A 57,671-nucleotide genomic window follows, 5' to 3' on the forward strand; every position below is an offset into this window, starting at 1 on the left:
GGGGTTCCGTCCATGATGAAGTCGCCCTTGTCGATCCAGATGGCGCGGTTGCACATGCCCGTAATGGTCCCGAGGCTGTGACTGACAACGAACACGGTTCCGGCCTGGTTGGTCACGTGCTCCATCCTGGCCTTGGAGCGATCTTTGAACTGGGCATCACCGGTGTTGAGTGCTTCATCGATGAGCAGGATCTCGGGGTCCACGGCAGCGGCGATGGCGAAGCGGAGGCGCGCGCCCATGCCCGAGGAATAGGAGTTCATCGGGTGGTAGATCTCGTGCTCCAGGCCGGACATCTCGACAATGTCATCGAACTTGGCATCGATTTCTGCGTGGCTCATGCCCATGGCCAGGCAGCCGAGCCGAATGTTCTGGGCACCGGAGATGGAGCTGATCAGTGCCGCGTTGACACCGAGCAGGATGGGGTTGCTTGAGGCATAGACGGTGCCGGTGTCCGGGATGATCAGCCCGGCAAGGACCTTCATCAGGGTGCTCTTCCCGGACCCGTTCCGGCCGATAATGCCGATGGAGTCACCTTGGTTGGCCACGAAGGAGATCTTGTTCAACGCCCTGGTCTTGACCGCCTTGTCGCCGAGACGGCGGTTCCTCAGGCTACTCAAGACGGAGGAGCGGGCATTGGTCCGCCCTGGAGTCTGGTTCTTGGTCCGGTAAACGACCGAAATGTCGTCCACCACTACTGTTGGCTCGGCGATGTGGTCGCCCGTTACCTCAGACACGTCCATAGCTTTCCTCTCCGCGCCAGAACACAAACAGCCCCGCAGCAACGGAACCCAACGCCCACAGTGCCAGGACAGCCCATGACCGCCAGGCCGGCGTGGTTTCGTAAAGGACCGAGTCACGAATGATCTTGATGACCTGGTAAATCGGGTTGAAGTCCATGATGGTGCGCATGACGGGGTATTTACCGAAGCGGCTCTCGGCAAAGAATACGGCAGAGACATACATCAAGAATCGAATGATGAATGAGAGCAGGTGGCTTAGGTCCGGGATTTTGAGCAGGAGCGGCGCCAGCAACATGCCAATCCCGAGATTGAACAGGAATTGCAGCACGAGCGCCGGAACGATCAGCAACCATCGCCAGGTGATTTCCTCGGCCGGTGCCGTGAAGATGACGAACAACAGCATGACGATCGTCACGGGAACGTTGGAGAGGAACTCCCGCACGTTGACGGCAATGGGCAGGGCCGCCCGCGGAAACTGGAAGGCCCGGATCATTGACGTGTTACTGGTGAGCGACTTGGCTCCGCCCAGAATGGACCGGGTGCTCATCTGGAAGGTAAAGACGCCGATGATCAAGTAGCCAATGAAGTTCTCAATGCCCTTGCTGGTGCCTAGGAATACGCCGAAGATCAGGTAGAAACTCAGGCCGTTCAGCACCGGGGTCAGGACAAGCCACGCGGTACCCAAATGGGTTTTGTCGTTGCCGCTTTGAACCCGCGCGCGGGCGTCGAAGAAGATGAAGCTCCTTCGGTCCCACAGCTGGACCAAGTAATCGAGGAAGTCGGGCCGCTGCCCCACCTTGCTTAGCCGGACGAGGTTGACTGGCACAGAAATCGTGGGTGTCTTGGCCTCGTCCGCCTGGGTCTGCTCCTGGACGCTCATCTGTTAGTTACTCCCAGCATTTCCAACTCTCGTGCCAGGGCAACCGCGTTGGCGGCCCATGTTCTCTCCTGCAACACGCGTTCCCTGCCGGCAGCTCCGAATTTTGCTGCGAGCTGTGTCTCGGAGAGCAGTTCCCGGATCGCCGTGGCGATTGAGACAGGATCCCCCGCCTCCGCTAAAAGGCCGGTTACGCCGTCTTCGACGATTTCCGTCAACGCCGGCAAGTTGCTGGCCACCACGGGCCGGGCACAGGCCATGGCCTCCACGGGTTTGAGCGGTGTCACGGAACGCGTCACCTCCAGGTCCTTGCGCGGCACAACGAAAACATCCAGCGCTTGATGGTACAGGGCCGCCTGGCCCCGAGGCACCCGGCCTGTGAAGATGATGCGGTTGATGAATCCGCTCCGCTGCGCCTGAACCTGCAGCGATGGCATGGAGGAACCGGCTCCAACGATCAGGAGTCGGAGCTGAGGCATGTCCGCCGCAAGCAAAGCAAACGCGGCCATGAGGTCCTCGATCCCTTCATAGGGTACCAAGCTGCTCACCGTGCCGATAAATTGTCCGTCTTCTGCGAGACCGAGCTCACGCCGGGCACTGGCCTTGTCCAGCGGCTCGGTAAGGAAGTCACCGCCAACAGCGTTGGGGGCAATGAGGACCTTGCTCTCCGGGACCCCGGCAGCAACGATGTTGGCCTTCATAGCTGTCCCGAGCGTCAGCACCAGATCAGCATGCTGCATGACTTCTGCTTCCCGGCGCTGAAACATCCGGTACTTTTCGCTGCTCCGGGCCTCGGGCCCGCGGGTGGACGCCCAGGTGTCGGCCAGTTGACCGCGGACCTCGTAGACCCAGGGAATCCCGAGGGCCTGAGCCACGGCACGTACCACGAGTCCGTTGACGTAGTGCGTGGTGGTATGAAGAACGCTCGGCTTGAAGTCCAGGGCCACGGCCAGCAGTTCCTCCGCCTGCTGCTGCAGCCGGGCGTCAATGGACTGGGCCATCGTGCCCGGCAGGAGCCGCTGGTACCGGATCCCGTCCACGGTGTCCGTGGATTTTGCGAGGAGTTTACCGACCTGCACGGGGTAGCCCATCCTGGTGACGGCAAGCACGTCCCAGCCGGCTTCCTGCTGGGCCAGCAACGTCGAGTGGGAGCGCTGGGCATAGCCGCTGGCGGTGTGCGGCAGCGAATTCGTCAGCAGATGAAGAATCCGGCCGGGAACCGGTTCGTAGGGTCGGCGTTCCAGGGAGGGCGATGCATCCGTCAGGATGGCCGCCTCAGCGGCCAGGCGGGCACGTTGCCGCTGTCCCGCCGCTCCTGAGCCATTGAGGGCCTCGACCGCGCCGCTGACGTCGCCGTCATACCAGAGGCGACGTGCCCGGGCCTGTTTGAGACGCTGCGCCGTACTTGCCTTGGTCAGGAAATCGTCGGATAACGCCGGGAGGTTCGCGGCAAGGGCGACGTCGGCCAGGCGTCGCGCCCGCTCCCCCTCGACGGAGCCGTCGGCAGCGATGCGCAGCCGCCGTTCGAGGTCGGCGCCGTCACCGGCGGCGAGGGCCGCGAACAATACGGCCGCGGAGGTGGAGTTCTTCGGCGCCAGCTTGCACAGGCGCTTGGCGAGGGGAAGGACGGCCGAGGGCAGCCTGCGCGAAAGCTGCAGGAACAGGATGACGGGATCGTCTGTCAGGTGTTGGCGGACAACACCCTGGGCCAGCCGGACGTTTTTGAGCAGTTGCATCATCGGTTAGGGCGGGCTTCCGCGAGCAGTTCGGTGATCAGTTCCATGTAGCGGCCGGCGAGTTGCTCGTACTCGGCGTTAGCTTTGACCCACTGGCGGCTGTCGCCGTTGCGGACCAGGCGGCCGCGGTCGGCAGCCAGCTCACGCCACAGTGCCGCCAGCTGTTCCGGATCGCTGGCCACGATGTCGCCGGCCTCGGCGTCCGAGACGATTCGGGCAGCTTCTCCCTTCACCACAGCGGTGACGTGCCGGCCGATCGCCAGAACTTCGTAGGTCTTAGACGGCACGGTGGTCTCAAAGGATTTCCAGTCATCCCGCAGGGAGACGATGCAAGTGTCCGCCGACGCGTAACGTTCCAGCATGGCGTCTCCGGTCAGGGGCGGGTGGAACGTGACAGGGGCTTTCAATTTGCGGGCCAGTTTCTCCAGCGCCGGCCTCTGGGTCCCGTGGCCCACCATGTGCAAGTGCATGGAGTCCCCCACGAGGGCGCTTGCGCGGATGGCGACGTCGAGCTTTTGGCTCTCGCCGTGGTTCCCCAGGTACAAGGCCTCGAAGACGTCCCGCTCGGGCTCCGGCGGCCCGACCACGGGGATGGCATCCAGATGCACTCCGTTGCTGACGGTCGCCACGTTGCGGACACCGCGCGACCGCAGCGTGGCGGCGAAGCCCTCCGTCACCGTGACTACGAGGTCCGCCCGGTGCTGGACGAAGTCCACCACATGCTCCACAACGCTTTTGACACTGCCTTGCACGAGGCGGGCGTCCCGGGCCAGGTCCGGCCAGGCATCACGCATTTCCACTATCAGGGGTACACCGCGCAATTTGGCGACGACATAGCCAGCGGCAAGCGAGGGGAGGCCGGGGGCGGTGACAATGACGACGTCCGGCTTGCGGACCATCATGCCGCCGGGAATCGACAGAAAGGCCGAAAAGCACTGGTCCAGCAGCCGCGCGGCGCGGGAGTTGCCGTGGCGCAGGTAAGGGACGTGGAGAATTTTTTCGGTGAATTGGCCGTTGCGCAGCCGGAACGGCCTGCCAGCCATCCAACGCGGGAGGGCCCGGCGCCCGAAGGGGTAATGTGCCACCGGAGTCACGACGTCGACGTCCCAGCCTGAGTGCGAGAACTCCTTGATCATGGCGGTCCAGCGGCGCTGTGGAGGGCTCTGTTCCGGCCAGTAGGAGTGCGTAATCAGCGTGACCCGCAGGCTTTCACTCACGGGATCAGGCGCAGTCGACTCCACCAGGGCTTCATCCTGCATGGATGTCAGGACTTACCAGTGCGCGGAACGCCGGTGACTTTTTTGGAACCGATGAACCGGAAGTAGGCAAAGCCCATGCCCAGCAGCACCAGTACGGTGATGGCCTGAACGGCCAAGGGGCTGCCCGTGGCAACGGCCACTGCCGCCTGGACCTCCGACTTCACCATGACCGGAGGTTTGGTGGGAGTAGCGATGATGGCGGGCGCCGTGGACTGCGCCGGTGTGGGTGTTGGGGTCGGGGTTTCCGAGGGAGTCTGCTCGGGGACCGGGACAACCGGAGCTACGACGGCCGGCGCTACCGGTACAGGAGCGGGAGTTACCACCGCAGGAGCGGGCGCGGGAACCGGAACAGGTGCTGGCGCGGGAACAGGGGCAGGTGCTGGTGCAGGAGCCGGAGCGGGCGCTGGTGCAGGTGCAGGAGCCGGGGCGGGCGCTGGTGCAGGAGCGGGCGCAGGAGCCGGGGCGGGCGCCGGAGCCGGAACAGGTTCGGGAGGGACCGGAACAGGTTCAGGAGCAGGCTCAGGAGCGGGGTCCGCTGGCTGAAGAGGATCACCGGAGCCGGGCGAAGGAGCCGGCGTCGTGGTCAGGAATCGGACGAGAGGGTGGGGAACGGCTACCGCAGCATTGGCGGCTGTCGCCGTGCCCATGACTGAAGCGGCTAGAAGCAAAGCTCCCAGCCCGATCCTTATGGATTTCTTTCGGCTGCACGACGTCATCGACAGTCCCTCCCCCACAGTGCGAGATTGAATCAGGTGTGCGTTATGCGGCCAACACTAACGTCTTTGTCGGCAGAGCCCCAGAGGTGCACGAGGTCCCAGTCTACTCGAAGGCTAGAGTCAGGCTGTTTCAAGTGATGTTACCCGCACTCCTGAACCCGTAACCGTAGCGCCACGCGGTCCCGGCTAAGCTGGATAAATGCTCCGATTCAGCCGTCCGGTTTCCGCGCGCCTTGCCATTACTTTGGTCACCGTCTCGGCCGCCGTCGCACTTTCATCCTGCTCGCCGGTGGTCGACGTCACGCCCGCCAAGGATGCCGCGAACGCGGCCTGCGCGCCGATGATGCTGGCCCTGCCGGACGCGATCGGCGATGCCAGGCTGCGGAAGACCAATGCCCAGGCCACGGCGGCCTGGGGCGATCCGTCCCAAGTGATTCTGCGCTGCGGGGTAAACGTTCCCGGCCCCACGACGGACCGCTGCGTCAGCGTCAACAACGTCGATTGGGTCATCAAGGAAGGCAACCCCGTGTGGACGTTGACCACGTTCGGCCGGGAACCGGCCACGGAGATCCTGATGGATCCGGACAAGATCAGTTCGGCCACCGTGCTCGCGGACCTCTCCGCCGCCGCGCTGAAGATCCCGGCCACCCGGAAATGCGTCGGGCAAGAGGACCTGCAGGACCTGCCGACAAGCAAATAGGTTCCAGCCGCAGCCGGCGAACCGATTCCACTGTGGCAGAGCCAATTCATGGCCCCACTCTCCGGGACGGAAAGTGGGGCCATGAGCTTTAAACGCTGACGGGCGTTCTGACCTCGATCCTCCACGGCTCGAGGTATCCGATGGAGTGTTCTCCGGCGGCTATGGCCTCGGTCAAATCCGCCTCGATTCGCGGTTCTTCGGCACGGGGTCGCACAATTGGCATCGGGACTCGCTTCCTCGCGATCGCCAGCGTCGCCTTCACGAACTCGGGCGTGCCCTTGTCGACACCGTCCACGAAGAGAGGTGTAAGCAACACGCCACCCTCAGCCAGTGTCAGCTGAACAGCCGCGACGGGGATCTGCCTGGGCTGAACCCCGTACTTCACGCAAATTGCCGCTATGGCACCTGCAGCTTCACCGATTGCTGAAACTGTCGGGTGAACCCGGGTCGCGCCGCTTGCCAGCCGCGAAGTTGAAATGTTCTTCTCCGCCGCAAGGAAGCCGTCGACCCACTCCGGGATTAGGGTTCCCATGGGAATGGGATAGGGGCCGAACGTCTCTCGCACTGGCTTGTCGGCGATGCTCTCGCCCAGGTACTCCTCGAAGTCAATAGGCCGGCGGCCGCCATGCAGATCCGGGTGGTACGTGCCAACCGCGATGCTGTCCGAGCGCCACGGCGCTTCCGTGTGCATAGCCCTGCGGAACATCATCTTTCCGGTCAAAGTGACATCCCCGATGAGGCGACGCGATTCGCGGATATACGGAATAAGAGGCATGTGCTTCTCAATTTCCGAGTAAATCTCCGGCACGTACGGGTTGTGATGCGTCTGGGGTCCGTCGTTGAATCCTTCATCGGTAACCACAGACCAGGGCAGACCCAGTTCATTCTGGAGGTAGTAGATAATGCCAATCGTTTTCAGGATGGCTTCCGACTCGTACTTGAGCCTCGAATCAGGGTCCGTCAGGTAGGTGCCGTGAACCGGGTGATCGTTGTAGTAGTTCAGGTTTGTTCTGGTGACCTCGTCCCACTGGGTTCCGATCTGCATGTTGCTGATCGATAGATCCACGGCCGCGCGGTAGCCGGCGAAACCGTGTGGTCCAAACCTGCCCTTTTTCTGCGGATTCTCCACACCCTGCGGCGGGTAGAAGGTGCGGAAAACTTTAAGCCACCCATCGTAGCCGCGCGGGGCCTCGGTGATCTTCAGGGCTTCCGGGAGACCTTCATCATAACGGCGGATTGTTGCCGTGTAGGTGATGTCCTGAATCCGGCCTTTGTAAGCATTGGAAGGCTGATACGTGAGTCCGTTCGAACGACCGTTCGCTACCCTGTGGGGAACGCCGGCCAGTGCCAGGATTTCGCCGGTTTCAGTCGCATCGATGACAATCTTTCCCATGACGGGACCCGCGGTTGTTTCGATTCCGGTGACCAAAGGGCCGGACCGGTAAGCCCCGGTGAATGCGGTGTTCCGGAGTACGGTGATTCCTTCATCGCGAAGCATCTCGAAAAATACACGCTCGACGACGACCACATTCGGCCCGATGGACCGAAGCAAGTAGTGGCAGACGTTGACCGGGCGTTGCAGCTCTTCGTCATAGATACGAATCACACGTTCCATGATCTCGGACCAGATGCCATGGTCGTTTAGAGCATGGTCGTAGTTGTAAGTGATGTCGAATGCGGACACCCCGGCTGCCGTGCCCTGTCCGCCCAGCATGTGGGTCGGCTCCACTACTATGACGCTGCAACCGCGTCGCGCTGCCGCAATTGCGGCAGCGATGCCTGAAATACCGCCGCCTGCGACGACAACGTCTGCACTGCGGTCCATCGTTTCAGGAATTTCAAGCCAGGCGGCTGCCTGTTCAGGTGTTCTAGGATCAATGAGATTTGCGATTGCGCCGTCGGGATAGATCTTGAATCTTTCCGCCGGCTTGTAGATGCTCGAGGTCATTCGCTAATCCTAGCGCCGGCCGGCAAGCACCTTTGGCTGATTCAGACGGCCTGCCGCCCCCGGTACGCCCTACCGTCAGAAGGGCCTAGCGCAGGCCGGTCTTGCGGTGCAGGGCCAGGTGGATCAGCTCGTCAATCAGATCGGCGTAGCCCAGCCCTGAGGCCTTCCACATCTGCGGGTACATGCTCTTGGGCGTAAACCCGGGCATCGTGTTGATCTCGTTGATGATCAGTTCGCCATCAGGGGTGTAGAAGAAGTCAACCCGGCTCAGTCCCTCGCCGCCGAGGGCGTCGAAGGCGACGGCGGCCAGTTCCCGAACCCTGGTGATCGCTTCTTCGGGGAGGTCGGCCGGGCAGCTGAGGGCCGCGGCGTCGTCCACATATTTGGCGTTGAAGTCATAGAACTCGTGCCCGCCGCCCGCGACGGAGATCTCGCCCGGCATCGATGTCCGGGGAGCATCGGTCCCCCGGCCCTCCAGCACGGCGCATTCGATCTCACGGCCCGTGATGCCGGCCTCGATGACCAGTTTAGGGTCGTGCTCGCGGGCGATCTCTATGGCGGCGTCGAGGCCCTCGAGGGAGTCCACCTTGGAGATGCCCATGGAAGACCCTGCCCGGGCGGGCTTGACGAAGACCGGGAAGCCGAGCTGGTCCACGCGCTTGCGGACGGTCTCGGGATCGTTGCGCCACTGCCGGTCGGTCACGGCGATGTAGGGTCCCACGTGGAGCCCGGCCGATTCAAAGACCACCTTCATGAAGTGTTTGTCCATGCCGACGGCGGACGCGAGCACGCCCGCGCCCACGTATCGGGTGTCGGACAGTTCCAGGAGGCCCTGGATGGTTCCGTCTTCGCCGAAGGGGCCGTGCAGCAGCGGGAAGACGACGTCGACGGCGCCGAGCTCCTGCGGAACAGTATTCGGGGCTGCGACGATCAGCTGGTGCTCGCCGCCGATCTCGGCCAGGGTCACGGTCTGCGCCGAGGGTGCCACCTCGGGCAACGACGAGGCGGAGAGCGACCACTCGTCGGTCCCGCCGGAGGCCAAAACCCACTGGCCGGTCTTGGCGATCCCGATCGGGATGACGTCGTACTTGTCCTTGTCGATGGCGCCCAGCACCCCGGCAGCTGTCACGCAGCTGACGGCGTGCTCGCTGGAGCGGCCGCCGAACAGCACCGCCACGCGGGGCTTGGGCTGGCCCTTACGGCCTTCTGTGCTCATGTTGTTCTCTGACACTCTCAGTGATCGCCTTCGGGTTTCAGGTCCCGGGACAGCAGCAGCGGCCCCAGTTCGTCTACGGACAGTTTTCCGGCAAGGACCGCGACGACGGCGGCCGTGATCGGCATATCGACGCCGAGCTTTCCGGCAAGTTCGTGGACCGCCTGGCTGGACTTGATGCCTTCGGCCGTTTGCTTCATTTCGGCGGTGACCTGCTCGAGCGTCAGCCCCTTGCCCAGCAGTCTGCCGGCCGTGTGGTTTCGGGACAGGGGTGAGGAACAGGTGGCTACCAGGTCACCCAGTCCGGCAAGCCCCGCCATGGTCCGGGCTTCGCCGCCCAGCGCGAGTGTCAGCCGGGAGGTCTCCGCCAGGCCGCGGGTGATGACCGAGGCCTTGGTGTTGTCGCCCATCTGCTTGCCTTCACAGATGCCGACGGCCAGGGCAATGATGTTCTTGACGATCCCGCCGATTTCGACGCCGATCACGTCGCTCGTGGTGTACGGGCGGAAATAGGGCGCGGTGCAGCTGCGCGCGATCCAGCCTGCGGTGACCGGTTCCGTGCAGGCCACGACGGATGCCGTTGGCTCTTCCCGGGCGATCTCCATGGCCAGGTTGGGGCCGGATACCACGGCGACTCGGTCCGCAGGCAGGTCCAGCTCCGTGCAAATGACCTCGCTCATACGGGCGTCCGTGTGGAGCTCGAGGCCCTTCATCAGGGACACCACGACGGCCCCGGGCGCCAGATGCTCCTTCCAGGCCTTCAGTTGCGGCCGCAGGGTTTGTGCCGGCACGGCCAGAATGACCAGCTCCGCGCCCGCCAGGACCTCGGAAACGTCCTTCGACGCCGTGATGCTGGACGGCAGCGTGATGCCCTTCAGATACTGCTCGTTGCGGTGCATGGTGTTGATCTGGTCCACGACTTCGGGCCGCCGGCCCCAGAGACGGATGTCTCGTTCGACGCCGGAGGCTGTGGCGGCGTCGGCCACGACCTTGGCGAAAGTCGTGCCCCAGGAGCCTGCCCCCAGGACGGCCACTGTGGCGGCGGACCCGGATTCGCGGTTGGCTGACATCGCCAAATCCGCCGTCACGCTGTGACGTCCGGGTCTATACGGCCGTGCGTTGGCTGGTTGTGCGCTGCTGGGTTCCACCGCTCGGCGGGCGGTTGTTCTCCGCGCAGTCCCGCCAGGAGGCCAGTGATGGCGTCCATGATGGCATTCGTGGCTGCGTCGAGCGTTGCCTTGTCCAGCGGGCGGCCCTCAAAGGCGCTCAGGTCCACGGGATCCCCGACCACGAGGCGGGAAGTCTTGCGGGGGAAAATGTAGAAACGCTTCGCATACCGCGGGAAGACCTCTTGAGCACCCCAGTGGGCGATAGGCACCACGGGAATGCCGCTCTCCAGCGCCATGCGCGCCGCACCGGTATGCCCCTTCATCGGCCAGAGTGCCGGGTCCCGGGTCAGGGTTCCCTCCGGGTAGATGATAATCGCCCCGCCTTCGCTCACGATCTCTTTGGCGAGTTGCAGCGAACGGTTCGCCCCCGTCGTCGAACGTTCCACCGGGATCTGTTTGGTGGACCGCAGGACAGCGCCCAGTACCGGCACCTTGAAGAGGCCGGCCTTGGCGAGGAAATGCGGCATCCGTTTCTGGTTGTAGAGCATGTGCCCCACCACGAGCGGGTCGATCTCAGTGCAGTGGTTGGGCGCGGCAATGAAGCCCCCGGCGGGGAGCTTTTCGAGGCCTTCCCACTTCTTTCCCATGAGGAGGTTCATCACGGGACGGATAATCCCGGCGACTGTCACGAACGTGACGTGGCTCTTGGCCGATTCCTTCACAGGTCCCCCGCTACTTGACCGAGGTGATGTCGAAATCGGCGCCGAGGCCCGCGAGCTTCTCGGTAAAGCGCTCGTAGCCGCGGTTGATGATGTCGATTCCCGTGACGCGGGAGGTGCCGGTGGCGGCCAGGGCGGCAATGAGGTGGCTGAATCCGCCGCGCAGGTCCGGCACGTCGATGTCGGTGCCCTTGAGCTGCGCCGGACCGGAGATGACGGCGGAGTGCAGGAAGTTGCGCTGCCCGAAGCGGCACGGCACGCTGCCGAGGCACTCGCGGTGGACCTGGATATTGGCGCCCATGCGGATCAGTGCATCGGTGAAACCGAACCTGTTCTCATACACGGTCTCGTGGACGATCGAAACGCCCTCGGCCTGGGTCAGTGCGACGATGAGCGGCTGCTGCCAGTCCGTCATGAAACCGGGGTGCACGTCTGTTTCGAGGACCAGGGGGTTGAGCTTGCCGCCGCGGTGGTAGAAGCGGATGCCGTCGTCGCCGATGTCCATGCCGCCGCCGACCTTGCGGTACGTGTTCAGGAAGGTCATCATGTCGCGCTGCGTGGCGCCTTCGACAAAGATGTCGCCGCGGGTGACCAAGGCCGCGGAAGCCCAGGAGGCGGACTCGTTGCGGTCCGAGAGGGCGCGGTGGTTGTAGCCGCCGAGGTCCCGGACCCCTTCGATGCGGATGGTGCGGTCAGTCTGGACGCTAATGATGGCGCCCATCTTCTGCAGCACCGCGATGAGGTCCACGATTTCCGGCTCGGTGGCCGCCCCGGAGAGTTCGGTGATGCCTTCGGCGCGCGTGGCGCTCAGCAGGACCTGCTCGGTGGCGCCCACGGACGGGTAGGGCAGCGCAATCTTGGCGCCCTTGAGCCCGTTGGGCGCGGAGATGTGGATGCCGCCGGGGCGCTTTTCCACGACGGCGCCGAACTGGCGCAGGACATTGAGGTGGTAGTCGATCGGACGGTCGCCGATCTTGCAGCCACCCAGGTCCGGAATGAAGGCCTCGCCGATGGCGTGGATCAGCGGCCCGCACAGCAGGATCGGGATGCGCGAATCGCCGGCGTGGGCGTCGATGGCCGTGCTGGAGGCCGTCTTGGCGCCCTTCGGGTCAAGCGTCAGATCGCCGGTCACGGGATCCTTGTCGACCCTGACGCCGTGGAGCTGGAGCAGGCTCGTGACAACCTCGACGTCCTTGATTTCAGGCACGTTGCGCAACACCGATGGCTCGTTGCCCAAAAGGGCAGCAACCATGGCCTTGGGGACAAGATTCTTGGCCCCGCGAACGGTGACGCGGCCAGTTAGCGGGACGCCTCCGCGGATTGTCAGAACACTACTCATATACCGGTTTCCTCACGACTACTCGCCCCCGAATCCTTACAAAGGCTCCAGCTAAGCATAGGAGCATCCGTTACCGATCTGAAATACAGAGCGGTTCCAGCGGCCTCGTGTTGGCCCTGTCGGCACGGATGCGGCACCGCTTTCGGGCCTGCGGACGGTGCGTCGGGTGGGCGCAGAGGGCCCTCCGGGTGGGACCGAAGATAGAACCGGCTCCTCCGAAGAGGAGAACCCTTCGAATACGATCGTGAGATGCCTCGCCTTATCGCTCCGGACGTCAGTTATCACTCCTCTTGGCTGGAAGGATCCGCCGAATTTGACGGTGCCCACCGGGACGGCGCGGGTGCGGAGGACTGGCCACTGGAAGAACTCGTTGACGACCACTCGTTCCGCCGCTTCGTCGATTCCCTGGTCAACGATGCCCGGCCGGAGAGCCCGCGGAAACCAGGGTACGTACCCTGCACGTACCTGTGGATCATGGACGGTGACACCTTTCTTGGCTCATTGGCCATCCGGCACGAGCTGAACGATTTCCTCCTCAACGAGGGTGGGCACATCGGCTATAGCGTGAGGCCTTCCGCACGGCGCCGCGGCCACGCAGCTGCTGCTTTGGCCAGCGCCCTGCCAATTGCCCTAGAACTGGGCATCTCCCGGATTCTCCTGACTTGCGATGAAGATAACGCCGGTTCCCGGGCCACCATCGAAAAGAACAGCGGCGTCTACGAAGACAGCCGCAACGGCAAACGCCGCTACTGGATCGAGCCCGCCTAACCGGAAGCACATGTAGAGGGAACAACCTGATTGTCGTGCCCCAGAGGAGACTGGTTTCGTGGACGGCAATCAGGGGCCCGACGCGGTTCCGGCGGGGCACGGCGGCGCCGGCCTCGGCCGCGCCCGGGGCGGAGCGGCCGGCGGGCGGGGTATCGGCGCCACGGGTGGCGGTGCCGGAGTGTGTAATGCCGCCATCGGTGCGGTGACCACCCACGGGTCGCCGCGGTCTGTCCGCCCGTCTCTGTCTCCGCTAAATGTCCGTCCCCCGGAGGAGACTGTATTCATGGACGGCAATCAGGGGCCCGAAGTGGTTCGGGCAGGACACGGCGACGGCGGCTTCGGCCGCGCCGGGAGCCGTGCCGCCGCCGGCTGGGCGCCGGACCGGGCCCCATGGACACGGCCGTCGCCGACGTGGCGGACCTGGCGGTCCTGCTGGCTGCCGTCGGCCCGGCCGCGGACAGTGCCGGGATCATTGACCGGATCCGGGAACTGGAAGACCAGAAATCCGCCGCGTCCGCGGAACAGGCCCGGCTCGCCGTGGCCTTCGACCTGCTCCAGCGCCGCGAACAAGCCCGGCTCGGCGTCCCGGCCGAGAAGCTCGGCGCCGGGATCGGCGCGCAACTCGCCCTCGCCCGGCGCGAATCCCCGGCCAGGGGCGGCCGGCTCCTGGGCCTGGCCAAAGCCCTCGTGACCGAAATGCCCCACACCCTCGCCGCCCTGCAGACCGGGCAGCTCAACGAATGGCGCGCCACCCTGCTCGTGCGCGAAACCGCCTGCCTGACCCCCGCCGACCGGGCCGCCGTCGACGCCGATCTCGCCGCTGACACCGGAACGTTCGCCGGCGCCGGGGACCGGTCCCTGGTCGCGGCGGCCCAGGCCGCTGCCTACCGGCGTGACCCCCGCACCGTGACCGAACGCGCCGCGCCCGCCGTATCCGACCGGCACGTCAGCCTCCGCCCGGCCCCCGACACCATGTGCCACCTGACCGCCCTGCTGCCCGTGACCGCCGGCGTCGCCGACTACAAGGCCCTCACCGTGCACGCCGACACCCTCCGCGCGGCCGGGGATCCGCGGGGCCGCGGGCAACTGATGGCCGATGCCATGGTCGAACGCACCACCGGCACCCCCGGCGGGATCAGCGGCATCGAGATCCAGGTCATCATGACCGACCGCACCCCGTTCCAGGGAGACGCCGAACCCGCCCGGCTCACCGGCTACGGCACCGTCCCCGCCGGCTGGGCCCGCGCCCTCATCAACCCGGCCCCGGGCAGGGCACACAGCGGCGAGGGCGGCACTCCCCCGGGGCACAGTGGTCCCCCTGGGCCCGGCGCCGCGGCCACCAACACAGACACAAACGTTGACGGCCAGTCCGGCAGCCCCATCAGAACCGGTGACGCGTCCCGGGCCGCCGATGACCCCGCGTTCACCCTCTGGCTCCGCCGGCTCTACACCCACCCGCGCACCGGCGAGCTCGTCGCCATGGACTCCCGCGCCCGGCTCTTCCCACCCGGCCTGCGCCGCTTCATCCAAACCAGGGACGACACCTGCCGCACCCCCTACTGCGACGCCCCGATCCGCCACCTGGACCACATCATCCCCTGGCACACCGGCGGCCCGACCACCACAGACAACGGCGCCGGCCTCTGCGAAGCCTGCAACCACACCAAAGAAACCCCCGGCTGGACTGCACGCCCCCGGCCCTGAAGCCGAACCCGGCAACGGCAGAAGCAGGCACACTATCGAGCTCACCACCCCCACCGGCCACACCTACCACTCCACCGCACCACCCCTGCCGGGGACGCCGCTTCGCCCATCAGCCACAGATCAGCCAAGGCCCCGCCAGCTTCACCTGATCCGGGTTCGGGCGAAGGCCCTCAAGAGCCGCAAACGCGTTGCCGTCCCGGCGGCCTGAGCGCGGTGAGTGCCGAACAAAACACGGGCACCGCACAAACACGAGTGCCGCCGTCGAGTCTTGCAACTCGACGGCGGCACGTCATTACCAGGCGCATCACCAGGCGGCTTCCCGAAGTTCGGAGGCTCGGAGCCCCCCGGCCCATGCCCCAGAAGTCTCAGGTCTGGGACTTTAAGACAACCGGGCAGGCAGCGTCTTGGGCTTGAAGGAAGGCCGGGTGGCCTCGTACGCGGTGATATCGGGTTCGTGCTTCAGGGTCAGCCCGATGTCGTCCAGGCCCTCCAGGAGGCGCCACCGTGTGTAGTCGTCAATCTCGAACGGCGCCACAATGTTGCCGCACTGCACGGTCTTGGACACGAGGTCCACCGTGACCTCGGTGCCCGGGGCGTTCTCTAGTTCCTTCCAAATGAGCTCGATGTCGTCCTGGGCGACCTCGGCGGCGAGCAGACCCTGCTTGCCGGAGTTGCCCCGGAAAATGTCGGCAAAGCGGGAGGACAGGACCGTCTTGAAGCCGAAGTCCTTCAGCGCCCAGACGGCGTGCTCGCGGGAGGAACCCGTGCCGAAGTCGGGACCGGCCACCAGAACGGATCCTGCGTTGAACGGTGCCTGGTTCAGGATGAAGGACGGGTCCTTGCGCCATGCGGCGAAGAGGGCGTCCTCGAATCCGGTACGCGTGATGCGCTTGAGGTACACGGCGGGGATGATCTGGTCCGTGTCGACGTTGCTCTGGCGCAGCGGGACACCGATTCCGGTGTGAGTGGTGAACTTTTCCATGGCGGATCCTTCGGGACTGTATGGATCGAGGCTGTGTGGATCGAGGCTTCGGATCTGGGCGGGGAAGGCGGTGACTACGCGGCGGAAACTACGCGGCGTCGACTCGGACCGCCGCGGACTCCGGAGCAGGGTCCAGATCCGACGGCGAACTCAGGGTGCCGCGGACCGCCGTCGCCGCAGCGACAACCGGCGAGACGAGGTGGGTGCGGCCACCCTTGCCCTGGCGCCCCTCGAAGTTGCGGTTGGACGTGGAGGCGCAGCGCTCCCCCACCTCCAGCTGGTCCGGGTTCATGCCCAGGCACATGGAGCAGCCGGCAAAGCGCCATTCGGCCCCGAAGTCCTTGAAGACCTTGTCCAGGCCCTCGGCTTCAGCCTCGAGCCGGACGCGGGCGGAACCGGGCACCACCAGCATCCGCACGGCAGGGTCCTTGGTCCGGCCCCGGATGATGTCGGCGGCGGCCCGGAGGTCCTCCATCCGGGAATTCGTGCAGGAGCCCAGGAACACCGTGTCCACCCGGATGTCCTTCATCGGGGTGCCCGCCTCGAGGCCCATGTACTGCAGGGCGCGTTCGGCGGCGGCTTTGGCGTTCTCATCGCCGAAGTCATCCGGCGAGGGCACCTTTGCGGACAGGGACACGCCCTGGCCCGGGTTGGTTCCCCACGTCACGAACGGTTCCAGGGTGTCGGCGTCGAGGTCCACCTCGACGTCGAACGCTGCGTCGTCGTCCGTGTGCAGCGTGTTCCAGTATTCGACGGCGGCATCCCAGTCGGCGCCCTCGGGCGCATGCGGGCGGCCGTGCATGTAGTCGTACGTGGTCTGGTCCGGAGCCACCAGCCCGGCGCGGGCGCCGGCCTCGATGGACATGTTGCAGATGGTCATCCGGGCTTCCATGGACAGCGCACGGATGGCGGAGCCGCGGTATTCCAGCACGTAGCCCTGCCCGCCGCCGGTGCCGATCTTGGCGATGACGGCCAGGATGATGTCCTTGGCGCTCACGCCGGGGCGCAGCGTGCCCTCAACGTTGATGGCCATGGTCTTGAACGGCTTCAGGGACAGCGTCTGGGTGGCCATGACGTGCTCCACCTCGGAGGTGCCGATGCCCATGGCGAGCGCCCCGAAGGCGCCGTGCGTTGAGGTGTGCGAGTCGCCGCAGACCACGGTCATGCCGGGCTGCGTGAGGCCCAGCTGGGGGCCCACCACGTGCACGATTCCCTGCTCGGCGTCGCCGAGGGAGTGCAGGCGGACGCCGAACTCCTGGCAGTTGTTGCGCAGGGTCTGGATCTGGGTCCGGCTGGTGAGATCGGCAATTGGCTTGTCGATATCCAGCGTGGGAGTGTTGTGGTCCTCGGTGGCGATGGTGAGGTCCGGCCGGCGCAGCTTGCGGCCGGGGAGCCGCAGACCTTCAAAGGCCTGCGGCGACGTCACCTCGTGCACGAGGTGGAGGTCAATGAAGAGGAGATCCGGCTGGGCGTTGGCTCCTTCGCCGTCCCCCTTGCGCACAACGTGCGCGTCCCAGACTTTCTCGGCCAGTGTCTTTGCCACGGCCTGCTCCCTTCACTGCGGTAAGTATTGTGCGTTCCGACGGACTATCTCTTCCACTGAACCAGCACAGCCAAGTAATACGCCAGCGCGTTGACTTGCATCTCAGATAATGAGACGTCAATATCATTACATGGACAATTCTAGTGGAGTCGGTGTCATCGATAAAGCGGCCCATGTGCTTGACGCACTTGAGGCCGGCCCCACCACCCTGGCGCAGCTGGTGGCGGCCACGGGACTGGCCCGGCCCACCGTGCACCGGCTGGCCCTCGCGCTGGTGCACCACAGGCTTGTGAGCCGCGACATCCAGGGCCGCTTCGTGCTCGGGAGCCGTCTGGTGGAACTGGCCTCCGCCGCCGGCGAGGACCGCCTCATCGCCTCCGCCGGCCCCGTGCTCATGCAGCTGCGAGACGCCACCGGCGAAAGCGCCCAGATCTTCCGCCGCCAGGGTGACTGGCGCGTCTGCGTGGCCTCCGCCGAACGCCCGATCGGGCTGCGCGACACCATCCCCGTCGGCACCCAGCTGTCCATGAAGGCCGGCTCCGCCGCCCAGGTGCTGCTGGCGTGGGAGGACCACGACCGCCTCCTGGAAGGCCTCCAGTCCGCCCGCTTCACCCCCACCGTCCTGGCGGGAGTACGACGCCGGGGCTGGGGCCAAAGCCTCGGCGAACGCGAGCCGGGCGTCGCCTCCGTTTCGGCCCCCGTCCGCGGGCCATCCGGCCGCGTGATTGCCGCGGTGTCCATCTCCGGCCCGATCGAGCGCCTGACCCGCCAGCCGGGGCGGCTGCACGCCGAAGTAGTCTGCAACGCCGGCCGTGTCCTGACTGAAGCGCTGCGCAAGACCAACGACTAAGTATGCTGTGCCCATGAACAGCTATGCGGTGTTCCTGCGGGGCATCAACGTGGGCGGCATCAATATCAAGATGGCCGATCTCAAGAACGCCCTGAAGTCCCGGCCATTTTCGGGCGTCGTGACCCTGCTGGCCAGCGGGAATGTCGTGCTGGCCAGCGAACTGGATCCCGCCGGCGTGAAGCAGGAATTTGAGGCGTGCCTGCGGGAATCCTTTGGCTACGACGCCTGGGTGGTGGTGCTGACCGCGGACCGCGTGGCAGCGCTGGTCGACGCGTGCCCCTACCCGGCCGACGACGCCTCCACCCATACGTACCTGACGCTCGCCTCCGACGAGGCGGTGCTCTCGGAGCTCTTCGAGTCAGGCAGTGCCCTGGCGGGGGCCGAGCTTACCCGGCTGGGCCCCGAGGCCATGGCCTGGCTCGCCCCCGCCGGCGGCACCCTGGACAGCCCTTTCAGCAAGCTCTCCTCGAAGGCCAAGTACAAGGCCGCCACCACCACCCGCAACCTCCGCACCATGATCAAGGTCCGCGACGCCGCGGCCGGGATCTAGGCGGGGCTCCCGCCGGCCGGCCCCGCACGAATGGCTCACTGCCGACCCGCGGCGGCCTTCAGCGCAGCGGTGAATGTCGCCAGGCGGCCGACCTCACGTTCCACGGGCGCCACGACAAGTTCCTCCGCGACGGCGGCGACGGCGGCTGTCAGGCGCTTCCGTGCCACGGCACTCCGTGACGCCGCCGCGGCTCCGGAAATGAACCGCGCCCCAATCGCCAGGACGATGCCCAGCAGCACTCCCCCGGCGATCATCACGGTAGGAACCGGCCAGCCCTGGACCCGCGGGACCTCCGGCACTGGCAGTTGCAGGTAGCCGAGCGCAGCCAGGACTCCCAGCCACGCGAACCCGGCCAGGGCCGTCACCAGGGCGAGCCACTGAACCGCATTGAACACACCCCACCACCAGGACTTCCTGCCGGCGGACAGATCTGTGGAGGCAATCGCCTGGTCCAGGGCGTCTGGCAGCCGGCCACTTCCATCCCGCGCGGCGCCGCGGATGACCGCCCGCCACGGCCCGGGCGCACCGGCGGACGCCGCCTCAGCGAACTCCCTGACGGCGGCATCGGCCCGCGCCTGCTCCGGCGCCCCCGCAGGAGGCAGCGACGTCCGGTTCAGCTCAGGCTTGGCGCCCTCGCGGCGCAAGTTCAGACGCCGCAGCGGATCCGGCCGGAACCTGGCCAGCCAGCGGGTCACCGGCCAGCCCGTGCGCCGGGTTGCTTCCAGCCGGTAGGACCGGGCGACGGCGTCGACCACCAGCGGCACGTTGGCGGCCACAGCCAACTCCCCCGCCAGCCGGGCCTTGGACGCGGCCGTCGCACCGGCGGCCGTCGCACCGGCGGCCGCCCCGCGCCCAGCGGGCTTCATGCCACCCGTGGACACGCCGGACGCCTCGGCCAGCCGGGCGGAGGCCTGCGTGACATCTGCCGCAAGTCGCTGCGACATCGCCTTCCGCTGCATCGCCACCTCACGGATCGCGGCCCGCACTTTGTCCACCCCCGTTCCCAGCACCGCGGAAGCCCCGAGGACCTGCACTTTGCCCAGCCCGTCCCGCGCCAGGATAGCTGTGAGGGATTCCAGGACCGGCCGGACCTCGTGGTCCGGGAGCCTGTCGATCTGGTTGAGCACAACGATCGTCACGGCCCCGTGCGAGGACAGCGGAGCCAGGAAGTCGTTGTGCACGGCGGCGTCGGCGTATTTCTGCGGATCGAGGACCCAGACAAGGACGTCCACGAGCCCCACCATCCGCTGCACAATCTCCCGGTTGGCGGCCCTGGTCGAGTCAAAGTCCGGCAGGTCCAGAAGGATCAGCCCGGTGTCGTCGTCGGCGAACCCCTCGATGGCCGCCGCAGCGTGGCGCTTGTGGACCTCCAGCCAGTCCAGCAGCGGATCGCTGCCCTGGACGCCCCAAATGCCAGCCAGCGGCTCGGTGGTGGTCGGCCGGCGCACGGCCGCCGTCGCGACCTCCTCGCCGCTTACGGCATTGAAGAGCGATGACTTGCCGCTGCCGGTGGCACCGAAAAACCCAACCACCGTGTGGTCGCCGGACAGCGACCGCCGCGAACTCGCGCGGTCGAGCACCTGCAGGACACCGGCCAGGGTCTGCTCCGGGAGCACTCCGGACGCAAGTTCCCTGGCGCTGTCGAGCGCTTCCAGCCTGCGATCGAGCTGGGACGCCTCGCGGGCGGCGCCATGACGGCTCATGACGTGGCCGCCAGCCGGCGCAGTGCTGCCGCATGTCCGGCAATCGCTGCGGGCGGCACGCCGCCGTCGACCTCCAGCAGGGTCAAGAACCGCTGGCACTCCGCGGCCAGCAGGCCCTGGCACCGCAGATGCAGGTTCTCGCGTGCGGTCCGGGCGAGCCGGCGGACGGCGTCCTCCCCGAAAACCGCCTCCAGGAGGCGCCGACCCACGACGGCGGTGCCGCCGGCGACTCCGATCTCAAGCCCAGTCAGACCCGCGGTCATGGAGAACACCACGATCATCAGTGCAGCGCCGAGGCCGTTGATGCCGAAGGACAACCAGCGGGCCTGGGTTCGCTTGCCCTGGCCTTCGGTGCGGATGAGTTCCATCAGGCTCCCCTGCCAAGCCCGGATCTCGGCCGCCACAGCGTCCGCGAAGCCCTCGGACGCACCGGAAAGATCGTCGGTGCCCAGCAACTGCCTGCCGGCAGGGTCTGAACGCCACCGCTGGTCGGTGTGCTCCGCGGCCTTGGCGGCCTGATCGACAATGACGGCCTGCAGTCCCGTTTCGATCGCGGTTTCCACCCTGACCGCAGGCGCCGGTTCACCCCGGACGAACGCGCCCACGCGGTCACGGAAGCGTCCGATGTTCTGTTCCATGGCGCGGAAGAACTCCCCGGTCCCGACGAAGTCCTGCCAGCGCGCCAGCACTTCGCCGCGCAGCAGCGCGCCGTCGCGGGTGGCCTCAAGGATCCTGGCCACGGCGTCGTCATAGGCGTTGCGGGCGTCGGCTGCGAGAACATCAGCTGCGTGCTGCTGTTCGGACAGCGCCTGCTCCGCCGCGTCGACGCGGTGGGCGAGGGCGAGGAGGGTGCCGTTGAGGGTGCGCCGGGCAATTCCTGCCCGTCCCGCGGCGTCCCCCGCCAGCTTCTCGAGCCAAACGTGCAGCGGCTCGACCGCCTCTGCCGGAAGCATCCCTGCGGCATCCAGCGACAGCTCCGGCACCACGAACAGTTGGGCAGCACCCAGGCCTTCCCGGTTGAGCATGGCCTGCAGATCCGCGCTAATTTCCGCTTCCGCCGCTGGCGGTACCCGGTCCAGGACCACAGCCACCATGATGTCGCGGGAGGCCGCATCCAGGAGCAGGCGCCATGGCACGGCGTCGGCATAGCGGTTGGCGGTGGTGACAAACACCCAGAGGTCGGCGGCGGCAAGTAACTGTCCGGCCAGCTGGCGGTTGTTCTCGGAAATGGAGTCGACGTCGGGCGCGTCCACCAGGGCGATTCCCGGCGGGACCGCGGAGTCGGAGACCAGGACCAGGGAGCTCACCGGGCCGGAATCCAACGCCGGATCAGTCGGGGCCGGCGCCCGGCCATCCACGAGGGCACCCCGGATGCGGCCCAGGGCCGGCAGCACCCGTTGGCCCTCAAACCAGGCGGCGTCGGCGGGATGGTGCAGCAGGATGGGCTGGCGGGTTGTGGGCCGGATCGCACCGGCCCGAGTGACGGGGTGGCCCACCAACGCGTTGACCAGGGTGGATTTCCCGGCCCCGGTGGAACCGCCAACAACGGCCAGCAGGGGCGCGTCGAGGCTGCGGTACCGGGGCAGGATGTAGTCATCAAGTTGAGCCACGGCATTCCGGAGCTCCAGGCGCGTGTGGTCCGTCCCGGGCAGCGCGAGCGGGAGCCGGATGGCCGCCAGGTCCTGCCGCACTGCCTCAAGGAGGGCCACGCCGGTTGCGGCCTCGGGTCCGGTTTCATGGGAGCTCACAGCATCATCATGCCAGTTCAGAACATGGTTACTGCGGGGGGCACTCCTGCGCGGGACCAAGGCGCCATGCATCGGGAGCCGGCGCCCCCGGCCAGCCGTCGCCTATCGATGGGGCCCGGCAGCCCAGCAATTCCGGGAAACGAAAAACGGCCCCGGGCTGATGCCCGGGACCGTTTCCATTGTGACCCCAGCGGGATTCGAACCCGCGTTACCGCCGTGAGAGGGCAGCGTACTAGGCCGCTATACGATGGGGCCGCGTACTTCCTGAACAGCATTTCTGCCATTCAAGCCAAATGATTGTTTCATACATTTGGCCGCCGTTTCAAATCGGACCAGCCGATTCAAAACTTCCGAATTTCAGCGGAAACCCGCGGAACTTCAGAGCTGGGATACCAGGACTCGAACCTAGAATGACGGTACCAGAAACCGTAGTGTTGCCAATTACACCATATCCCAAAGGCACTTTCGCTCCGGATGTTTAGGCCTAAACCCTCGCTCCCGGCGCCTCAGCACGAGTAATTACTTTACCCGAGAGTTTTCACTTCCACAAATCGGGCGCGCGGCGGCGGGGTCGGGCTGCCGGGGCGGGCCGCGTCCGGCGTCAATGGCGGCAATACCCGCGCCATCCCTTGCCAATCCGGCGGAAACGAGTTTACGCTCGGTAAGTTACCAACGAGTAACCACCCCTCCCCCACTCCGCTGCGGGCAGCTTTGCGTTCATTTTCCAGTGTTAGCTGCGTCACAGCTACCGGGGTGGCCGGCAGCAGAGCCGCTGCCGGCGGGAACGTCGAGAGGAATCATGTGCCACAGAGTCGTGCCGCTATCAGCAAGACCCGGACCCGTGCGCAGCAAATCGCCATCGCCGTCCTGGCGTTGCTGCTCATTGCCCTGCTGGGGTTCTATACCCTCGTCACGGGCCGCATCACGGACGGTTCGGCCAAGCTCAAGGACGGGGCCGCCCAGGCGTCCGCCGGAGCCGGTCAGCTGGACGACGGCGCCGGAAAACTCGCCAACGGCGCCAGCCTGGCCGATACCGGGGCCGGAAAGCTTTCCGCGGGGGCGGAAAAGATCTCCTCGGGCATCAGCACCAAGCTGGCACCCGGGGCGGACATGCTCCAGGCCGGTGCCGGCAAGTTGGCCGAAGGTGCCGTCAAAATCGAAGCCGATGTCACCAGCAAGCTGGCGCCCGGCGTTTACAAAGTCGACGACGGTGCGCAGAAGCTCGCGGCGGGGGCCGTGCAGCTCTCGGCCGCGCTGACGCCGACGCCGGCGGGCAACGCCGAGAACAACCTCGCCGACGGGGCCACCCGGCTCGACGGCGGCGCCGCCCAGCTGGCCGGGGGCTCGGCCGCGCTGGCAGGCGGCACGGACCAGCTCAAGGGCTACCGCGGTGCCAACGACAATCCGGCAGCCGGAACCGGGACCGCGGCCCTGGCTCAGGCGCTGGAACTGCTGGAGGCAGCGGCGAATGACCCGGTCCAGAGGCTCGTTCCGCTGTCGGTGGTGAAGGACAAGATCGCCAAGATCACCGCGGGCGCGCGCAAGCTCGACGCCGGCGCCAGCCAGCTGCAGGCCGGCGCTCAGCGGCTGCAGGACGGCGCGGTCCAGCTGAACGCAGGAACGGGCAAACTCAAGGCCGGATTCGCAACGCTGGCCGGAAAGCTCAACAGCCAGGACCCCGGCAGCCCGGGCGTGGTACTGGGCACCCGGCTTCTGGCCGACGGCACGTCCAAGATCCGGGTCGGGATGGACGGCGTCCCCGGCGATCCCGAGCACCCGGGCCTGCTCAAGGCCGCCGCCCGGATGACCGAGGGCAGCTCGCGCCTTGCCGACGGAACGGTGGCCCTGAACGCCGGCATCAAGGGCAACCCGGCTGATCCCGCCAACCCCGGCCTGCTGGGCGGCTCCCAGGCCTTGGCCTCCGGCGCCTCAGAACTCTCGGCCGGCAGCACCAAGCTGGCGTCCGGCTCCTCGCAGCTGGCCACGGGAGCGGACAAGCTCGCGGATGGCAACGCCCGGATTGCCGATGGCACCGGCACGCTGCATGCCGGAGCAGCCGCGGTCTCGCCCACCAGTCTGCTCCGGCAGTCCGACGCCGCCACGGCACTGGGACTCGTCGCAGTGCTGGCCCTTGGCTCTGTTGGCGCCTTCCTGGCGCTGCGGAGGAGGCAGGCCGGTCCCCGGTAACTTCCGGGGCCGGTTGCGGCGCCGGTTACAGCGGCGGCTACGCCAGCAGGTCCAGCAGGGAGCCAACCTCGCGGCCCAAAAAGCCCGGGGCTGGCTCCCCGCCGCGGTTCAGCCAGACGCCGAGGAGGCCTGCCGCCGTCGAGCCTTCCGCGTCGAGCAGCCGGTTGTCCCCGATGTACAGCGTTTGGCCGGGGCCGGTACCGATCCGGCGGACACCCTCGAGGTAGATGGCCGGGTCCGGCTTTGCGGCGCCGACGGTGTCGGTGCCGACCAGAACGGTAATCCGTGCCAGCCCGGCCGCGTCCAGCTTCACGCGCTGGTAGTCGTGGACATTGTTGCTCACGGCCCCGTAGGGAATGCCAGCGGCGTCCAGGGCGTCCAGGAGGGGTCCGACGTCGTCGAACGCCCGGATGTAGCCGTGTTGGCGGCTCGCGTAGGAACTCACCCAGTGGTGGGCCTGTTCGCCGTCGGCAAGTTCGACGCCGAAGTACCCCAGTGCCGCCCGGCCGCGGAGCAGGCGCTGTTCATTGAACGTGATCTCGCCGGCCAGGTAGCGGTCGTAGAAGTGGGTGGTCTCTCGGGTGAAGATCCGCCCGAACCTCTCCCACCCGGCCTCGTCCAGGCCGGGCAGGAGGTGCTCGCTGACGTCGCGGAGGGCCGTCGTCATGGCGAATTCAAGGTCCACCAGGGTGTCGTCAATGTCGAACAGGACCCCATGGACTGCGCCGCCGCCAAGGCCTGCCGCCAGCATGTCAGCCGCGGAAGGCGCGCAGGCGGGCCAGGGATGAATCCTTGCCCAGGATGACCATGGATTCGAACAGCGGCGGGGAGATCCGCCGGCCCGAGATGGCCGTGCGGACCGGGCCGAACGCCAGGCGCGGCTTGACGCCGAGGCCTTCCACGAGGGCTTCCTTCAGGGCGGCCTGGATGTTCTCGGCCGTCCAGTCGGCAACGGGCTCCAGGGCGGCCAGGGCGGCGTCGAGCACCTCGGTGAGGTGCTCCGGCAGGCCCTTGCGGGCGTCGTCGGCGACGTCGATGGCGTCGTCGGCCTTGAACAGGAACGCGATCATTTCGGGGGCCTCGCCCAGCAGCGAGATGCGTTCCTGGATCAGCGGTGCGGCCTCGGACAGGATCTCCTCCTCGCGGTCCGTGAGGCTCTCCCCGACGAAGCCGGCGGCCTGCAGGTAGGGCACCAGGCGGCCGCGGAAGTCCTCAGCGCCGAGCATGCGGATGTGGGTGCCGTTGATGGCTTCGGCCTTCTTGATGTCGAAGCGGGCCGGGTTGGCCAGCACGTCATTGACGTCGAAGTGCTCGATCAGCTGGTCCACGGTGAAAATGTCCTCGTCGGCGGAGAGGCTCCAGCCGAGCAGGGACAGGTAGTTCAGCAGGCCTTCGGGGATGAAGCCGCGGTCCCGGAGCAGGAACAGGTTGGACTGGGGGTCGCGCTTGGAGAGCTTCTTGTTGCCCTCGCCCATGACGTACGGCAGGTGGCCGAAGACCGGCATGTAGCTGGCGACGCCGATGTCCATCAGCGCCCGGATCAGCACCACCTGGCGGGGCGTGGAGGAAAGCAGGTCCTCGCCGCGGAGCACGTGGGTGATGCCCATGAGGGCGTCGTCCACCGGGTTGACCAGGGTGTAGAGCGGGGAGCCGTCGGCGCGGACAATGACGTAGTCCGGGATGCTGCCGGCTTTGAAGGTGATCTCGCCGCGGACCATGTCCGTGAACGTGACGTCCTCGTCGGGCATCCGGACGCGCAGCACGGGCTGGCGGCCCTCGGCCTTGAACGCGGCGAGCTGGTCCTCGGAGAGTTCGCGGTCGAAGTTGTCGTAGCCGAGCTTGGGGTCGCGGCCGGCGGCGCGGTGGCGGGCCTCGACTTCCTCCGGCGAGGAGTAGCACTCGTAGGCGTAGCCGGCGTCGATCAGCTTGGCCACGACGTCCTTGTAGAGGTCCAGCCGCTGTGACTGGCGGTAGGGCTCGTGCGGGCCGCCGACTTCCACGCCCTCTTCCCAGGTGATGCCGAGCCATTTGAGGGCCTCGAGCAGCTGCTGGTAGCTCTCCTCCGAGTCGCGGGCCGCGTCCGTGTCCTCGATCCGGAACACAAAGGTGCCCTTCGTGTGCCGGGCGTGGGCCCAGTTGAACAGGGCGGTGCGGATCAGGCCGACGTGCGGGGTGCCCGTGGGTGACGGGCAGAACCGGACACGGACCGGGGTGTCAGCGGTGACTTCACCGTTGGAGGCGGCAAGCGGGGCGGAGCTGGGAGCAGTAGTCATAGTGGTACCAACATTACCAATCTCTACAACCGCCGCCCGCCCGGAATTCCGCGTGCGATTTCGGACAGCCGCCCCGCGGATCCACGGTGCGGCTGTCCGAAATCGGCGCGAAAAACGCTTAGCGGCGGACCACCGGGTTGGAGAGGCGTCCGATGCCCTCGATCTCGACCTCATAGCGGTCGCCAGCCTGCACGGCGCCGACGCCGTCCGGGGTACCGGTCATGATGACGTCGCCGGGCAGCAAGGTGAAGGCCTGCGAGACGATTGAGACGAGCTCCCGGACGCCGCGGATCATCTGGTTCGTGCTGCCGTCCTGGCGCAGTTCGCCATTGAGCCGGCCCTGGATCTGCAGGTCCTCGGTGTCGAGCTCGGTCTCGATCCACGGCCCGAGCGGGGCCGAGGTGTCGAAGCCCTTGGCCCGGGCCCACTGCAGGTCCGTCTTCTGGACATCGCGGGCGGTGAGGTCGTTGCCGCAGGTGTAGCCGAAGATCACGTCATCCACCCGGTCCTCGGGCACGTCCTTGCAGATCCGGCCAATGACGACGCACAGCTCGGCCTCAAAGGAGACGTCCTCGGAGAACTCCGGCAGGACAATGGGATCGTTCGGCCCGATCACGGACGTGTTGGGCTTGAGGAACAGCAGGGGCTGCGCCGGGACCTCGTTGCCGAGTTCCCGGGCGTGCTCGGCGAAGTTGCGGCCAACGCCGATCACCTTGCTGCGCGGGATGATCGGCGCCAGCAGGCGGACGTCCTCCAGCTTGTGCTTCATGGGGGTTCGTTCCACGCCGTGGAAGAAGGGGTCGCCCTTGATGACAGTGACTTCCTCACTGCCGGGCTCACCTTCCACGATGCCGTAGAGGGGATCAGAATCGACTACAAACCGGGCGATACGCATGGTTCCTAGCCTACCGTCCCGCCAGTGCGCAGGTAGTCCAGCTGCGCCGCGACGGAGAGCTCCGCGGCGCGGCGGACGGAGGGGTCGACGTCGGCGTACACGACGTCCGTGACGGCTCGGACATCGGCGTCGGCGCCCAGTGCCGCGAGGGCTGCCCGGACCTGTTCGAGCCGGCCCTGCCGGTGGTCCCGGTAGGCGCGGGCGACGGCGTCCAGTGCCGGCAGCACCGGGCCGTGGGCCGGCAGCACCGTGGCCGGCCCGAGGCGTTCCAGCCGGTCCAGCGAGTCGAGGTAGTCCCGGAGGGTGCCGTCGGGGTAGTCCAGCACGGTGGTTCCGGAGCCCAGAATCGTGTCCCCGGTCAGCACGGAGCCGTGCGGGCCGTCCTGCGGCAGATGGAAGCACAGCGAATCCGCGGTGTGGCCCGGCGTCGCCAGGACCCGGATGTCAGTTCCGGCTGCCCGGATGGTTTCGCCGTCCCGCAGCGGGGGTGCGCCATGGCAGTGGGCGGGGTCCGCGGCCCGGACCGGTGCGCCCGTCAAGGCCGAAAACCTCTCGGCGGCCGCGGTGTGGTCCGCGTGCCGGTGCGTGATCAGGATGAGTTCGACCGGTCCCTCGCCGGCCAGCGCCTGCAGGTGCGGCTCGTCGAGGGGCCCGGGGTCGACGGCGACCCTGGCCGCCGCCCCCGGGGCGGCAATGAGATAGGAGTTGGTTCCGTCCAGGCTCATGGGGCCTGGATTCGGGGCGAGGCGGAACCGGGTCAGCTCACTGCTGCGGACAATGCCGCGGGATGTCTCGGAGGTCACGGACCCATCCTTGCATTGAATCGGACGCCGCTGGCTCCAGCCCGGACCACAGATGCCGACCACAGACACCGACGGCGGCCCTCACCGGAAGGTGGGGACCGCCGTCGTGCGCTATGACATGCTGTGGCTACGCGGGATTCTGTGGCTACGCCAGGCGGGTCAGCCAGCCGTGGGTGTCCTCCACGGTGCCGGTCTGGATCCCGAGCAGCTGGGCGCGGATGGCCAGGGTGGTCTCCCCCGCCTTGGCGTCCTCGGAGCCGATGAACTCGGTGGCGTCCTTGAGCACGCCGATGGGGGTGATGACCGCGGCGGTGCCGCAGGCGAAGACCTCGGCAATGTCTCCGGAGGCAACACCGTCGCGCCACTCATCCAGGGTGATCTTGCGCTCGGTGACTTCCCGGCCCATGTCCCGAGCCACCTGAATCACGGACATCCGGGTGATCCCCTCCAGGATGGTGCCGGAGAGCGCCGGGGTGACGAGCGAGCCGTCCTTCATGACGAAGAAGACGTTCATGCCGCCGAGTTCCTCGACGGCGTTGTCGTTGAACTGGTCCAGGAAGAGGACCTGCTTGCAGCCGTTGGCCTCGGCCTCCTGCTGGGCGATCAGCGAGGCGGCGTAGTTGCCGCCGCACTTTGCGGCGCCTGTTCCGCCGCGGCCGGCGCGGGCGTATTCGCGCGAGATCCAGATGGAGACGGGCTTGAGTTCGCCGCCGAAGTAGTTGCCGGCCGGGGAGGCGATCACGCGGAAGGAAACCTCGCGCGCTGCCCGCACGCCCAGGAACGCCTCGGTGGCGATCATGAAGGGCCGCAGGTACAGGGCTTCGCCGTCGCCTGCGGGGACCCAGTCCTTGTCTGCCGCGACGAGTTCGCGGATGGCGCCGAGGAAGTATTCTTCCGGGAGTTCGGGCAGGGCCAGGCGCCGGGCGGACTTGTTCAGCCGGGCGGCGTTGGCCTCGGGCCGGAACGTCCAGACCGAGCCGTCGGCGTGACGGTAGGCCTTGAGGCCCTCGAAGATCTCCTGGCCGTAGTGCAGCACGGCGGCGGACGGGTCAAGGGAAATCGGGCCGTAGGGCTCAACCCGCGCGTCGTGCCAGCCGCCGTTGCCGGCGGCGTCGACGCTGTAGTCCACAATCGCCGTGTGGTCGGTGAAATAGTCGCCGAACCCCGGGTTTGCCAGGATGGCGGCACGCTCTTCAGCAGACTTCGGGGTCTCCGACAGGTGCTGGGTGAATTCGACGCCATGGGCAGTCTGAGTCATGGTTCCTCCACGATCGGCTGCCTGGTGTGGGAACGTGGTTCACCCTCGGACCACGGCAGCATATTGGTGATTCGAAACAAGCTTACGCCCGTTGGCAGCACGGTTTTGCGGTGTCTGCAGTCGCCTGCAGTCGCAGGAAATACAGCCAGGTCCTACAGCGCCGCCGCGATGGCGTCGCCGATCGCGCTGGTGGTGCGGACGGCGCCGTCGCGGGCTTCGACGTCGGCCGTGACGGCCGCCTCGATCTTCCGGGCGGCGCCGGCGAAGCCGAGGTGGTCGAGCAGGAGCGCCGCGGAGAGGATGGCCGCGGTGGGGTCGGCCTTCTGCTGGCCGGCAATGTCCGGGGCGGACCCGTGGACCGGTTCGAACATGGACGGCGCGGTGCGGTCCATGTTGAGGTTGCCGGACGCGGCGAGGCCGATCCCGCCGGTCACGGCCGCCGCGAGGTCGGTGATGATGTCGCCGAACAGGTTGTCGGTGACGATCACGTCGAAGCGGGCCGGATCGGTGACCATGAAAATCGTGGCGGCGTCGACGTGAAGGTAGTCGTGCGTGACGTCGGGGAACTCCTGGGCCACGGCCTCGACCGTGCGCTTCCAGAGCTGGCCGGCGAAGACCAGGACGTTGTGCTTGTGCACGAGGGTGAGCTTCTTGCGGGGGCGGTCGTTGGCCCGGCGGAACGCGTCGCGGACCACGCGCTCCACGCCGTGGGCGGTGTTCAGGGACACCTCGGTGGCCACCTCGTGGGGGGTGCCGGCGCGCAGCGTGCCGCCGTTGCCCACGTACGGGCCTTCGGTGCCTTCGCGGACCACGATGAAGTCGATCTCGCCGGGGTTCGCGAGCGGACTGCCGACGCCGGCGTACAGGCGGGAGGGGCGCAGGTTGACGAAGTGGTCCAGGCTGAAGCGCAGCTTGAGCAGGAGTTCGCGTTCGATGATTCCGGAGGGGATCCGGGTGTCGCCGGGCGCCGCCCCGACGGCGCCGAACAAGATGGCGTCGCGGGTGCGGAGATCGGCGAGGGTGGCGGCCGGCAGGGTCTCGCCCGTCGCGAGCCAGTGCTCCGCACCCAGCTTGTAGTGGGTCTGCTGGAGCACGATCCCCTCCGCGGCCGCGGCCTTTTCAAGGACCTTCAGGGCTTCGGCCGTGACCTCCGGGCCGATGCCGTCGCCCGGGATGACTGCCAGATCAATCGTGGATGCGCTCATATTTTCAGGGTAGCCAAGTGATCCACATTCTGGTCAAGTTGTCTCACTATTCGATCACCCCTCTTCCCGGGAAAAAGCAAAACGCCCCGCTCCCCCGGATCAGGGGGTGCGGAGGCGTCAGGCTGTGAGGGCTCAGGCCTCGGCGGGTTCCTCGTACTTCGGAAACACCGGGGCCGGGGCGGGCAGTTCCGTGCCGGCGGCGATCGGCGTGCCAAGGGCCGAGAACTGGCGCGCCCCGCCTTCGGGCTGGCCGAGCGTGTGCAGGATCGCCGCCGTCGCCACCGGCATGACCGGCTGGGCCAGGATCGCGACGATCCGGAGCACCTCGAGCGTCACGTAGAGCACCGTGTTCATGCGTTCGACGTCGGTCTTGCGCAGCACCCACGGGGCCTGCTCGGCGAAGTAGGCGTTGGTGTCGCCCAGGACAGCCCAGATGGCCTCCAGCGCGCGGCTGAACTCCTGCTTCTCAAACGCGGCCCGGGCGGCGTCCAGCAGCCCGTTGGCCTGGGCCAGAATCGCGGTGTCCTCGGCGGAAAATGCGCCGGGCGCGGGCACGCGGCCCTCACAGTTCTTGGCCACCATGGACAGCGACCGCTGGGCCAGGTTGCCGAAGTTGTTGGCGAGGTCGGAGTTCATCCGGCCCACGATTGCCTCGTGGTTGTAGTTGCCGTCCGCGCCGAACGGGACCTCGCGCAGGAAGAAGTAGCGGACCTGGTCCAGGCCGTACTGGGCCACGAAGTCCGCAGGGGCCACCACGTTGCCCAGCGATTTGGACATCTTGACGCCGTTGTTCTGCAGGAAGCCGTGGATCATGATCCGCTTCGGCAGCCCCAGTCCGGCGCTCATGAGAAACGCCGGCCAGTAGATGGCGTGGAAGCGGGAGATGTCCTTGCCGATCACGTGGACGTCGGCCGGCCAGAACTTCTTGAAGGAGTCCGAGTCGACGTCCGGGTAGCCGACCCCGGTGAGGTAGTTGGTCAGCGCGTCGACCCACACGTACATGACGTGCTTGTCGTTGCCGGGCACGGGAACGCCCCAGTCGAACGTGGTGCGGCTGATGGACAGGTCCTCCAGCCCGCGCCGGACGAAGCTGATGACCTCGTTGAAGCGGGACTGCGGGGCACCGAATTCGGGGTGGGCCTCGTAGAGCGCCAGCAGCTTGTCCTGATAGGCGGAGAGCCGGAAGAAGTAGCTCTCCTCGGCCGTCCAGGTGACCTCGGTGTCGGATTCGCGCGAGTAGCGGATCCCGTCGTCCTTGACCACGGTCTCGTCCTCAACGTAGAACGCCTCGTCGCGGACCGAGTACCAGCCTTCGTACTTGGACAGGTAGATGTCCCCGTTGGCCTCCATCTTCTTCCAGATGGCCTGCGATGCCGCGTAGTGGTCCGCGTCCGTGGTGCGGATGAAGCGGTCGTACGAGACACCGAGGGCGGCGTGCGCAGCCTTGTAGATCTCGGCGTTTCGGTCCACGAGCTCCTTGGGCGTGACGCCCTCCTTCTCGGCGGCCTGGGCGATCTTCATGCCGTGCTCGTCGGTTCCGGTCAGGAAGAAGACGTCGTACCCGTCCAAGCGCTTGAAGCGGGCCATCGCGTCGGTGGCGATGTACTCGTAGGCGTGGCCGATGTGCGGCACGCCGTTCGGGTACGTGATGGCCGTGGTGATGTAGAACGGGGTTTTTTCTGTTGAAGTCACGGTCTAAATCTAGATCAGTTCTGTGAGGGTATCGCTCTGGCGGACCAGTTCGTGGTCATGTGAAGCCACCAGCACCGCAATGCCGTCCGAGGTGGTGTCCTTGAGGATGCTGATGATGCGGTTGGCCGCGGCGCGGTCGAGGCTGGCCGTGGGCTCGTCGACCACCAGGACGCGGGTGCCGAGGATGAGCGCCCGGGCGATCGCGACGCGCTGGCGTTCACCGCCGGAAAGCTGCGCGGGGCGGTGTCGCATGCGCCGGCCCAGGCCCACGAGGTCCAGGAGGTCCTTGGCCATGTCGCGGCGCTTCTCGACCTCACCGTCCGGCACGGCCGGCAGCAGGACGTTCTCGAGCGCGCTCATCCCGTCGATCAGGGCACCGCCCTGGTCAACGTAGCCGATCAGGGCCCGGCGGCGGTCGGCGATCTCGTCGTCGCCCATGGTCTCAAGCGAGTCGCCTTCCCAGAACACCCGGCCCGACGTCGGCAGGGTCAGCCCCGCGCCGACGGTCAGGATGCTGGTCTTGCCCGAGCCGGAGCGGCCCGCGACGCAGTGCATTTCGCCGGCATGCAGCGTCATGTTGAAGTCGTCCACGACGTTGACGGCCTCGGCACCGCCCTTGCCGCCGCCGTAGTGGATGGTGATGTTGCTCAGTTCCAGCGGGGTGGCGTGGTCCGTGGCCTTCACGATCGTGTTGGCGCGGGTCTTGTGCGCACCGCGACGGGTGCTGGCGGTCATCCGGTCGTGTGCCTCCCGGTCAAGGTTCAGCTCGTTAGTCATTGGACCACTTTCGTTGCAATCGGAATCCAGCAAAGTACAGCTACGAGACCGGCAATTGCGGCCCACAGCGCGGCATAAGGGGCCAGGAGGAGGCCGATGCCGAGGGCGCCCACAACACCCAGCGGCAGCGCGACGGTTCCCACCATGGCGTTTTCAAAGAAGCGGACCTGGCCCAGCATGTCCGGGTTCCAGCCCATGGCCCGCAGCGTGCCGAGGTACTGGCGCTTGGCCTGCAGCTCGAAGCGCCCGGTGACCATGGTCAGCAGAAGGCCGACGGCGACGCCGGATACGCCCAGGATGATGCTGGGCAGGGCGATGCTGGCCGCGGCCAGCCCGCTGAGGGCGCTGGCGCCCGCGGCCCGCGGAATGTCGATCAGCAGGGCGACGAGTCCGCCGACGGCCGCGGCGAAGACACCGACGGCAACGGCCAGCGAGATGGTGTTGAACTTGTTCGTGCTCAGCTGCCGGTTGGCGAAGGTCAGCGGGGAATCAACCGCGATGAGCCGTTCATCGTGTTGCGGCTCCTGGTCCACGACGTCGCGGTGGCGCAGCTGCTGCGCGGCGACGAACGCCGCACCGGCGTACAGCGCCAGGACCGACGCCGAGACCACCGCGGTGGCGGTGCTCCAGCTGATCAGGCTCAGGACGATTCCGACGACGGCCAGCAGCGCGGCGCCGACGCCGAATTCGGCCAGCACCCAGGAACGGATCTTGCGCTGGGTCCAGCCCATGGCGCGGAGGGTTCCGGCCTCGCTGCGCCGTTTACGGATGTAGCTGACGGTCGAGGCGCCGGTCAGGAGGGCGGCGCCGCAGAGGGTCAGGAACAGCAGGGTCAGGTTCGTGGCGGTCAGGGAGCCGGACACGGCGTCCGCGGCGTCCTGGCGGACCCACGACTGCTGCACGGTGCCCAGCGGCGATTCCTTGCCGGCGTCGTCCTTGGAGTAGCCGGGAACGGCGATGCTGGCGTCTTCGCGGGCCGAACCGGCCACCACGGTGGCCTGCAGGCCCATGTCGCGGATCTCGTTGGCGAGCTTCTCCACCTCCGGCTGCGCCTGCTTCCAGCTGCCGGGGACCTTGGCGCGGACCCGGACGGCGTCGATCACGTTGGCGTTCGTGTCGTAACCGCGGGCGGCCGCGAGGCCGTAGTAGTCGGTGATGGCTCCGGCGGACTGGCTGACCAGGCCCGTGGCGCTCAGCGAAGGCTTGAGTTCGGTGTTGACGTCCTTGCCGGACGCGTCCTTGGTCAGGGTGAACGGCGCCGGGTCGTAGCCGCCCAGGGGCAGCCGGTTGACGTCGCCGGCAGCTTCCTTGACGTTCGCGGCGTCGAAGGTGCCGTAAACCATGGCCAGCGGCGTGGCCAGCTTCTTGCCGGTTTCCAGGTTCTGGCGGTAGGAGCGCTCGTCTACCGGCTCGCGCTGGGTCTGGTCGACGGCTTCGCCGTTGGCGGCCTTGTCCGGCAGCCGGTTCACGGTGACCCAGTCACCGGGCGTGGCGCTCTTGTCCACGGCGCCGTTGGCGGCGGTTTCGCCGTCCTTGTACGTCGGGGCGGCGGCAAAGTTGGTGGTCCAGGTGGCCGGGTTGTAGAGGCCCTGGCTGAAGGATCCGGTGTCGCCCATGAGCTGGGAGAGGTCCTTGGACCCGGGCCAGGCGAGGGCGAACGGGGACTTGGAGACGAACGGCAGGTAGTCCTTGTCCAGCGAGCGGGTCACGGTGCCGACGTCCTTGGTGACGTTGCCGGAGTCGTCGATTTCCTCGATTTTGACCGAGTACTTCAGGTCCAGGGCGGTGCCCGAGCGCACGATCAGCGGGATGGCCTGCGAATCGTCGGTGAGCTGGCCGTCGCGCTTGGCCTGCTGGTACTGGGTCATCAGAGGTGCCCAGTACTTGAGCTTGACGCCGAGGAAGTCCGGGCCTTCCTTGAGTTCGTCCATGCTGATGCCGTTGGTGAAGAGGCTCTCGAAGTGCCGGCCGATCGCGCCGGCGTTGCGGGCGTCCGCGGGCGGGGCCTTCTCCAGCGGGGACAGGAAGTCACCGGCCGTGCCGAGCAGCGCGCGTTCGGAGACGGGGTCGACGGCGACCACGGATTCGGTCACCTGCGGAGCCATCGGCAGGGAAACGGAGAGGTTGAAGAGGTTGTGCTCGGAGCCGCCGGCCGGGGTGGGGAACTTGATGCCGGTTTCGCCGTCCGGGCCCTGAATGCGGACGTTCTTGCCGCCTTCCACCTGTTCCTCGACCAGCTTCGCCTTGCCAAGGGAGCCCTCGGCCGTGGTCTTGAACAGGGTCTGGCCCGCTTGGCCGTCGGAACTGACGGCGCTGGCCGTGAGGCGGTACTTCTTCGGCGTGTCGCTCAGCACCGATTCCGCGGCCGGCCATTTGCTCGGGTCCGTGGCGGTCGGGTCGCCGGAGGTGCCTGCGAGGCCCGCGTTGAAGCCCAGGTAGTCGGTGGCGTCCAGCCGCGGCGACTCCAGGTTCTGCGTCACGCGCGAGACCAGGCTGATGGGGGCGGCCACCGAGGTGCCGGAGAGCTTGCGGATCGACTCCAGCTGCTCGAAGCTGATGCCGCCCTGGCCGGTGGCGATGTCCGGCTGCATCAGGCCGCCGTCATCCTTCGCCTTGGCCTGCACCAGGACGTCATAGAGCCCCCGGGAGTTTTGGTCCACGGTTCTGCTCAGCGCCGCCTGGGACTGACCCTGGACGAGCACGGACAGGCACATGGCCACGATCAAAATGGACGCGGTCAGCAAAAGCACTCTGCTTCTGATGAACCTCTGGACGGCGTTCATTGGGCTCCTGAAAGCTGGATTGCGTGCGCACGCCGCAGTTCATTTCCTGAGGAATTGAAGGCGTCCCGTGCCGGGCGTGCAAAAGTAAAGGCCGGTCTGCCGGCCAAGACCTGAAATTCGGTCCTAGCCATTGTACGCAGACCGGCCGGCCGCTTGTGGCCGCCGGCGGCGGTCATGCCGCCGCCGGGGCCCTGCGGGGAGGATTTTAGTCCTCGAGGTCAACCTCGCGGACCATGTCAGCGCCGATCCCGGCCTTGATCGCGTCAAGGACCTGCTGGGGAACGGAACTGTCGATGGTCAGCAGGGCCAGCACCTGGCCGCCCTCTGCCTGGCGTGCCACCTGCATGCCGGCGATGTTGATGTTGTTCATGCCCAGGATGTGCCCGATCGTGCCGATCACGCCGGGGCGGTCCGTGTAGGCCACCACCACGAGGTGTTCGCTGATCGGGATTTCCACCTCGTAGCCGTTGACGCCGACCAGTTTCTGGATCTGCTTCGGGCCCGTCAGGGTTCCCGCGACGGAGATCTGGCTGCCGTCGCTGAGGGCGCCGCGAAGGGTCAGGACGTTGCGGTACGACTCGGTGTCCGGGGTCGTGATGAGCCGGACGTTGATGCCGCGCTGCTCGGCGATCACGGGGGCGTTGACGTAGGAGACCTGCTCGGTCACGACGTCGGCGAAGATGCCCTTGAGCGCCGCGAGTTCCAGGACCTTGACATCGAGCGAGGAGATCTCGCCGGCCACCTCGACGTCGAACTGGGTGAGGGAGGCATGGGTCAGCGCGGTGAAGATGCGGCCCAGCTTTTCCATCAGCGGGATGCCGGGGCGGACGTCCGGGGCGATGACGCCGCCGGCGACGTTGACGGCGTCGGGGACCAGTTCGCCGGCCAGGGCCAGGCGGACAGACTTGGCGACGGATACGCCGGCCTTTTCCTGGGCCTCGTCGGTGGAGGCGCCCAGGTGCGGGGTCACCACCACGTTGTCGAGTTTGAAGAACGGCAGGTCGGTGCTGGGTTCCTTGGAGAAGACGTCGACGCCGGCGCCGGCGATGTCACCGGCCTGCAGCGCGGTGTAGAGGGCTTCCTCGTCCACCAGGCCGCCGCGGGCGACGTTGACGACGTACGCCGTGCTCTTCATCTTCTTGAAGGCCTCGGCGCCGAGCATGCCGACGGTTTCCGGGGTCTTGGGCATGTGGATGGTGATGAAGTCCGACTGTGCCAGGAGCTCGTCGAGCGTCACCAGCTGCACGCCGAGCTGGGCGGCCCGGGCGGAGGTGATGTAGGGGTCGTACGCGAGGATCTTGGTGTCGAAGCCCTTCAGGCGGGCAGCGACCAGGGCGCCGATCCGGCCCAGGCCGATGATGCCGATCTTCTTCTCGAAGAGCTCGATGCCGGTGTACTTGGACCGCTTCCACTCCCCGTCCTTGAGGGCGGAGCTGGCCTGCGGGATGTGGCGGGCGAGGCTCAGGATGTGCCCGACGGTCAGTTCGGCGGCGGAGACGATGTTGGAGGTCGGCGCGTTGACCACCATGACGCCGGCCTGGGTGGCCGCCTTGATGTCCACGTTGTCCAGGCCGACGCCGGCGCGGGCGATGACCTTGAGGTTCTTGGCGGCGGCGATGGCCTCGGCGTCCAGCTGGGTGGCGGAGCGGACCAGGATCGCGTCGACGTCGGCGATCGCGGAGAGCAGCTGGGAACGGTCGGAGCCGTCAGTCTGGCGGATTTCAAAGTCCGGGCCGAGGGCCTCGACTGTGGCGGGCGAAAGTTCCTCAGCGAGGAGTACGACAGGTTTGGTGCTTGTCACCGGTGACCTCTTTAGCTCTCTTGTGTATCTGGTGGGGATTTTGGTGAATCGGGTGATGCGGGTGGTGCTGGACAGCAGGGAAGCCGGACCCCATGATGTGGTGTCCGGCTCCCCTGCCGGGCAGTGCCTAGCGGGCAACTGTTCCTTCGGTGTAGTCGTCTTCGTTCTTGATCCAGGAGAACAGCTTGCGCAGTTCGCGGCCGGTGGCCTCGATCGGGTGGTCCTCACCCTTCTTGCGCAGCGCCTTGAACTCCGGTGCGCCGGCGTCCTGGTCGTCGATGAAGCGCTTGGCGAAGGTGCCGTCCTGGATGTCCGCGAGGACAGCCTTCATGTTTTCCTTCACCTGCGGGGTGATGACGCGGGGGCCGGAGACGTAGTCGCCGTATTCCGCGGTGTCCGAGACGCTCCAGCGCTGCTTGGCGATGCCGCCCTCGACCATGAGGTCGACGATCAGCTTGAGCTCGTGCAGCACCTCGAAGTAGGCCACCTCGGGCTTGTAGCCGGCCTCGGTGAGGGTCTCAAAGCCGTACTGGATCAGCTGCGAGGCGCCGCCGCAAAGGACAGCCTGCTCGCCGAAGAGGTCGGTTTCGGTCTCTTCGGTGAAGGTGGTCTCGATGACGCCCGCACGGGTGCCGCCGATCGCCTTGGCGTAGGACAGGGCCAGTTCCTTGGCCTTGCCCGACGGGTTCTGCTCGACGGCGATCAGGTCCGGCACGCCGCGGCCGGCTTCGAACTCGCGGCGCACGATGTGGCCCGGGCCCTTGGGGGCGACGAGGGCGACGTCCACGTCGGCCGGCGGCTGGATGTAGCCGTAGCGGATGTTGAAGCCGTGGCCGAAGAACAGGGCGTCGCCCGGCTGCAGGTTCGGGGCGATGTCCTCGGCGTAAACGTGGCGCTGCACCTGGTCCGGGGTCAGGACCATGATGAGGTCGGCCTCGGCGACGGCGTCGGCAACGTTCAGGACCCGCAGGCCCTCGGCCTCGGCCTTGGCGCGGGACTTCGAGCCTTCCTTCAGGCCGACGCGGACGTCAACGCCGGAATCGCGCAGGCTGAGGGCGTGGGCGTGGCCCTGGGAGCCGTAACCGATGACGGCGACGGTGCGGCCCTGGATGATCGACAGGTCGGCGTCGTCGTCGTAAAACATTTCAGTCACTGGGGTGTCTCCTTTTGAGTGGATTCTTCGTAGATATTGTCTGTGGTGCTGCGGTACAACGGGGCGGCTCCGCCTGCGCGGTTTTTTACGCGGTCTTACGCGGTCTTACGCGCTGCGGAGTGCCCTGTCACTCATGGAGCGGGATCCCCGCCCAACGGCCAAGGTGCCGGACTGCACGATTTCGCGGATGCCGAATGGCTCAAGCACTGACAAGAGTGCTGTGAGCTTCTCGGGGTGGCCCGTTGCCTCAATGACCACCGACTCTGTGGAGACGTCGACCACTGAAGCGCGGAACAGGTCTGCAGCCTGGGTGACCTGCAGGCGTGTTGCGGCATCCGCACGTACCTTGACCAGGATGTGGTCACGCTGTACGGAAGATTCGGAGGTGAGCTCGACGATCTTGATCACGTTGACCAGCTTGTTCAGCTGTTTCGTGACCTGTTCGATCAGCTCGCCATCGGCGTCGACCACCACGGTCATCCGGGACATGCCCGGGACCTCGGTGGGGCCGACGGCCAGGGAATTGATGTTGAAGGCCCGGCGGGCGAAGAGGCTGGCGACGCGGGTCAGCACACCGGGCTTGTCTTCGACCAGAACGGACAATGTGTGGCGGGTCATGTTCAGTCCTCCTCTTCCCATTCCGGGGTCATGTTGCGGGCAACCTGGATCTGGTCGTTGCTGACCCCCGCGGGGACCATCGGCCACACCATCGAGTTGGGGCTCACGACGAAGTCGATGACCACCGGGCGGTCATTGATCTCCAGTGCCTTCTGGATGGTGGCGTCGATGTCCTCGTCGCGTTCGCACCGGAAGGCAGCGCAGCCGTAGGCGTCCGCCAGCTTGACGAAGTCCGGGATGCGGACCGTGTCGTGTCCGGTGTTGAGGTCGGTGTTGGAGTAGCGGCCCTCGTAGAAGAGGGTCTGCCACTGCCGGACCATGCCCAAGGAGGAGTTGTTGATGATGGCGACCTTGATGGGGATCTTGTTGATCGCGCAGGTGGCCAGTTCCTGATTGGTCATCTGGAAGCAGCCGTCGCCGTCGATCGCCCAGACCACGCGGTCCGGTTCGCCCACTTTGGCGCCCATGGCCGCCGGCACGGCGTAGCCCATGGTGCCGGCGCCGCCGGAGTTGAGCCAGGCGTGCGGGCGTTCGTACTTGATGAACTGCGAGGCCCACATCTGGTGCTGTCCGACGCCGGCGACATACACGCCTTCGGGTCCGGTCAGGGCGCCGATGCGTTCGATCACGCGCTGCGGGGCGCTGAGGCCGTCCTCGGGTTCGGTCCAGCCGAGCGGGTAGGTTTCCTTGAGGTTGTTAAGGAATGCCCACCAGGCGGTCAGGTCCGGGGTGCCGAAGGCTTCGAACTGCGTGCGCAGGGCCTCGGTCAGTTCCGGGATGATCTCCTTGACCGAGCCGACGATCGGGACGTCAGCCGTGCGGTTCTTGGAGATTTCCGCCGGATCGATGTCGGCGTGGATGACCTTGGCGTTCGGGGCAAAGGACTTCAGGATGCCGGTGACGCGGTCATCGAACCGGGCGCCCAAGGTGATCAGCAGGTCCGACTGCTGCAGGGCCGTCACGGCGGAAACCGTGCCGTGCATGCCCGGCATGCCCACGTGCTGCGGGTGCGAGTCCGGGAACACGCCCCGGGCCATCAGGGTGGTGACCACGGGGGCGCCGGTCAGCTCGGCCAGTTCGCGCAGCTCGGCCGAGGCGTGGGCCTTGACCACTCCGCCGCCGACGTAGAGCACGGGCTTGCTGGCGGCGGAAATGAGCCGGGCGGCCTCGCGGACCTGCTTGCTGTGGCCGCGCACCACCGGCCGGTATCCCGGGAGATCGATCTTGGGCGGCCAGGAGAACGTCATCTGGCCCTGCTGGGCGTCCTTGGCGACGTCCACGAGGACCGGGCCCGGGCGTCCGGTGGACGCCAGGTGGAACGCCTCGGCCATCACATGCGGGATGTCGTTGGGGTCCGTGACCAGGAAGGAGTGCTTCGTGATCGGCATGGTGATCCCGACGATGTCCGCTTCCTGGAAGGCGTCGGTGCCGATCACCCCGCTGGAGACCTGGCCGGTAATGGCCACTATCGGCACGGAGTCCATGTGGGCATCCATGATGGCGGTAACGAGGTTGGTGGCACCCGGGCCCGAGGTGGCGATGCAGACGCCAACCCGTCCGGTAACCATGGCGTAGCCTTGCGCGGCGTGGCCGGCTCCCTGTTCGTGACGGACCAGAACGTGGTTCATTTTGGAGGCCATCAAGGGGTCGTAGGTGGGCAGGATCGCGCCACCGGGCAAACCGAAAATGTCCTGGACGCCGAGTTCTTCGAGCGAGCGGACAATTGCTTGCGAACCGGTCATGACCGTCGGGGGTACGACGTTGTTCGGTCCGAGGACAGGAGAGACGGCAGCAGAGTCGACGCCGGCGTCAGCCGGACGTTCGACGCGTTCCGGAGCCTTGTGGGCTCCAGCGGACTTGGTGGCCATCAGCGAGGGGCTGATCGGCGATCCTTTGCTCATCGGACTCTTCCTTTGTGGATCTTCGGTGATCGTGGAACTACTGGGTTGTTCTGGTGGTGCGGGAAATAAAAAAACCCCTCAGCCGGCGGGCTCTTCGAGGGGTTGCGCGTGACGGTTCGTTACCAGTGAAGGCTATTGAGCCACGCGCTTGGTAAGTACGACGGAAACACCCGCAGTGCTCTCGACTGCAGGGCACTCAACTGCGGTGACTCCGGCTGTAACGATCTCGATCATGCGTTCAGTTTTCCCTCTGAGTGAGACGGGTGTCAACGAGCCCGGCCCGCGTCTCACTATTTGGACAACGGTGTCCACTGGTTGGGACCCTCGTTTTCCCTTGGCCCCGACGCTGAACGGCGAGCCGCCCATTTTGGCGGCAGGGCTTAATAAGGGAAACGCCGAGGGCCCCGGAGTGGGCGGCGCCCAGCGCCGTCCACTCCGGGTAGGCGTTACCCGTCAGCCGCAGTACGCGCCCGTGGAGGCGCTGTGGACGAGCTTGGCGTACTTGGCGAGCACACCCTTCGTGAACTTGGCCGGGAGCGGCTCCCAGCCGACCTTGCGGGCCTCGAGCTCGGCGTCGTCGACCAGGAGGTCGAAGGTGCGGGCCGCGATGTCCACGCGGATCCGGTCACCGTCCTTGACGAACGCGATGGGACCGCCGTCGACGGCTTCCGGCGCGACGTGGCCGATGCACAGGCCGGTGGTTCCGCCGGAGAACCGTCCGTCGGTCAGCAGCAGGACGTCCTTGCCCAGGCCCGCGCCCTTGATGGCGCCGGTGATGGCGAGCATCTCGCGCATGCCGGGGCCGCCCTTGGGGCCTTCGTAGCGGATCACTACGACGTCGCCCTTGTGGATCTCACCCTTATCCAGGGCATCGAGCGCGCCCTGTTCGCGTTCGAACACGCGGGCCGTGCCCTCGAAGACGTCGGCGTCGAAGCCGGCGCTCTTGACGACGGCGCCTTCCGGGGCCATCGAACCGTGCAGGATGGTGATGCCGCCGGTCTTGTGGATCGGGTTGTCCAGTGCGCGCAGGATCTTGCCATCCAGGTCCGGCGGGTTGATCGCGGCGAGGTTCTCGGCCACGGTCTTGCCGGTGACGGTGAGGCAGTCACCATGCAGCAGGCCGGCGTCGAGCAGTGCCTTCATGATGACCGGCACACCGCCGATCTTGTCGACGTCGGTCATGACGTAGCGGCCGAACGGCTTGAGGTCGCCCAGGTGCGGGATCTTGTCGCCGATCCGGTTGAAGTCTTCCAGCGTCAGCTCCACTTCGGCCTCGCGGGCGATCGCGAGCAGGTGCAGCACGGCGTTGGTGGAACCGCCGAAGGCCATGGTGACGGCGATCGCGTTCTCGAACGCCTTGCGCGTCATGATGTCGCGGGCGGTGATGCCCAGGCGCAGCAGGTTCACCACGGCTTCGCCGGACTTGTGCGCAAAGGCGTCGCGGCGGCGGTCCGCGGAGGGCGGTGCGGCGGAGCCGGGCAGGGACATGCCCAAAGCCTCACCGATGCAGGCCATGGTGTTGGCGGTGTACATGCCGCCGCAGGCGCCCTCGCCCGGGCAAATTGCCTTTTCGATGCGGTCCAGGTCCTCGCGGCTCATCTTTCCGGCGGCGCACGCACCGACGGCCTCAAACGCGTCGATGAGGGTGACTTCCTTTTCGGAGCCGTCCTCGAGCTTGACCCAGCCGGGCATGATGGAGCCGGCGTAGAGGAACACGGCGGCCAGGTCCAGGCGGGCCGCGGCCATCAGCATGCCGGGCAGCGACTTGTCGCAACCGGCCAGGAGCACGGAGCCGTCGATCCGCTCGGCCTGCATGACCGTCTCGACGGAGTCGGCGATGACTTCACGGGACACCAGGGAGAAGTGCATGCCCTCGTGGCCCATGGAGATGCCGTCCGAGACGGAGATGGTGCCGAACTGCATGGGGAACCCGCCGCCGGCGTGGACGCCTTCCTTGGCGCCTTGGGCGAGCCGGTTCAACGAAAGGTTGCAGGGGGTGATCTCGTTCCACGAGCTCGCCACGCCGATCTGCGGCTTGGCGAAGTCGTCGTCGCCCATGCCGACCGCCCGGAACATGCCGCGCGCGGGGGCGGCGTGGATTCCATCGGTAACGACCCGGCTGCGGGGCTTGATGTCCGGCTTGGTGTCTGCTGCTGTTTGGGTGTCCTGACTCATGGCTCAAAGTCTAGGGCTCGGCCACAGGCGCCAACGACCCAAGAACGGAGCGTTAAGCGGAAAACCGGGAATATGTCGATCAAATAGTGGACTCTCGTCTCACATAATGACACCGGGGCCTGATTTGCCTTAGGCCCGGTGAGCCGCGTCACGCAGTTCCGGGGCTTCGGCGACACCCTGGGCCTCGGCCTTGAGCATCGCCAGGACCTGCTGGATGGTGGTCCGGGCCGCGACGTCCGGACGGGCCAGCGCCACGATGCTCCGGCTGGCCTTCACGCCCTCGAGCGGGCGCAGGACGAACCCACGGCCCTGGTTGCTGACCGCCGTGTACCGCGGCAGCAGGCTCAGCCCATGCCCGGCGCTGACCAGGGCTTCCAGGACCCGCAGATCCGGGAACTGCTGGGCCCGGACGGCCTGCGCGTCGGCCCGTACCTCGATCTGGCGCAGCACGGTGTCGAAGGGAAAGCCCTCCGGGACTCCCATCCACGGAAAGCCGACGACGTCCTCGGCGCACAGTGTGGCTTTGCCGGCCAAAGCGTGCCCGGCCGGCAAAGCCACATCCAGGGGTTCGTCCAGCAGCGGCACCACCGTCAGGCCCTGGCCGCCGAAGACTTCCGGACCGTCGACGCTGTGCGCCAGGACGATGTCGTAGTCCGCGGTCAGCCCGGCGAACCCGGCAACGCCCGGGTCCTCGAAGTGCGCCTCGAACCGGAGCCCCTCGACGGCCTTGACCCGGTGGAGCATGCCCGGCAGGAACATCTCCGCGGCGCTGGGAAAGAAGGCTGCCAGCACCCGCGTCTGCCAGCCGCGCCGGTACGTGTCGATGGTTGCTTCCGCCCGCGCCATGGCCGTCGAGACGTCGGCGGCGGCGCCGGCCATGGCCAGTCCTGCCTCGGTAAGGCGCACTCCCCTGCCGGACTTCTCCACCAGGACGACGCCCAGTTCCTCCTGCAGGGTCTTCAGCTGCTGCGACACTGCCGATGGCGTGACCTTCATGGCCTCGGCCGTGGCGCCTACGGTCCCGCGGCCGGCGAGTTCGCGCAGAATCTGCAGTCGCTTGAAATCCATGAGGCGAGGCTACACGCCGGGCCGGGTTTGATTCCGGTTCGGGGCTGCTCACCAGGCCGGAGATCCGCTCCAGGCATGCCCGGCATTTGGCCGCCGGGAGGGTGGACAGCCGGCTTTGCCCGGACGTAACGTCAAGCATCGGCAACCATGTCTCATGGGCTGAATACGGACTGAAAGGCTCTGCTATGGACTGGATCGTCTGGCTCGTCGTCATCATCGTGGTGGTCGCTGTGGTTTGGTGGCTGCTGAACCGAAACAAGAGCCGCCCGGGCGCAGATTCCTCATCCGCCGCAGGCACCAGCACCAACACCGGCACCTCTGCCCGTTCCACGGCGGCGTCTGATTCGGAGGCAGCCAGTCCGACGGCGCCGAGTGGTTCGGCGGCCAGTCCGACGGCGGCGGCGGGTACGGCAGCGATGGCCGGCCCGGCAGCGGCCGGGGCCGCGGGTCCGACGGCGGCCGCCGGTGCCGCAGCGATGGCCGCGCCCAATGCAGCATCTGCACCTGAGCCGGACGCACCTGCCCGGGAGGCCACGGCTGCCCCCGAGGCGGCGGGCGCCGCGGCCCCGACAGTCGAGCCGGGCGCCAAGGCGGCCCCAGAGGCAGCGGCCGCAACGGGCAATGCCGAGTGGGAGACCCAGTGGTCCGAGACCGCCCCGCCGGCGGAGACGCACACCGCCGGAGCCCACGTTGAGCCGGCCCGCGGTGCGCACGCTGTGACGGCCGCCGAGCTTGGCGCGGCTGCGGAGACTGGCGCGGCGGGCCTGCCCGTCCACCACCCCGAATACACTGAGCCCCACGCGCCGACTCTGCCCGGGGCGGAATCGGCAGCCGCGGAACCGGTCGACGACGAGGACTCGGTTACCGGCACGGCCACTACAACCAGCACTGGCGCCGGCACCGTCCCCGCCTCTGGCACTGGCACGGCGATGCCCGCGGCACCCGACGCCGGGACTGGCACGGCGATGCCCGCGGATCTCGCTGAGCCGGAAACGACGCAGACGGCAGCCTCGCCAGCGGCGGCCGGGGCCTCCGCCAGCCAAACGGCCGAGCCCACCGGCCATTTGGCCACTGAGCAGCCCTACGGGGAGGGGTCAGCGGCTCCGGCGGCGGACGGAAGCGGCCCGGAGGGTTTCACCGTCAAGGGCAATGCCTCGTCGATGATCTACCACGACGAGACCAGCCCGGCGTATGAAGAAACCCGGGCTGAGGTGTGGTTTGCCTCCCCGGCCCACGCCGAAGCGGCCGGGTTTCGGCCGCCGCGCCGGACACGGCTGTAGCCGGCGGCCCGGGCCGTCGGCCCACGCCTTCCCATCGCGTCCGTTGATGCTCCCCCGTTTCACCCGCAGGCGCTTCATTGGCAGGGCAGCGGCCCGGGCCACCGCGCTGGCCGTTGCCCTGTTTTTCTTGAGTGCCTGTACCGGCGGCTCAACCTCGCCCGTGGTTCAGCCGGGAGACCGCACTGCCACCGGCGCAACAGCTACGGCCGGGGCAGCGGGTGAGCCCACCGTTGCGGGGCGGGTTAGCGGGCTGCAACTGCCGTGGTCCACGGTCTATCTACCCGACGGCACCGCGGTCATCTCCGAGCGCGACACCGCACTGCTCAGGACCATCAAAGACGGGCAGCTGGGTACGGTCGGCAAAGTGCCCGGCGTCGTTCCCGGCGGCGAAGGCGGCCTCCTGGGCCTTGCCCTTTCCCCCGACTTCGCGTCGGACCGGTACCTCTACGCCTACTTCACCGCGGCGGCGGACAACAGAATCGCCCGCATGCGGCTGGACGAACGTGGCGGCCGGCTGGAGCTCGGCGCCCTGGAACCGGTTTTCACCGGTATTTCCAAGGCCGGCACGCACAACGGCGGCCGGATCCGCTTTGGGCCCGACGGTTTCCTGTATGTGGGGACCGGTGACTCCCAGCGCCGGGAGCAGCCGCAGGACCGCGCGGCGCTGGGCGGGAAGATCCTCCGCCTCACTCCGGATGGCCGGCCGGCGCCGGGAAACCCGTTCGGCGACAACCCGGTCTACAGCTTTGGCCACAGGAACGTCCAGGGACTGGCCTGGGACAGCGCGGGCCGGCTGTGGGCCAGCGAATTCGGCCCCGACGTCAACGACGAGCTCAACCTGATCGTGCCGGGCGGCAACTACGGCTGGCCCGAGGTGACGGGTGCCCCTCACCGCCCCGGTCTCCTGGACGCCAAAGTGGTGTGGCCGTCGACGGCGGAGTCCTCCCCCAGCGGACTCGAAATTGTCGGCAGCATTGCCTATCTGGGCGCCCTTCGCGGTCAAAGACTCTGGGTTGTACCCCTCAACGGCGAATTCGCCGGAGATCCTGTGAGCTATTTCACAGGAAAGTATGGCCGGGTGCGCAACGTTTCCCTCGCTCCTGACGGCCGTCTGTGGCTCCTCAGTAACGGCCAAAACCCTGATTTCGCGCTGATTTTGAACCTCCCCGGCTGACGTGGACCATCCAGCGCCCCTCGATTTCACACGACAGCCAATCTCGTGTAGAGTTTCATGTCGTTGCGGAGAACAACGCGGGAAATAAAAAGCCCCGGTGAACGAAAACAACAGATGCACCTCTAGCTCAACTGGCAGAGCAATTGACTCTTAATCAATGGGTTCCGGGTTCGAGTCCCGGGGGGTGCACCAACGAAAACCCCGTCTTTACTGGCCTAACGGCTGGCAGAGGCGGGGTTTTGTTTTGCTCCGTATGGCTTTGGGGGATATTTATGGGCTATGTATTCTGGCCCGACCCCCGGCAGCGGAAGCCCAAGGCCGCCCACACAGCTTCATCCGGAAGGTCCTGAAGGCGATGGGCCCGGCAGCCGGCACCGAAATGGCATCACGTGGACGGCGCAACCCTGCTGCGCGTCAACGGCAAGCTGTCCCCGAGCGTGAACGCCCAGTACACCGCCGCCTTCGGCAAATAGTCCCCCATACCCGCACAGAAGCCCGGTCACCCCTCGAGGCGGCCGGGCTTCTCCACGCCTTGCCAGCTACGGTCAGTCCTGCCTAAACCGCCGTCAGGATTTGTCGCCGCTGTTGCACGCCTACGGCGCCAGAAGCTGACAGACGTCGGTCACGGTGCCTGGGCCGGTGAGTCCCGCGTTCGGGTATACCGGTCCATTCAGAGTCCAGGTCTCCAGACCCACTGCGAGGAAGACGCCAGGCGTCCCGTAGACCTTCGGAACCGTGATCAGGTTTCTTCCCGTCGACGTGATGACAAAGTCGCCGACGTTGAAGTCAAACGCCCACCGCACGGTCCCGTTGAGTGCGGTCCTAACCACTTTCGAGGCCGGGGCAGGGCCCGTCAGAGTAACCGCGGTAGAAGCATTTGTGACGGCAAAAAGCCTTATCTCAGAGGGAGGGGAGGGATGGATGAAGTCAATATACTTGCTCTTGCTCGAGCCGATGACCTGGACATCAATCTGGAAGCCGGGGCAGTCGAGTTGGAAGGGGGACGTGTCGTTAGGTATCGGGGGCGCGGCGACGGCGGCGCCCGTCCCGGCGAAAAGTCCGACTCCGACCGCGAGGGCGATGGGTATGAGTGCGCGCTTCATGAGGTGGCTCCTTCGTAGCTTGCGAAAAAGTCCCCCCATGGGCACGGGAAAATCCCTGACGAACGTCCGCGCATCATAGGCCCGCGGCGCGGGGCCAACAAGCGTAGGGCCTACTTGTCGGCCGGCGAATCGCCCGCGGGAGGCCGAGCCCACCAGGGCCACTACCTGAATCTTGTGCCAGACCGGCAGCCGGTGAGGCACAGTCCGTCTTCCGCACACATGGGGCGCATGACCGCCCTTCGTGATGAAGCCCAGAACGCCGAGACCGCCCCGGGGCGTCTTGACGAGCTCGCCCACCTCCCCGGGGACCGGAGAAGAGGTCACGACAGCTGCGCTCTGGGAATTGCTCACCGGCGCCTACGAGACGATCATCCTGGACGAGGACCGGGAAGTCTGGGTTCTAATCGACGCCGCCGCACCTCAGCCGGTCCGTCCGCCACGCGGCGAGGACTCCCCCGACTACCTCACCCGCGCCCGCCTCGGGGACCGCAACAGCGAATGGGTCACCCACGCGAGCCTGGCCGAGGCCCGCACCGAGATCGAGTCCCTCATTGGCGGCGGGACCGCCGCCAATGACATGGTCATCTACGCCCGCGAGGACAAGGATCGCATCGACTTCTACCCCGTCGCGCGCATCGAGGCAGGAACAGCCCTCGGAGAGCTACCCTGGCAGACAGCGAGCAGGCCTTAGCCAGAAGGGCCAAACCAGTCCAGATCCGCCGTGACTACAACTGTCAAGCCTTCTGATCTATCCACGGACTCGTTCAACGCTTAGCGTGACGCCTATAACTTCTGTTGACATGGGGGCGTCGATGTTGCGGATAACAAAGTTGGAATTTCCTACCGTCGTCGGATTCCTGGGCGGATTCGTCTCGGGACTCTTCGCCCAATTCATTGACGTCTCCCAGCCCTTCTGGGTGGTGCTAAAAGTTGGGCTTCTCATCGCCACGTTTGGGTTTGCTGCTGCAAACCTCATCGGTCTCGCTGTCGTTAGGAATCGCCGCTCGTCCAGGAATGGAGACGGTTAGGCCAACGATGCGAAGATGCTGAGCCCCGAGACAACACGGTCGTTCGTCGTTGGACCGGCTTGTTGTCGCCGGCGCAGCCGCCAACGGCGTAAGTCTGGCCGTCAACGCGAGAATCGCCATCAAGGATCCCGCGATAGACAACAGCACTGGTGAATGCCGCAGCGCTGGGCAGTGAAGGGGAATTCAAGGTGCACGTAGATCAGCGGAAAATCGGCAGGGCAATCGTAGGCGGATTCATTGGAATGGCGGTGGGATTCCTCATCGCCCTCCTGATTTATGGGCTTCAGGTTGCTGACGCGCTCGTGGCTTTCCTCTGGTGCCTGCCATTTATTGCTGTCATCGCGTTCATGTATGTGAGGGAGAAACCATACGGCATTGAGCGGCATCCGGGTGAAGACGAGTAGGGAGACGGCGTGGCGTGCTTTCGTCCGAAGTATTCGGACCCGTGAAGACTCCGAGACCTCGACAATGGGCAACCGGGCGGTGAGGGCTGCGGGCGTCTCCGCATCAAAGCGATCCGCGAGGAGCGGTTCCAGGAAACAGCGGCAGCGGCCAAGTCCCTGATGGAAGCCGCCTACGACGGATGAACCGCTGACACTGCACCCTGTCGGGCGTCTCCGTCATCGAGGGCCCGTCAGAATGTACCGCGTCTCCGTGTGCAGGCCCGGCTGCGGCCACCTGAGCGCCGAGCCAGCTTCGGGCGGAGACTAGGACCGTGCTCTTTGTTGGCGATGAGCTTCCGGGCACGCTCACGAAGCGGGCCGCGGTGCAGGCGTCACCATCCACCGGGAAGCCGTCGGGGTAGCCGTCAATGGCGGTTGCGCCGCTTTCGCATACGGTGATCAGGATCTTCATGGCACTTTATGCGCACGGCGGCCCGCGCCCCGCTCGCCCGCTCAGACTCCGGGCCGGCACTCCCCTTGGCCGAGGAGGGCCAGGCCGTTGAGGTCCCCGGCCTGGTAGCTGTTCAGGCCGGCAGCGTCGGACGGGTTCATCAGCTGGGTCGGGTCCTGGACGTGGTCCAGCCCCACGACATGGCCGAGTTCGTGTTCGATGGTGCCGAGGGCCTGGGCCGGGCCTTCGAACTTGATCAGGGTCTGCAGGCCGGTCGCGTTCAGCTCCAGCTGGCCGCTGACGTAGGTGAAGTCCGTGTCTCCGATACTGACGGCCTCGCTGCCGCCCCGGCCCAGTATGGTGTCCCCGTCATGGAGGTCGGTGAAAGTGGGTTCCTCGGCGGTGGTTTCCCAGGCGATGAGCACGGGCGCCCACCGGTCCCCGTAGCGGGCCGGCTGGTAGGAGTCGCGCTGCGCTGACGGCGCCTCTGTGGTGGGCCCGTCGTTGATGAACACCAGCCCGGTCGCGCGGGAAACCGCGTCGATTGCCTGCTGGATGAGTTCCGGCCCGGCGGCGGGCTCGTTGGCGGAACGAGTGACGTAGTGGATGGGCCGGCACGGATCGTACTTGACCGGTTGCCCGTCATCGTCGGTATCCATGAAGGCGTAGGCGGCGGACGTGGCAGGCACCGGTGCGGGCCGTCCGAGCGGGGCAGCGCCCTCTTCCCGGCCCGGGGTCGGGTAGTCGGTGAGGGGCCCGGACCCGGCGGCGTCCGCAGGATAAGCATCTGCCGGAGACGGGATCAAAGGTGCCAGCAGGTTGGGCATGCCAAGGTCGGGGGCTTGACCGGGGCCGCCGAGGAACGCCGACGGCTTCAGGTCACCGTGCAGGTAGAGGCTGAATCCGGCCAGGAGCGCGCCGGCTGTCACGACGGCGGTGACCTTGAACAATGCCCGGAAGAGGCGGATCGGCCATGGGGCGCGGCGGGCCCAGGCGTCCCGGACGGCGGAGGAAGAGGTGTGCACCTGACCCGCGTCCCAGGCCGGTAGCAGCGGTGCGGAATTACCGCGCCAGCCCTCGGGCGGGGCCGGGTTGCCGGCCATTTCTTCAAGCTTCCACAGCGGAATCCGCTTCGGTTCCCCCAGCTCCCCCGGCTCACCCATCTGCGCCTGTACCCCCATCGTCGTCGGCTCCGGTGTCAGCGTAAGGGAAACTGAGGCGGCGCACCACGTCCAAGGCCGCTTTCACTCCGGCCTGATAGGTGTCGGCGGCGTCGCCGCGGGGCGCGGCCCGGACCGCCCAGACAGCGGCTGCGTATTCGCGGTGAATCCGTTCGCGGGCTTCGGTGAGCTCTTTTCGGCCGCCATCCGCAGTTCGTGCGGGATCTGGTCCGCGGAGCGGCAGAACGTGAGCAGGTATCGGTGGCTGTCCGAGGGGTCGATGACTGGCATTCCCAGATAGCTGGCCGCGTCGGAGAACTCCTTCGCCCGCCTCGACGAGCTGCCCGAGGCGGCCGCCGGCGGGCTGCGCAACGATCATTGCGGTCCCAGATCCTGGAGCCGGACGGTCCGTTCTTGCTGGTTCCCTGGTGGTCATAGTTGCAGTGGGAATCGCGTTCAAGTTGCATTCAAGGCGGCGCGATGACGATGAAGACAAGTCACCGACCGCGTAGCCGCAAACTGGCACGTCCTGTCCTACTAGCGCCAGAAACGCCGCGCCTGCACACCTGTGGAATAGGGCGGGTGACCGCAATGCAGGTGCAGCGGGCGGCCCTTTGTGATCAGCGAGGATCCCTAGCTGGCTGACGTCAATCAGCCCTGACTGGGGCGAACCGGATGAGTTTCGTCGTGGAGGTCGGGCCGGCCACAAAGTGCTTGGTCAGGTGTCGCCTGATTCCCGGGATAACCCGATGCCCATGACGATCAGAACCGGGACTGACAGCAAGAAGTTGAAGAAGAACATGCCGACACCGGATCGGCCGGCAAGGTGGAGGACACCGACAAAGAGGGCGAACCCTGCGAAGCTCAACACGGTGACGGGCGCGCCCCTCTCCCAGCCCCGCTGTTTGGCCAACAGCACAATGCCAGCTGTGAGCGTCCCGCCCGCAGCGACGAGTGAAAGGAAGGCCAGGAAACCGAGTCCTTGGGATGCTCCGACCAGAAATTGCAGGAACAGCCAGGCGCCCAGCACGATCGACGTAGTGCCTGCCGCGATACGGTATCCAGAGGACCTCGAAGCCGGCGTGTACGTCCATCTGCCGTCCGGTGAATACTGCAGCGGCGGTGCCGGCGGGTAGGCCGAATACGGCTGCTGAGCCTGGTACAGGTACGGCTGCTGGCCGTAAGGCGGAGCGTAGGTCTGGGGTGCAGCGAGATGCGGCTCGTTGCCCGGGACGGGACCGAACTGCCCCTGCCGCGGGTGGGGCGGCGTCTGGGCATACGGCGGTACTGGCGGGACGGCCGGGATGTTCTCAGTCAAGGTTCCCCATTACGTTGCGAGCGATTCGAAGTCAGATTACATGCGGCTTGCGGATTAGGCCATGACGGGAAGTGCAGTCCGCCGGGGCTCGGAACTCCGCACTCCTCAGCGAGGTAACTTGACCATGCGCGGACATCTTGTTCGGGTCGAAGGGCGGGGCCACGCGGTGTCGTCGTCCGCGAGGCATGGAGGAGGTATCCGCAGGCGCCTGCCCGCCGGGCCGGGATGACTTGTAATCCAAAGGACTGACCGTAGACTCTGCCCATGTCTGGACCTGGGGGAACGAAAACAGTCCGCGTCGCTGCAGGACTCATTGTTGGCATGCTTATGGCCGGTGGCGTGGCCGCCTGCGCCTACGAGGACGACGGCGATCCGCGGCCGACGGCGGCCGGGCAAAGCCACCGGCCGGCCCCCGCCGCCCCGACGAAAGATCCGGGGGTTCTGGGCGTGGAAGCGAGCAACTACGCCGAACTGCATAAGCGTCTGGCCGAGGCGCCAGGGTCCGCGCTCCTCTCCGACGCCGGTCCGGCGGACGGGCCAGGGGTTGGCTTCACCAAAGCCGCAACGGTGACGGTTGCCGGTCCGCACACAGTCACCGCGGCCTGCGTGGGCGTCCCCCATGCCCAGATCTACCTCTCCCAAAACTCGCCGGCCGGAACAGAGCACACGGTGTTGGATGTCGATTGCTCGCGAACCCAATCGCAGGTCGTCCAACTGCAGAAGGGCTACGTCAGTGCCCAGTTGACCCGCCCGGACCCGACCGGCGCCTGGACCGGGGCGGTCGCCGGAATCAAAGTCACGGGCCAGTGAGCCACCCGACGACGGCCCCCGTTACGAACGCAACGAAGACGAGCGCTTAAGGGCGCTGCAAGGGAGCCGCGCCGGGCCGGGATTCCCTGGCTGCCGGCGGTTTAACCCTACGATGGTGAGGATGAACTCCATCCGGAAGGCCTCGTACGCATCCGCCGTGGCCCTGCTGCTCGCGGCCTCGCCGTTAGCCCTTGCGTTGCCCGCGGCGGCCGGGCCCTGTAAGCCGGCTGGCCTTCTTCCCGTGAAGATCTGCCCCGCCTCGCCGACGCCTGGCCCTCCGTCCGCTTCCCCGACGCCCAGCGCGACTGCCCCGGGCAATGCAGCGCCGCCGTCGGAACCCGCACCGTCCCAACCGCCGTCACAGCCGCCGTCTCAAGGCCAGGTTCCCGGGCAGGTCGCGGCTCCGCCGACGCCGGGCACCGCCCCCTCCGAAAGCCACGGAGCCGCTGCCGCGCCGGCCACGGGTGCTGTTCCGGCCCCAGCTACGGCGGGCACGCCCGCGCCCCAGTCACCGGATGCGGGCCAAGGCTCAGAGCCTTCAGAGCCCTCAACGGCGAATCCTTCCGGAGCGGCGGCCGGCCGGGGCCGGGTTGGTCCCGGACCCGACGGGCAAGGCGGTCTCGCCGGAGGATTACTGCTGGCGCTCAGCGGCCTGCTCATAGGCCTCTCCGCGGCCATTGGCCTCCGCCGGCCCGCCCGGCCATGAAACGGCCGCCGAACCGTCACAGTGAACTGTGTGGTTCAGCGGCCGCCTCATGCACATCGATTTATCAGACCTTCTCGCGGGACCGGTCGCGTACCTTCTCCGGCTCTTCGACCGTGAACTCCTTGCTGCGGCGGGGGAAGGCCCAGAACCTGAATTCCGGCGCCTCCGCCCGGGTCTCCGGGCGATCCTCAGATTCCTTTGCGGCATCCTTCCTGGTATCCCGCCAGGAATCCCTGTTATACGAATAGCACATCACTGACCTCCTTCATGGTGATTGCCTATTAATCGTCCTCCCGATCCGCTGGCGCGTCGATACTTCCGGACTGCCCTTTGTGCCCGGGCGGCAGGCTGGCCCCGGGGTCCAGCGGACGGGTCTGCGCCGTCGGCTGGCCTTCCCGCCGGCACGGGCCGCGGTTAGACTCCATCCAATGCACCACTGCGACCAATGGGGGAATCATGGAGTTGCTCATCCTGGGCATTGCGGCCGTTCTCATCGTGATCGCGACCATCATCCGCGACCTGCGGCAAAAGTCCTGTCGCATGCGCACCGGCTCGGACCCGGAATCGGAACGGGCCCTCAGGGATTTCAAGCACGGGAGGACCGTTGGCCTCTCGCATTTCGTCGGCCTCGACAACACGGGTCACCGCCGCTGACGCCGCTCCCCCTTGCAGCCACCCCTGTACGCTTTGTCCCAGAACAGAACAAGCGAACGCGCCACGCCCCGCAAAGGATGAACAGCCATGACCGTCCCGCCCAACGCCTCCGCCCCTGGCCCTGGCTGGTATCCGGACCCGGCAGGCTCGGGCCGGCTTCAGTGGTGGAACGGTTCGGCCTGGACCGGCCAGTTCAGCGCACCCCAGTTCCAGGCGCCGGCGCCCCGGCACCCGGTGGCACCGCGCAGGCGCATCAGTGACCGGACACCGGTCTACAACGCGTACATCTGGACAATTGTGGCCCTGCCGCTCGTGCCGCTCATCCTGCTGATGTTCTGGAACCCTGTGCTCCGGCTGCGCACCGTGGGCCCGCGGCAGACCCAGACAGTTGATCCGGCGTCGATTTTCACGGCGCCTTACTTCCTCTTCATAGCCATCAGTTTCGTGGCCTACGGCGTGTCCGCCCTCCTGGCGTACCTGGACTGGGACCGGCTGCGCAAGGACGGCGTTGTCCGGCCGTTCCACTGGGCGTGGGTGTTCCTCAGCAGGGAGGTCTACGTGATTGGGCGCTCCGTGATCGTCCACGAGGTCGCCCCGCGGCGCGGGCTCGCCCCGGTGTGGGTCACGATCAGCGTCGTCTTGCTCACGGCGGTGCTCACCGGCCTCAAACTGTCCGCCATCGTGGCCACCCTGGCGAACCAGGCAGTAACGGTGTAAGCAGCGTCGGTGCAGGCAGCGTCAATCCAGGCAAGCAGCCAACGTGCCGGGGCTGATCCGATCGCCAGCATCCTGGCTCCTGAAACGATCCGTCCGATTGCGGCAGAAACAGGGTCTTTAGTGCATTTTGGGAGTCAATGCAGGGGCGTTGACTGGAAAGGTGCTCCAGGCAACTGTCCTGGAAGGACAGGTCTTGCAGACCCGGACCGACAACAAACCGCCGGCCATAGAGCCCGACGCGACCACCAAAGATGACACTCAGATCTCCCGGTGCCCTCACTGAGGATCGCGTCGGCAGACACGGAATCATGGGCCCCGGCAGCATGCCTGCACGGCCCGCCCCGGTGCCAGGGAAATCGATCTCCGTAAGGACCAAGTTTCATGAACAAGGCTATTCGCATCATCGGAACAACCGCGGTGACCGCCGCACTGGGCCTTGGCGCCGGCGCCCTGCCTGCCAGCGCCGCCGCTACCATTTCCACCACCTCCGCCAGCTCCTGGAGCCAGTCCTCATTTGAGAACCGGCACCACATGCGGGACAACAACCGGCACGACACACGCAATGGCTGGTGGGACGGAGAGAACCGGTGGCATGACAACGCCGACGGATGGGGTTGGCGCGACGACCATGGCAATTGGCGTGACGACAACGACCACCGCGGCTCGTGGACGGGCCGGGACGGCTGCCGGCATGACAAGGACGGGTTCTGGGACCATAACGGAAACCGGCACGATAACAAGAAACACAACCACCACAGGAACCCTTGGTGACCGGTCACCACTGAAGGCCTCGAGAACGGGATCTATTGGGACGGCGGGAAACCCTGCCGTCACGTTCCCCGTTTCCCCACAGCGGGGTTGCTAATTCACCGGGGTGGCCCCGGCAGCGGCGCCCGGCTCGGCGCCCGTGACGATGGCCTTGGCCTCCGGCGAGGAGGACCTGGTTGCCAGCACCCTGACCACGGCCTGGAGCTCCTGGCGCAGCAGGTCGGGGTCAATGGGCGTGGCGGCGAGCACGGAACGTTCCATGTCGGCGGCCGCGGCAACCGCCTGGCGCCCCTGGTCAGTCAGCGACACCACGTGGCTGCGCCGGTCGGAGGTGCTGCGGTGCCGCGAAATGTGGCCGTGCGCTTCCAGCCGGCTCAGTGTCTTGCCCATCGTCTGGGCCTGGACCCGGACGAGTTGGGCCAATTGGGCTTGCGTCATCGGCCCATTCGCCGAGAGCACCTCCATGGCGATCACCCCGGCATGGGTCAGGCCAATGGCCCCCAATTTTTCGTTCCAGGAGTGTTCTACAAGACGTGCTGCCGTGGACAATAGGCGGCCCGTGGGCCAGCGATCCATATCAGGCATACCCAAGAGTATAGCGAGCAGCGGATTCGTCCGGCGCCGATCGCGTCACTACGCTGGATTACCACCCCCATTTCATGACGAACCTCACCAAGGAGACACCCGTGCCTGAGCGACTCACCGCCGGTGCCACAGCACCGGATTTCACCCTCAAGAATGCCGAAGGACAGGACGTCAGCCTGCGCGATTTCCGGGGCCGGAAGACCGTGATCTATTTCTACCCGGCGGCCGCCACGCCCGGATGCACCAAGCAGGCCTGCGATTTCCGGGATTCCCTCGGCGCACTACAGGCCGCTGGTTATGAGGTGGTGGGCATCTCGCCCGACCCCGTCGGGAAGCTTGCGGCGTTCGCGGCCGCCGAAGGGCTGAGCTTCCCGTTGCTCTCCGACGAGGACCACTCCGTCGCCGAGGCCTACGCGGCCTGGGGCGAAAAGAAAAACTACGGCAAGACCTACCAAGGCCTGATTCGCTCCACGATCGTCGTCGACGCCGACGGCCAGGTTGCCGTCGCGCAGTACAACGTCCGGGCCACCGGGCACGTCGCCAAACTTCGCCGGGACCTGAAACTCGACGCCTAATCCCCGGGCCTCTGCTCCGTCCGCCCGCGGGCAGCCGTTGCAACCAGCAAACCGGCAATAGGTACAATAGAGCCTGGCGTCCGCCGCCGGGGTTCTTTCCCGGGACGACGACGGCGCCGCGCGCGAGTGGTGAAATTGGCAGACACGCAGGATTTAGGTTCCTGTG

The 57,671-nt window shown here is 66.7% G+C and carries 48 protein-coding genes, 4 tRNA genes and 1 pseudogene (2 of these 53 cut by a window edge); 17 read left to right on the plus strand and 36 right to left on the minus strand.

The window, feature by feature from the left end; all coding sequences use genetic code 11:
* The 6 genes from C566_RS0106330 to C566_RS22060 all read right to left on the minus strand — a co-directional run.
* Window positions 1–740, minus strand: partial view of an ATP-binding cassette domain-containing protein gene (locus C566_RS0106330; protein ID WP_018773499.1) — the 5' portion only. The gene continues 151 nt to the left of window position 1, outside the view; the window shows 740 of its 891 coding nt (coding positions 1–740); its start codon is at window positions 738–740; its stop codon lies off the left edge, out of view.
* Window positions 727–1,620, minus strand: coding sequence for an ABC transporter permease (locus C566_RS0106335; RefSeq protein WP_018773500.1), 894 nt, complete (start codon window positions 1,618–1,620; stop codon window positions 727–729). Before C566_RS0106335 ends, C566_RS0106330 begins: the two co-directional genes overlap by 14 nt.
* The gene (locus tag C566_RS0106340) at window positions 1,617–3,353 is read right to left on the minus strand and encodes a glycosyltransferase family 4 protein (RefSeq protein WP_231386260.1); all 1,737 of its coding nucleotides are present in this window, start codon (window positions 3,351–3,353) and stop codon (window positions 1,617–1,619) included. The genes C566_RS0106335 and C566_RS0106340 overlap by 4 nt, the downstream gene beginning before the upstream one ends.
* Window positions 3,353–4,612, minus strand: a complete 1,260-nt coding sequence (locus C566_RS0106345) for a glycosyltransferase family 4 protein (RefSeq protein ID WP_018773502.1) — start codon at window positions 4,610–4,612, stop codon at window positions 3,353–3,355. Before C566_RS0106345 ends, C566_RS0106340 begins: the two co-directional genes overlap by 1 nt.
* 5 nt (window positions 4,613–4,617) lie before the next feature.
* Entirely contained in the window at window positions 4,618–4,779 is a 162-nt protein-coding gene (locus C566_RS22640) for a hypothetical protein (protein ID WP_018773503.1), read from the minus strand.
* Window positions 4,780–4,928: 149 nt separating this feature from the next.
* The gene (locus C566_RS22060; RefSeq protein ID WP_018773504.1) at window positions 4,929–5,165 is read right to left on the minus strand and encodes a hypothetical protein; all 237 of its coding nucleotides are present in this window, start codon (window positions 5,163–5,165) and stop codon (window positions 4,929–4,931) included.
* 362 nt (window positions 5,166–5,527) lie between these two features.
* On the opposite strand from C566_RS22060, the gene C566_RS0106360 reads away from it, so the two are divergent.
* Window positions 5,528–6,028, plus strand: coding sequence for a DUF3515 family protein (locus C566_RS0106360; RefSeq protein ID WP_018773505.1), 501 nt, complete (start codon window positions 5,528–5,530; stop codon window positions 6,026–6,028).
* Between the two features lie 88 nt (window positions 6,029–6,116).
* Here the strand turns inward: C566_RS0106360 and C566_RS0106365 are convergent, their stop codons facing one another.
* From C566_RS0106365 to murA, 5 genes are all read right to left on the minus strand, one after another.
* A complete protein-coding gene (locus C566_RS0106365; RefSeq protein WP_018773506.1) occupies window positions 6,117–7,976 on the minus strand; it encodes an FAD-dependent oxidoreductase in 1,860 nt (619 codons plus the stop codon).
* A gap of 85 nt (window positions 7,977–8,061) precedes the next feature.
* Window positions 8,062–9,192, minus strand: coding sequence for a D-alanine--D-alanine ligase (locus C566_RS0106370; protein ID WP_018773507.1), 1,131 nt, complete (start codon window positions 9,190–9,192; stop codon window positions 8,062–8,064).
* A gap of 17 nt (window positions 9,193–9,209) precedes the next feature.
* On the minus strand, window positions 9,210–10,259 hold the full coding sequence (locus C566_RS0106375; protein WP_018773508.1) for an NAD(P)H-dependent glycerol-3-phosphate dehydrogenase: 1,050 nt from the start codon (window positions 10,257–10,259) through the stop codon (window positions 9,210–9,212).
* Window positions 10,260–10,273: 14 nt separating this feature from the next.
* A complete protein-coding gene (locus C566_RS0106380; RefSeq protein WP_018773509.1) occupies window positions 10,274–11,020 on the minus strand; it encodes a lysophospholipid acyltransferase family protein in 747 nt (248 codons plus the stop codon).
* A gap of 10 nt (window positions 11,021–11,030) precedes the next feature.
* Window positions 11,031–12,356, minus strand: coding sequence for a UDP-N-acetylglucosamine 1-carboxyvinyltransferase (gene murA, locus C566_RS0106385; protein WP_026266446.1), 1,326 nt, complete (start codon window positions 12,354–12,356; stop codon window positions 11,031–11,033).
* 249 nt (window positions 12,357–12,605) lie between these two features.
* Between murA and C566_RS0106390 the strand changes: the two genes are divergently transcribed.
* The gene (locus C566_RS0106390; RefSeq protein WP_018773511.1) at window positions 12,606–13,124 is read left to right on the plus strand and encodes a GNAT family N-acetyltransferase; all 519 of its coding nucleotides are present in this window, start codon (window positions 12,606–12,608) and stop codon (window positions 13,122–13,124) included.
* Between the two features lie 390 nt (window positions 13,125–13,514).
* Window positions 13,515–15,036 (plus strand): annotated as a pseudogene (locus C566_RS21000) (HNH endonuclease).
* Between the two features lie 171 nt (window positions 15,037–15,207).
* On the opposite strand, the gene leuD reads toward C566_RS21000, so the two are convergent.
* On the minus strand, window positions 15,208–15,810 hold the full coding sequence (leuD, locus tag C566_RS0106400) for a 3-isopropylmalate dehydratase small subunit (protein WP_018773513.1): 603 nt from the start codon (window positions 15,808–15,810) through the stop codon (window positions 15,208–15,210).
* A gap of 88 nt (window positions 15,811–15,898) precedes the next feature.
* Window positions 15,899–17,353 (minus strand): 3-isopropylmalate dehydratase large subunit, encoded by a 1,455-nt coding sequence (gene leuC, locus C566_RS0106405; RefSeq protein WP_018773514.1) that lies wholly within the window; start codon window positions 17,351–17,353, stop codon window positions 15,899–15,901.
* A gap of 130 nt (window positions 17,354–17,483) precedes the next feature.
* On the opposite strand from leuC, the gene C566_RS0106410 reads away from it, so the two are divergent.
* Together C566_RS0106410 and C566_RS0106415 are read left to right on the plus strand one after the other, a co-directional pair.
* Entirely contained in the window at window positions 17,484–18,203 is a 720-nt protein-coding gene (locus C566_RS0106410; RefSeq protein WP_026266447.1) for an IclR family transcriptional regulator, read from the plus strand.
* A 13-nt stretch (window positions 18,204–18,216) separates the two neighbouring features.
* Window positions 18,217–18,753, plus strand: a complete 537-nt coding sequence (locus tag C566_RS0106415) for a DUF1697 domain-containing protein (protein WP_026266448.1) — start codon at window positions 18,217–18,219, stop codon at window positions 18,751–18,753.
* Window positions 18,754–18,788: 35 nt separating this feature from the next.
* Here the strand turns inward: C566_RS0106415 and C566_RS0106420 are convergent, their stop codons facing one another.
* The 4 genes from C566_RS0106420 to C566_RS0106435 form a co-directional block, all read right to left on the minus strand.
* Window positions 18,789–20,456, minus strand: coding sequence for a GTPase (locus C566_RS0106420; RefSeq protein ID WP_018773517.1), 1,668 nt, complete (start codon window positions 20,454–20,456; stop codon window positions 18,789–18,791).
* Complete coding sequence (locus C566_RS0106425; RefSeq protein ID WP_043466274.1) at window positions 20,453–22,225, minus strand: dynamin family protein; 1,773 nt, start codon at window positions 22,223–22,225, stop codon at window positions 20,453–20,455. The genes C566_RS0106420 and C566_RS0106425 overlap by 4 nt, the downstream gene beginning before the upstream one ends.
* Before the next feature lie 161 nt (window positions 22,226–22,386).
* Window positions 22,387–22,459, minus strand: a tRNA-Glu gene (locus C566_RS0106430).
* Between the two features lie 129 nt (window positions 22,460–22,588).
* Window positions 22,589–22,660 (minus strand) — tRNA-Gln (locus C566_RS0106435).
* 345 nt (window positions 22,661–23,005) lie between these two features.
* Between C566_RS0106435 and C566_RS0106440 the strand changes: the two genes are divergently transcribed.
* Window positions 23,006–24,391 carry a hypothetical protein gene (locus tag C566_RS0106440; protein WP_018773519.1) on the plus strand — a complete coding sequence of 462 codons (1,386 nt, stop codon included), beginning with the start codon at window positions 23,006–23,008 and terminating at the stop codon, window positions 24,389–24,391.
* A 37-nt stretch (window positions 24,392–24,428) separates the two neighbouring features.
* Here the strand turns inward: C566_RS0106440 and C566_RS0106445 are convergent, their stop codons facing one another.
* The 15 genes from C566_RS0106445 to C566_RS0106515 all read right to left on the minus strand — a co-directional run bounded on the left by C566_RS0106445 (window position 24,429) and on the right by C566_RS0106515 (window position 44,793).
* On the minus strand, window positions 24,429–25,142 hold the full coding sequence (locus C566_RS0106445; protein WP_018773520.1) for an HAD family hydrolase: 714 nt from the start codon (window positions 25,140–25,142) through the stop codon (window positions 24,429–24,431).
* A gap of 1 nt (window position 25,143) precedes the next feature.
* Complete coding sequence (gene gltX, locus C566_RS0106450) at window positions 25,144–26,664, minus strand: glutamate--tRNA ligase (RefSeq protein ID WP_018773521.1); 1,521 nt, start codon at window positions 26,662–26,664, stop codon at window positions 25,144–25,146.
* A gap of 118 nt (window positions 26,665–26,782) precedes the next feature.
* Window positions 26,783–27,559 (minus strand): fumarylacetoacetate hydrolase family protein, encoded by a 777-nt coding sequence (locus C566_RS0106455; protein WP_018773522.1) that lies wholly within the window; start codon window positions 27,557–27,559, stop codon window positions 26,783–26,785.
* A gap of 5 nt (window positions 27,560–27,564) precedes the next feature.
* Entirely contained in the window at window positions 27,565–28,362 is a 798-nt protein-coding gene (locus tag C566_RS0106460; protein ID WP_018773523.1) for an MBL fold metallo-hydrolase, read from the minus strand.
* A gap of 145 nt (window positions 28,363–28,507) precedes the next feature.
* Window positions 28,508–29,620 carry a branched-chain amino acid aminotransferase gene (locus C566_RS0106465; protein ID WP_018773524.1) on the minus strand — a complete coding sequence of 371 codons (1,113 nt, stop codon included), beginning with the start codon at window positions 29,618–29,620 and terminating at the stop codon, window positions 28,508–28,510.
* A gap of 152 nt (window positions 29,621–29,772) precedes the next feature.
* Window positions 29,773–30,825 (minus strand): 3-isopropylmalate dehydrogenase, encoded by a 1,053-nt coding sequence (locus C566_RS0106470; protein WP_018773525.1) that lies wholly within the window; start codon window positions 30,823–30,825, stop codon window positions 29,773–29,775.
* 132 nt (window positions 30,826–30,957) lie between these two features.
* Window positions 30,958–32,517 carry a methionine--tRNA ligase gene (gene metG, locus C566_RS0106475; RefSeq protein WP_018773526.1) on the minus strand — a complete coding sequence of 520 codons (1,560 nt, stop codon included), beginning with the start codon at window positions 32,515–32,517 and terminating at the stop codon, window positions 30,958–30,960.
* Between the two features lie 9 nt (window positions 32,518–32,526).
* Window positions 32,527–33,294 (minus strand): ABC transporter ATP-binding protein, encoded by a 768-nt coding sequence (locus C566_RS0106480; protein WP_018773527.1) that lies wholly within the window; start codon window positions 33,292–33,294, stop codon window positions 32,527–32,529.
* Window positions 33,291–36,077, minus strand: a complete 2,787-nt coding sequence (locus tag C566_RS0106485) for an ABC transporter permease (RefSeq protein WP_018773528.1) — start codon at window positions 36,075–36,077, stop codon at window positions 33,291–33,293. The genes C566_RS0106480 and C566_RS0106485 overlap by 4 nt, the downstream gene beginning before the upstream one ends.
* A gap of 205 nt (window positions 36,078–36,282) precedes the next feature.
* Window positions 36,283–37,878 (minus strand): phosphoglycerate dehydrogenase, encoded by a 1,596-nt coding sequence (serA, locus tag C566_RS0106490; RefSeq protein ID WP_018773529.1) that lies wholly within the window; start codon window positions 37,876–37,878, stop codon window positions 36,283–36,285.
* Window positions 37,879–38,005: 127 nt separating this feature from the next.
* Window positions 38,006–39,031 carry a ketol-acid reductoisomerase gene (gene ilvC / locus C566_RS0106495; protein ID WP_026266449.1) on the minus strand — a complete coding sequence of 342 codons (1,026 nt, stop codon included), beginning with the start codon at window positions 39,029–39,031 and terminating at the stop codon, window positions 38,006–38,008.
* Between the two features lie 105 nt (window positions 39,032–39,136).
* A complete protein-coding gene (gene ilvN, locus C566_RS0106500) occupies window positions 39,137–39,649 on the minus strand; it encodes an acetolactate synthase small subunit (RefSeq protein ID WP_018773531.1) in 513 nt (170 codons plus the stop codon).
* Window positions 39,650–39,651: 2 nt separating this feature from the next.
* Window positions 39,652–41,550 (minus strand): acetolactate synthase large subunit, encoded by a 1,899-nt coding sequence (locus C566_RS0106505; RefSeq protein ID WP_018773532.1) that lies wholly within the window; start codon window positions 41,548–41,550, stop codon window positions 39,652–39,654.
* A gap of 453 nt (window positions 41,551–42,003) precedes the next feature.
* Window positions 42,004–43,725, minus strand: a complete 1,722-nt coding sequence (gene ilvD / locus C566_RS0106510) for a dihydroxy-acid dehydratase (RefSeq protein ID WP_018773533.1) — start codon at window positions 43,723–43,725, stop codon at window positions 42,004–42,006.
* A 129-nt stretch (window positions 43,726–43,854) separates the two neighbouring features.
* Window positions 43,855–44,793: a LysR family transcriptional regulator gene (locus C566_RS0106515; protein WP_018773534.1), complete on the minus strand. Its 939-nt coding sequence runs from the start codon at window positions 44,791–44,793 to the stop codon at window positions 43,855–43,857.
* Between the two features lie 185 nt (window positions 44,794–44,978).
* Between C566_RS0106515 and C566_RS0106520 the strand changes: the two genes are divergently transcribed.
* The 3 genes from C566_RS0106520 (at window position 44,979) to C566_RS0106530 (ending at window position 47,439) form a co-directional block, all read left to right on the plus strand.
* The gene (locus tag C566_RS0106520; RefSeq protein WP_020608500.1) at window positions 44,979–46,073 is read left to right on the plus strand and encodes a sunset domain-containing protein; all 1,095 of its coding nucleotides are present in this window, start codon (window positions 44,979–44,981) and stop codon (window positions 46,071–46,073) included.
* 46 nt (window positions 46,074–46,119) lie between these two features.
* Window positions 46,120–47,247 (plus strand): PQQ-dependent sugar dehydrogenase, encoded by a 1,128-nt coding sequence (locus C566_RS0106525; protein WP_018773535.1) that lies wholly within the window; start codon window positions 46,120–46,122, stop codon window positions 47,245–47,247.
* Window positions 47,248–47,363: 116 nt separating this feature from the next.
* Window positions 47,364–47,439: transfer RNA gene (locus C566_RS0106530), tRNA-Lys, on the plus strand.
* A 401-nt stretch (window positions 47,440–47,840) separates the two neighbouring features.
* Here C566_RS0106530 and C566_RS0106540 read toward each other — a convergent pair.
* The gene (locus C566_RS0106540) at window positions 47,841–48,350 is read right to left on the minus strand and encodes a hypothetical protein (protein ID WP_018773536.1); all 510 of its coding nucleotides are present in this window, start codon (window positions 48,348–48,350) and stop codon (window positions 47,841–47,843) included.
* A 280-nt stretch (window positions 48,351–48,630) separates the two neighbouring features.
* Here C566_RS0106540 and C566_RS0106545 point away from each other — a divergent pair, with 280 nt between their 5' ends.
* Together C566_RS0106545 and C566_RS0106550 are read left to right on the plus strand one after the other, a co-directional pair.
* The gene (locus C566_RS0106545; protein WP_155846748.1) at window positions 48,631–49,041 is read left to right on the plus strand and encodes a hypothetical protein; all 411 of its coding nucleotides are present in this window, start codon (window positions 48,631–48,633) and stop codon (window positions 49,039–49,041) included.
* Window positions 49,042–49,527: 486 nt separating this feature from the next.
* A complete protein-coding gene (locus C566_RS0106550) occupies window positions 49,528–49,782 on the plus strand; it encodes a hypothetical protein (RefSeq protein ID WP_018773539.1) in 255 nt (84 codons plus the stop codon).
* A 492-nt stretch (window positions 49,783–50,274) separates the two neighbouring features.
* On the opposite strand, the gene C566_RS0106555 is transcribed toward C566_RS0106550, so the two are convergent.
* Entirely contained in the window at window positions 50,275–51,393 is a 1,119-nt protein-coding gene (locus tag C566_RS0106555; protein WP_155846749.1) for a peptidase M10A and M12B matrixin and adamalysin, read from the minus strand.
* A 697-nt stretch (window positions 51,394–52,090) separates the two neighbouring features.
* Window positions 52,091–52,690: a hypothetical protein gene (locus C566_RS22645; protein ID WP_155846750.1), complete on the minus strand. Its 600-nt coding sequence runs from the start codon at window positions 52,688–52,690 to the stop codon at window positions 52,091–52,093.
* 264 nt (window positions 52,691–52,954) lie between these two features.
* Between C566_RS22645 and C566_RS0106570 the strand changes: the two genes are divergently transcribed.
* The 4 genes from C566_RS0106570 (at window position 52,955) to C566_RS0106590 (ending at window position 56,348) form a co-directional block, all read left to right on the plus strand.
* Window positions 52,955–53,500, plus strand: coding sequence for a hypothetical protein (locus C566_RS0106570; protein ID WP_043465768.1), 546 nt, complete (start codon window positions 52,955–52,957; stop codon window positions 53,498–53,500).
* A gap of 1,162 nt (window positions 53,501–54,662) precedes the next feature.
* On the plus strand, window positions 54,663–54,860 hold the full coding sequence (locus tag C566_RS0106580) for a hypothetical protein (protein ID WP_018773545.1): 198 nt from the start codon (window positions 54,663–54,665) through the stop codon (window positions 54,858–54,860).
* A gap of 87 nt (window positions 54,861–54,947) precedes the next feature.
* The gene (locus tag C566_RS0106585; RefSeq protein ID WP_026266451.1) at window positions 54,948–55,577 is read left to right on the plus strand and encodes a DUF2510 domain-containing protein; all 630 of its coding nucleotides are present in this window, start codon (window positions 54,948–54,950) and stop codon (window positions 55,575–55,577) included.
* Between the two features lie 381 nt (window positions 55,578–55,958).
* On the plus strand, window positions 55,959–56,348 hold the full coding sequence (locus C566_RS0106590; RefSeq protein ID WP_018773546.1) for a hypothetical protein: 390 nt from the start codon (window positions 55,959–55,961) through the stop codon (window positions 56,346–56,348).
* Window positions 56,349–56,438: 90 nt separating this feature from the next.
* Here C566_RS0106590 and C566_RS0106595 read toward each other — a convergent pair whose 3' ends face one another.
* Window positions 56,439–56,921, minus strand: a complete 483-nt coding sequence (locus tag C566_RS0106595; protein WP_051082230.1) for a MarR family transcriptional regulator — start codon at window positions 56,919–56,921, stop codon at window positions 56,439–56,441.
* Between the two features lie 110 nt (window positions 56,922–57,031).
* Between C566_RS0106595 and bcp the strand changes: the two genes are divergently transcribed.
* Together bcp and C566_RS0106605 are read left to right on the plus strand one after the other, a co-directional pair.
* Window positions 57,032–57,505: a thioredoxin-dependent thiol peroxidase gene (gene bcp, locus C566_RS0106600; protein ID WP_026266452.1), complete on the plus strand. Its 474-nt coding sequence runs from the start codon at window positions 57,032–57,034 to the stop codon at window positions 57,503–57,505.
* Between the two features lie 120 nt (window positions 57,506–57,625).
* A tRNA-Leu gene (locus tag C566_RS0106605) sits at window positions 57,626–57,671 on the plus strand (it continues 36 nt past the right edge of the window).

Origin of the sequence: Arthrobacter sp. 131MFCol6.1, assembly GCF_000374925.1 — a bacterium.
GTDB lineage: Bacteria > Actinomycetota > Actinomycetes > Actinomycetales > Micrococcaceae > Arthrobacter.

Excerpts from the sequence above, each read along its gene's own strand:
- C566_RS0106335 (WP_018773500.1), bottom strand. The coding sequence starts at position 1,620 with ATGAGCGTCCAGGAGCAGACCCAGGCGGACGAGGCCAAGACACCCACG.
- C566_RS0106340 (WP_231386260.1), bottom strand. The coding sequence starts at position 3,353 with ATGCAACTGCTCAAAAACGTCCGGCTGGCCCAGGGTGTTGTCCGCCAA.
- C566_RS0106345 (WP_018773502.1), bottom strand. The coding sequence starts at position 4,612 with ATGCAGGATGAAGCCCTGGTGGAGTCGACTGCGCCTGATCCCGTGAGT.
- C566_RS22640 (WP_018773503.1), bottom strand. The coding sequence starts at position 4,779 with ATGGTGAAGTCGGAGGTCCAGGCGGCAGTGGCCGTTGCCACGGGCAGC.
- C566_RS0106360 (WP_018773505.1), top strand. The coding sequence starts at position 5,528 with ATGCTCCGATTCAGCCGTCCGGTTTCCGCGCGCCTTGCCATTACTTTG.
- C566_RS0106365 (WP_018773506.1), bottom strand. The coding sequence starts at position 7,976 with ATGACCTCGAGCATCTACAAGCCGGCGGAAAGATTCAAGATCTATCCC.
- C566_RS0106370 (WP_018773507.1), bottom strand. The coding sequence starts at position 9,192 with ATGAGCACAGAAGGCCGTAAGGGCCAGCCCAAGCCCCGCGTGGCGGTG.
- C566_RS0106375 (WP_018773508.1), bottom strand. The coding sequence starts at position 10,259 with ATGTCAGCCAACCGCGAATCCGGGTCCGCCGCCACAGTGGCCGTCCTG.
- murA (WP_026266446.1), bottom strand. The coding sequence starts at position 12,356 with ATGAGTAGTGTTCTGACAATCCGCGGAGGCGTCCCGCTAACTGGCCGC.
- C566_RS0106390 (WP_018773511.1), top strand. The coding sequence starts at position 12,606 with ATGCCTCGCCTTATCGCTCCGGACGTCAGTTATCACTCCTCTTGGCTG.
- leuD (WP_018773513.1), bottom strand. The coding sequence starts at position 15,810 with ATGGAAAAGTTCACCACTCACACCGGAATCGGTGTCCCGCTGCGCCAG.
- C566_RS0106410 (WP_026266447.1), top strand. The coding sequence starts at position 17,484 with ATGGACAATTCTAGTGGAGTCGGTGTCATCGATAAAGCGGCCCATGTG.
- C566_RS0106415 (WP_026266448.1), top strand. The coding sequence starts at position 18,217 with ATGAACAGCTATGCGGTGTTCCTGCGGGGCATCAACGTGGGCGGCATC.
- C566_RS0106420 (WP_018773517.1), bottom strand. The coding sequence starts at position 20,456 with ATGAGCCGTCATGGCGCCGCCCGCGAGGCGTCCCAGCTCGATCGCAGG.
- C566_RS0106445 (WP_018773520.1), bottom strand. The coding sequence starts at position 25,142 with ATGCTGGCGGCAGGCCTTGGCGGCGGCGCAGTCCATGGGGTCCTGTTC.
- gltX (WP_018773521.1), bottom strand. The coding sequence starts at position 26,664 with ATGACTACTGCTCCCAGCTCCGCCCCGCTTGCCGCCTCCAACGGTGAA.
- C566_RS0106455 (WP_018773522.1), bottom strand. The coding sequence starts at position 27,559 with ATGCGTATCGCCCGGTTTGTAGTCGATTCTGATCCCCTCTACGGCATC.
- C566_RS0106465 (WP_018773524.1), bottom strand. The coding sequence starts at position 29,620 with ATGACTCAGACTGCCCATGGCGTCGAATTCACCCAGCACCTGTCGGAG.
- C566_RS0106470 (WP_018773525.1), bottom strand. The coding sequence starts at position 30,825 with ATGAGCGCATCCACGATTGATCTGGCAGTCATCCCGGGCGACGGCATC.
- C566_RS0106480 (WP_018773527.1), bottom strand. The coding sequence starts at position 33,294 with ATGACTAACGAGCTGAACCTTGACCGGGAGGCACACGACCGGATGACC.
- C566_RS0106485 (WP_018773528.1), bottom strand. The coding sequence starts at position 36,077 with ATGAACGCCGTCCAGAGGTTCATCAGAAGCAGAGTGCTTTTGCTGACC.
- ilvN (WP_018773531.1), bottom strand. The coding sequence starts at position 39,649 with ATGACCCGCCACACATTGTCCGTTCTGGTCGAAGACAAGCCCGGTGTG.
- C566_RS0106505 (WP_018773532.1), bottom strand. The coding sequence starts at position 41,550 with ATGAGCAAAGGATCGCCGATCAGCCCCTCGCTGATGGCCACCAAGTCC.
- ilvD (WP_018773533.1), bottom strand. The coding sequence starts at position 43,725 with ATGAGTCAGGACACCCAAACAGCAGCAGACACCAAGCCGGACATCAAG.
- C566_RS0106515 (WP_018773534.1), bottom strand. The coding sequence starts at position 44,793 with ATGGATTTCAAGCGACTGCAGATTCTGCGCGAACTCGCCGGCCGCGGG.
- C566_RS0106520 (WP_020608500.1), top strand. The coding sequence starts at position 44,979 with ATGGACTGGATCGTCTGGCTCGTCGTCATCATCGTGGTGGTCGCTGTG.
- C566_RS0106525 (WP_018773535.1), top strand. The coding sequence starts at position 46,120 with ATGCTCCCCCGTTTCACCCGCAGGCGCTTCATTGGCAGGGCAGCGGCC.
- C566_RS0106540 (WP_018773536.1), bottom strand. The coding sequence starts at position 48,350 with ATGAAGCGCGCACTCATACCCATCGCCCTCGCGGTCGGAGTCGGACTT.
- C566_RS0106555 (WP_155846749.1), bottom strand. The coding sequence starts at position 51,393 with ATGGGGGTACAGGCGCAGATGGGTGAGCCGGGGGAGCTGGGGGAACCG.
- C566_RS0106570 (WP_043465768.1), top strand. The coding sequence starts at position 52,955 with ATGTCTGGACCTGGGGGAACGAAAACAGTCCGCGTCGCTGCAGGACTC.
- C566_RS0106580 (WP_018773545.1), top strand. The coding sequence starts at position 54,663 with ATGGAGTTGCTCATCCTGGGCATTGCGGCCGTTCTCATCGTGATCGCG.
- C566_RS0106585 (WP_026266451.1), top strand. The coding sequence starts at position 54,948 with ATGACCGTCCCGCCCAACGCCTCCGCCCCTGGCCCTGGCTGGTATCCG.
- C566_RS0106590 (WP_018773546.1), top strand. The coding sequence starts at position 55,959 with ATGAACAAGGCTATTCGCATCATCGGAACAACCGCGGTGACCGCCGCA.
- C566_RS0106595 (WP_051082230.1), bottom strand. The coding sequence starts at position 56,921 with ATGGATCGCTGGCCCACGGGCCGCCTATTGTCCACGGCAGCACGTCTT.